Annotated in this window: 45 protein-coding genes and 4 pseudogenes (1 of these 49 running past the window's edge); 7 read left to right on the forward strand and 42 right to left on the reverse strand. The window is 42.6% G+C overall.

Annotated elements, in window-relative coordinates; translation table 11 throughout:
- The 9 genes and pseudogenes from HMPREF2893_RS08185 to HMPREF2893_RS08225 all read right to left on the reverse strand — a co-directional run.
- Positions 1–235, reverse strand: a pseudogene (locus HMPREF2893_RS08185) (hypothetical protein); the annotation flags it as partial.
- 534 nt (positions 236–769) lie between these two features.
- Positions 770–1,840: an ABC transporter substrate-binding protein gene (locus tag HMPREF2893_RS08190; protein WP_003016505.1), complete on the reverse strand. Its 1,071-nt coding sequence runs from the start codon at positions 1,838–1,840 to the stop codon at positions 770–772.
- Positions 1,837–2,610 (reverse strand): ABC transporter permease, encoded by a 774-nt coding sequence (locus HMPREF2893_RS08195; RefSeq protein WP_070675676.1) that lies wholly within the window; start codon positions 2,608–2,610, stop codon positions 1,837–1,839. Before HMPREF2893_RS08195 ends, HMPREF2893_RS08190 begins: the two co-directional genes overlap by 4 nt.
- A complete protein-coding gene (locus HMPREF2893_RS08200; RefSeq protein ID WP_003011144.1) occupies positions 2,607–3,413 on the reverse strand; it encodes an ABC transporter permease in 807 nt (268 codons plus the stop codon). Before HMPREF2893_RS08200 ends, HMPREF2893_RS08195 begins: the two co-directional genes overlap by 4 nt.
- Positions 3,394–4,551, reverse strand: coding sequence for an ABC transporter ATP-binding protein (locus HMPREF2893_RS08205; protein WP_003002881.1), 1,158 nt, complete (start codon positions 4,549–4,551; stop codon positions 3,394–3,396). Before HMPREF2893_RS08205 ends, HMPREF2893_RS08200 begins: the two co-directional genes overlap by 20 nt.
- A gap of 207 nt (positions 4,552–4,758) precedes the next feature.
- Positions 4,759–5,655, reverse strand: a complete 897-nt coding sequence (gene murB / locus HMPREF2893_RS08210; protein ID WP_070675678.1) for a UDP-N-acetylmuramate dehydrogenase — start codon at positions 5,653–5,655, stop codon at positions 4,759–4,761.
- 119 nt (positions 5,656–5,774) lie between these two features.
- Positions 5,775–6,755, reverse strand: coding sequence for a hypothetical protein (locus tag HMPREF2893_RS08215; protein WP_070675680.1), 981 nt, complete (start codon positions 6,753–6,755; stop codon positions 5,775–5,777).
- 83 nt (positions 6,756–6,838) lie between these two features.
- Positions 6,839–7,705, reverse strand: coding sequence for a homoserine kinase (thrB, locus tag HMPREF2893_RS08220; protein ID WP_070675682.1), 867 nt, complete (start codon positions 7,703–7,705; stop codon positions 6,839–6,841).
- A 2-nt stretch (positions 7,706–7,707) separates the two neighbouring features.
- Positions 7,708–8,994, reverse strand: coding sequence for a homoserine dehydrogenase (locus tag HMPREF2893_RS08225; RefSeq protein ID WP_061455121.1), 1,287 nt, complete (start codon positions 8,992–8,994; stop codon positions 7,708–7,710).
- A gap of 175 nt (positions 8,995–9,169) precedes the next feature.
- Here HMPREF2893_RS08225 and HMPREF2893_RS08230 point away from each other — a divergent pair, with 175 nt between their 5' ends.
- Positions 9,170–10,048 carry a polysaccharide deacetylase family protein gene (locus HMPREF2893_RS08230; protein ID WP_070587266.1) on the forward strand — a complete coding sequence of 293 codons (879 nt, stop codon included), beginning with the start codon at positions 9,170–9,172 and terminating at the stop codon, positions 10,046–10,048.
- Positions 10,049–10,174: 126 nt separating this feature from the next.
- Here the strand turns inward: HMPREF2893_RS08230 and HMPREF2893_RS08235 are convergent, their stop codons facing one another.
- The 5 genes from HMPREF2893_RS08235 to HMPREF2893_RS08255 form a co-directional block, all read right to left on the reverse strand.
- Positions 10,175–11,017 carry a CPBP family intramembrane glutamic endopeptidase gene (locus tag HMPREF2893_RS08235; protein ID WP_070675684.1) on the reverse strand — a complete coding sequence of 281 codons (843 nt, stop codon included), beginning with the start codon at positions 11,015–11,017 and terminating at the stop codon, positions 10,175–10,177.
- A gap of 49 nt (positions 11,018–11,066) precedes the next feature.
- Complete coding sequence (locus HMPREF2893_RS08240; RefSeq protein WP_070675686.1) at positions 11,067–11,639, reverse strand: HD domain-containing protein; 573 nt, start codon at positions 11,637–11,639, stop codon at positions 11,067–11,069.
- A 27-nt stretch (positions 11,640–11,666) separates the two neighbouring features.
- Entirely contained in the window at positions 11,667–12,656 is a 990-nt protein-coding gene (locus HMPREF2893_RS08245) for a hypothetical protein (RefSeq protein WP_261674183.1), read from the reverse strand.
- A 79-nt stretch (positions 12,657–12,735) separates the two neighbouring features.
- Entirely contained in the window at positions 12,736–14,094 is a 1,359-nt protein-coding gene (locus HMPREF2893_RS08250) for a hypothetical protein (RefSeq protein WP_261674184.1), read from the reverse strand.
- 195 nt (positions 14,095–14,289) lie between these two features.
- On the reverse strand, positions 14,290–14,859 hold the full coding sequence (locus HMPREF2893_RS08255; protein ID WP_003010925.1) for a TetR/AcrR family transcriptional regulator: 570 nt from the start codon (positions 14,857–14,859) through the stop codon (positions 14,290–14,292).
- A 129-nt stretch (positions 14,860–14,988) separates the two neighbouring features.
- On the opposite strand from HMPREF2893_RS08255, the gene HMPREF2893_RS08260 reads away from it, so the two are divergent.
- Positions 14,989–15,831, forward strand: a complete 843-nt coding sequence (locus HMPREF2893_RS08260; protein ID WP_070675690.1) for a DegV family protein — start codon at positions 14,989–14,991, stop codon at positions 15,829–15,831.
- A gap of 48 nt (positions 15,832–15,879) precedes the next feature.
- Here the strand turns inward: HMPREF2893_RS08260 and HMPREF2893_RS08265 are convergent, their stop codons facing one another.
- From HMPREF2893_RS08265 to HMPREF2893_RS08280, 4 genes are read right to left on the reverse strand one after another with little or no spacing between them, the layout of a single operon-like run.
- Complete coding sequence (locus HMPREF2893_RS08265; RefSeq protein ID WP_070675692.1) at positions 15,880–17,526, reverse strand: hypothetical protein; 1,647 nt, start codon at positions 17,524–17,526, stop codon at positions 15,880–15,882.
- A complete protein-coding gene (locus tag HMPREF2893_RS08270; RefSeq protein ID WP_003010968.1) occupies positions 17,516–18,259 on the reverse strand; it encodes an ABC transporter ATP-binding protein in 744 nt (247 codons plus the stop codon). Before HMPREF2893_RS08270 ends, HMPREF2893_RS08265 begins: the two co-directional genes overlap by 11 nt.
- Positions 18,260–18,298: 39 nt before the next feature.
- Positions 18,299–19,930 carry a M20/M25/M40 family metallo-hydrolase gene (locus tag HMPREF2893_RS08275; RefSeq protein ID WP_070675694.1) on the reverse strand — a complete coding sequence of 544 codons (1,632 nt, stop codon included), beginning with the start codon at positions 19,928–19,930 and terminating at the stop codon, positions 18,299–18,301.
- A gap of 23 nt (positions 19,931–19,953) precedes the next feature.
- A complete protein-coding gene (locus HMPREF2893_RS08280) occupies positions 19,954–23,052 on the reverse strand; it encodes a CocE/NonD family hydrolase (protein WP_070675696.1) in 3,099 nt (1,032 codons plus the stop codon).
- 172 nt (positions 23,053–23,224) lie between these two features.
- Here HMPREF2893_RS08280 and HMPREF2893_RS08285 point away from each other — a divergent pair, with 172 nt between their 5' ends.
- Positions 23,225–24,706, forward strand: coding sequence for an alpha-amylase (locus HMPREF2893_RS08285; RefSeq protein WP_083312248.1), 1,482 nt, complete (start codon positions 23,225–23,227; stop codon positions 24,704–24,706).
- A gap of 188 nt (positions 24,707–24,894) precedes the next feature.
- Here HMPREF2893_RS08285 and trxA read toward each other — a convergent pair whose 3' ends face one another.
- From trxA to HMPREF2893_RS08310, 5 genes and pseudogenes are all read right to left on the reverse strand, one after another.
- Positions 24,895–25,209 (reverse strand): thioredoxin, encoded by a 315-nt coding sequence (trxA, locus tag HMPREF2893_RS08290; protein ID WP_003002728.1) that lies wholly within the window; start codon positions 25,207–25,209, stop codon positions 24,895–24,897.
- A gap of 97 nt (positions 25,210–25,306) precedes the next feature.
- Positions 25,307–28,336, reverse strand: coding sequence for a CocE/NonD family hydrolase (locus HMPREF2893_RS08295; RefSeq protein ID WP_070675701.1), 3,030 nt, complete (start codon positions 28,334–28,336; stop codon positions 25,307–25,309).
- A gap of 119 nt (positions 28,337–28,455) precedes the next feature.
- Complete coding sequence (locus HMPREF2893_RS08300; protein WP_070675703.1) at positions 28,456–30,441, reverse strand: peptide ABC transporter substrate-binding protein; 1,986 nt, start codon at positions 30,439–30,441, stop codon at positions 28,456–28,458.
- 124 nt (positions 30,442–30,565) lie between these two features.
- Positions 30,566–31,603, reverse strand: coding sequence for a M42 family metallopeptidase (locus tag HMPREF2893_RS08305; RefSeq protein WP_070675706.1), 1,038 nt, complete (start codon positions 31,601–31,603; stop codon positions 30,566–30,568).
- Between the two features lie 541 nt (positions 31,604–32,144).
- Positions 32,145–32,399, reverse strand: a pseudogene (locus HMPREF2893_RS08310) (IS3 family transposase); the annotation flags it as partial.
- Between the two features lie 334 nt (positions 32,400–32,733).
- Here HMPREF2893_RS08310 and gshAB point away from each other — a divergent pair.
- On the forward strand, positions 32,734–34,998 hold the full coding sequence (gene gshAB, locus HMPREF2893_RS08315; RefSeq protein WP_070675708.1) for a bifunctional glutamate--cysteine ligase GshA/glutathione synthetase GshB: 2,265 nt from the start codon (positions 32,734–32,736) through the stop codon (positions 34,996–34,998).
- A gap of 120 nt (positions 34,999–35,118) precedes the next feature.
- On the opposite strand, the pseudogene HMPREF2893_RS08320 reads toward gshAB, so the two are convergent.
- From HMPREF2893_RS08320 to HMPREF2893_RS11125, 8 genes and pseudogenes are all read right to left on the reverse strand, one after another.
- Positions 35,119–35,515 (reverse strand): annotated as a pseudogene (locus HMPREF2893_RS08320) (transposase); the annotation flags it as partial.
- A 6-nt stretch (positions 35,516–35,521) separates the two neighbouring features.
- A complete protein-coding gene (locus tag HMPREF2893_RS08325; RefSeq protein WP_070675710.1) occupies positions 35,522–35,731 on the reverse strand; it encodes a hypothetical protein in 210 nt (69 codons plus the stop codon).
- Positions 35,728–35,901 (reverse strand): hypothetical protein, encoded by a 174-nt coding sequence (locus HMPREF2893_RS11095; RefSeq protein WP_158000719.1) that lies wholly within the window; start codon positions 35,899–35,901, stop codon positions 35,728–35,730. Before HMPREF2893_RS11095 ends, HMPREF2893_RS08325 begins: the two co-directional genes overlap by 4 nt.
- Positions 35,902–36,210, reverse strand: coding sequence for a hypothetical protein (locus HMPREF2893_RS08330; protein ID WP_070675712.1), 309 nt, complete (start codon positions 36,208–36,210; stop codon positions 35,902–35,904).
- 11 nt (positions 36,211–36,221) lie between these two features.
- Entirely contained in the window at positions 36,222–36,890 is a 669-nt protein-coding gene (locus tag HMPREF2893_RS11220; RefSeq protein ID WP_053092684.1) for a hypothetical protein, read from the reverse strand.
- Between the two features lie 153 nt (positions 36,891–37,043).
- The gene (locus tag HMPREF2893_RS08340) at positions 37,044–37,391 is read right to left on the reverse strand and encodes a barstar family protein (protein WP_003007812.1); all 348 of its coding nucleotides are present in this window, start codon (positions 37,389–37,391) and stop codon (positions 37,044–37,046) included.
- Positions 37,392–37,693: 302 nt separating this feature from the next.
- Positions 37,694–37,927 carry an Imm74 family immunity protein gene (locus HMPREF2893_RS08345; protein WP_003007814.1) on the reverse strand — a complete coding sequence of 78 codons (234 nt, stop codon included), beginning with the start codon at positions 37,925–37,927 and terminating at the stop codon, positions 37,694–37,696.
- Between the two features lie 2 nt (positions 37,928–37,929).
- A pseudogene (locus HMPREF2893_RS11125) lies at positions 37,930–39,186 on the reverse strand (hypothetical protein); the annotation flags it as partial.
- Positions 39,187–39,434: 248 nt separating this feature from the next.
- On the opposite strand from HMPREF2893_RS11125, the gene HMPREF2893_RS08355 reads away from it, so the two are divergent.
- On the forward strand, positions 39,435–40,952 hold the full coding sequence (locus HMPREF2893_RS08355) for an ATP-binding cassette domain-containing protein (protein WP_070675714.1): 1,518 nt from the start codon (positions 39,435–39,437) through the stop codon (positions 40,950–40,952).
- Between the two features lie 572 nt (positions 40,953–41,524).
- On the opposite strand, the gene HMPREF2893_RS08360 is transcribed toward HMPREF2893_RS08355, so the two are convergent.
- The 11 genes from HMPREF2893_RS08360 to HMPREF2893_RS08410 form a co-directional block, all read right to left on the reverse strand.
- Positions 41,525–42,109 carry a DUF1307 domain-containing protein gene (locus HMPREF2893_RS08360; RefSeq protein WP_003007820.1) on the reverse strand — a complete coding sequence of 195 codons (585 nt, stop codon included), beginning with the start codon at positions 42,107–42,109 and terminating at the stop codon, positions 41,525–41,527.
- Between the two features lie 127 nt (positions 42,110–42,236).
- Positions 42,237–43,235, reverse strand: a complete 999-nt coding sequence (gene galE, locus HMPREF2893_RS08365) for a UDP-glucose 4-epimerase GalE (RefSeq protein WP_070675716.1) — start codon at positions 43,233–43,235, stop codon at positions 42,237–42,239.
- Between the two features lie 63 nt (positions 43,236–43,298).
- Entirely contained in the window at positions 43,299–44,771 is a 1,473-nt protein-coding gene (galT, locus tag HMPREF2893_RS08370; protein ID WP_070675718.1) for a UDP-glucose--hexose-1-phosphate uridylyltransferase, read from the reverse strand.
- Positions 44,768–45,427 carry an HAD family hydrolase gene (locus HMPREF2893_RS08375; protein WP_070675721.1) on the reverse strand — a complete coding sequence of 220 codons (660 nt, stop codon included), beginning with the start codon at positions 45,425–45,427 and terminating at the stop codon, positions 44,768–44,770. The genes galT and HMPREF2893_RS08375 overlap by 4 nt, the downstream gene beginning before the upstream one ends.
- A gap of 9 nt (positions 45,428–45,436) precedes the next feature.
- Positions 45,437–46,615, reverse strand: coding sequence for a galactokinase (locus HMPREF2893_RS08380; RefSeq protein ID WP_371106655.1), 1,179 nt, complete (start codon positions 46,613–46,615; stop codon positions 45,437–45,439).
- Positions 46,616–46,854: 239 nt separating this feature from the next.
- A complete protein-coding gene (locus HMPREF2893_RS08385) occupies positions 46,855–49,266 on the reverse strand; it encodes a glycoside hydrolase family 3 N-terminal domain-containing protein (RefSeq protein ID WP_070675726.1) in 2,412 nt (803 codons plus the stop codon).
- 125 nt (positions 49,267–49,391) lie between these two features.
- On the reverse strand, positions 49,392–50,834 hold the full coding sequence (gene gtfA / locus HMPREF2893_RS08390; protein WP_070675728.1) for a sucrose phosphorylase: 1,443 nt from the start codon (positions 50,832–50,834) through the stop codon (positions 49,392–49,394).
- 414 nt (positions 50,835–51,248) lie between these two features.
- Positions 51,249–52,082, reverse strand: coding sequence for a carbohydrate ABC transporter permease (locus HMPREF2893_RS08395; protein WP_021153463.1), 834 nt, complete (start codon positions 52,080–52,082; stop codon positions 51,249–51,251).
- A 13-nt stretch (positions 52,083–52,095) separates the two neighbouring features.
- Entirely contained in the window at positions 52,096–52,962 is an 867-nt protein-coding gene (locus HMPREF2893_RS08400; protein ID WP_023022883.1) for a carbohydrate ABC transporter permease, read from the reverse strand.
- A gap of 13 nt (positions 52,963–52,975) precedes the next feature.
- Positions 52,976–54,235, reverse strand: coding sequence for an extracellular solute-binding protein (locus tag HMPREF2893_RS08405; protein ID WP_070675730.1), 1,260 nt, complete (start codon positions 54,233–54,235; stop codon positions 52,976–52,978).
- A gap of 14 nt (positions 54,236–54,249) precedes the next feature.
- A complete protein-coding gene (locus HMPREF2893_RS08410; RefSeq protein ID WP_070675732.1) occupies positions 54,250–56,412 on the reverse strand; it encodes an alpha-galactosidase in 2,163 nt (720 codons plus the stop codon).
- A 161-nt stretch (positions 56,413–56,573) separates the two neighbouring features.
- Here HMPREF2893_RS08410 and HMPREF2893_RS08415 point away from each other — a divergent pair, with 161 nt between their 5' ends.
- Both HMPREF2893_RS08415 and HMPREF2893_RS08420 read left to right on the forward strand, forming a co-directional pair.
- A complete protein-coding gene (locus HMPREF2893_RS08415) occupies positions 56,574–57,407 on the forward strand; it encodes an AraC family transcriptional regulator (RefSeq protein WP_070675734.1) in 834 nt (277 codons plus the stop codon).
- A 67-nt stretch (positions 57,408–57,474) separates the two neighbouring features.
- Positions 57,475–57,671, forward strand: the 5' end (the start) of a protein-coding gene (locus HMPREF2893_RS08420) for a LacI family DNA-binding transcriptional regulator (protein ID WP_070675736.1). The gene runs 811 nt beyond the window's last position; only the first 197 of its 1,008 coding nucleotides appear in the window; it begins with the start codon at positions 57,475–57,477; its stop codon lies beyond the right edge, outside the window.

Genomic DNA, 57,671 nt, shown 5'->3' on the forward strand with positions numbered 1-57,671 from the left:
AATCGACGATTTCTTGCTCGTGCTCTTTGAGATATGCTACTTGTTCTTTTTTTATTTCTTCTTTTGATTTCTGTACGACTTTCTTTGAAGATGAGGCCGTTATCTTCTGTTCGGGTCTTTTGGTCAGATTCATGATCTTTCCTCCAAGAAAAACCAGTCCTAGTATCGGTAACAGAATAATCAAAAATAATTCCAGTTGTCTCTTCATCTCTTCTTCTCCAATCCTTCCTTTCATGACTGGATGGGCCAGTCACTTTCCTTACTATTATAGCATCTTTCATTTGAATCTCAATCTAACTCACTAGTTAGAGACTTTTATAAGGCAATCATAAAAGAACTTGCGGTGTTCTGCTAGAATATAGATAATCCTTTTTTACAAATAACAACCTAAGTGATGCTAAAAATTCAAATGTTGCATTTTTGTAGAGTATCTAAATATATAATGAAACTTTCCGCTGTGAGAAAAGTGCTAGAAACACCATTGTTTCTAGCACTCGGGAGTTTTGGAACCTTAGGTCCAAAACTAATTGAACACGGGCAGCGGATTGTGTCAAAAAGATAAGTTTTCCTAGAATCAACAGATTCTGCGTCAAACTTTCTATTTTGACTTTATCCGCGAACACCCTTTGTATCTTTGATAAGTCATGGAACTTCCTGGATTGCTGAAATCATCCACAGGATAATTTCACCTAACGTCCGTACTCACTTAAGGAAAGTTTCTAAGAGGAGTTTATCTTCAATCAAAAAGGAACCCGAAGGTTCCTTTTTGTTATTTTCGATACATCTTGACCTGAAGGTAAAGATCGTTATAGACTCCAAGCAACTTCTTGCCTAATTGTTGATAGACTTCCAAATGGTCCAGTGTTTCATCGCTTGGATAGAAGGATTGGTCATCTTGGATTTCTTTTGGCAACATGGCTTTGGCTTTTTTATTTGGCGTTGAGTAGCCGACATAAAGAGCATTTTTCAAAGCATTTTTAGGACGAAGCATGAAGTTAATAAAGGCATATGCTGCTTCTTTATTTTTCACGGTTTTTGGAATGACAATGTTATCAAACCAAAGGTTGCTGGCTTCAGTTGGGACGACATAGCGAAGATCCTTATTGGCTTCGAGCATTTGGCTGGCTTCTCCTGAGAAGGTAACCCCAATAGCCGCATTGTTTTGGATCATATAGCCTTTCATCTCATCAGCAACCAAAGCTTTGATGTTTGGCGTCAAGGTGTAGAGTTTATCTACTGCCTCTTGCAATTTCTTTGGATCCTTTTCATTGAGGCTATAGCCCAAGGTATTGAGACCAATTCCCATGACCTCACGCGCACCATCGTACATCATGATGTCATTTCTGTACTCTTCACGCCAGAGATCTGACCAATGTTCAGGAGCATTTTTGACCATCTTGGTATTGTAGATAATCCCCAAGGTCCCCCAGAAGTAAGGGACTGAATATTGGTTGCCCGGATCAAACGATTGGTTCAAGAGTTTTGGATCGATATTTTCCATCCCTTTGATCTTGGATTGGTCCAACTTTTCAACCAGATGCTCATCCATCATCTTAGCAATCATGTATTCACTAGGAATCGCAATATCGTAAGTGGTTCCACCTTGCTTGATCTTAGTGTACATGGCTTCGTTGGAATCAAAGGTATCATATTGCACCTGAATCCCTGTTTCTTTGGTAAATTCCTTGAGCAATTCCGGATCGATATAATCTCCCCAGTTGTAGATGACCAGCTTGTCACTATTCTTTGTGTTCATGCTCGCTTCGATCTGGTGGCTAATTCCCCAGAGGACCAGAATGACAAGGACAATCCCAGTTAGGAATGAATAAAGTTTTTTCATGCTGCTTCCTCCTTTTCACGGGTAATAAAGTAATAACCGATGACCAAGAGCACACTAAAGAGAAAGACAAGGGCGGACAAGGCATTGATACTGAGGGAAATCCCTTGACGCGCACGTGAGTAGATCTCTACAGACAAGGTTGTAAAACCATTTCCGGTTACAAAGAAGGTCACGGCAAAGTCATCAAGAGAATAGGTAAAGGCCATAAAGTAGCCAGCAATAATGGCTGGTGTCAGATATGGCAACATGATCTCTTTGAGCATTTGCACTTGGGTAGCTCCCAAGTCATAGGCCGCATTGACCATATCCCGGTTCATTTCCTTGAGTCGTGGCAAGACCATCAAGACCACAATGGGAATCGAGAAGGCCACGTGGCTAGCCAGAACAGATAGGAAACCTAGCTGGTACTTCACCGTCGTAAAGAGAATCAAGAAGCTGGCCCCGATCATAACGTCTGGCGCTACCATGAGAATGTTGTTAATGGAGAGCAAAGGCCCTTCTAACTTTTTCTTGGATTGGTAGATATAAATGGCTCCAAAGGTTCCAATCAACGTCGCAATCAAGGCTGACAAGAAGGCCAAGAGGAAGGTCTCTGATAAGATCAGCATCAGGCGACTATCTGCGAACAACTCGTTGAAATGCTCAAGCGTAAAGCCTGTGAAGGCATTCATATCTCCCCCTTTATTGAAGGCATAAAAGATCAAATAAAAGATGGGAAGATAGAGGATCAGGAAGACGAAACCTAGATAGAAATGAGATACTTTTTTCATCGTTCTCTCCTTTCTCTCGTTGCCCACATGGTGAAGAGCATAGCAAGGATCAGAACAACTCCGATGGTAGAACCCATTCCCCAGTTTTGTGTTGTTAGGAAGTGCTGTTCAATCGCAGTCCCTAGGGTAATGACGCGGTTTCCACCGATCATCCGTGTCAACATGAAGAGACTCAGACTAGGAATAAAGACAGACTGCACACCTGAGCGGACTCCATTCATAGACAAAGGGAAGACCACATGACGGAAGGTATCCCAACGATTGGCTCCCAAATCATAGCTGGCATTGATCAAGTTTGGATCTAAGTCATCTAAGACATTAAAGATCGGCAAAATCATAAAAGGCAACTCGATGTAGCTGGCTACAAAGATAAAGGAGAAATCGGTAAAGAGGATCTGCTGGGGAGCGACTCCGAGAAAGCTTAAAAAGCTATTGATGGAGCCGTTTTGACCAAAGATACCGATAAAGGCATAGGCCTTGAGCAAGAGATTAACCCAAGTTGGCAAGACGATCAACATCAACCACAACTGCCGGTGTTTGAGCAGCGTCAAAAAGTAAGCAGTCGGGTAGGAGATCAAGAGCGTCACCAGGGTGACAATTCCGGCATAAAGGACCGAATTAAAGCTCATCTTTAAGTAGGTCAGATTTTGCGAAGTGAAGAACTCTTTGTAGTTTTCAAGTGAAAACTGCCCTTCAACGTTGAAAAACGATTGAAAGATGATCATGACTACAGGAGCCAAGACAAAGAGAAAAATCCACAAGAAGTAGGGGAGGATAAATAGATTAGAGGTTGTTTTCTTCATCTCTTTCCTCCTCAATGGCATTAATCAAACCAGCTTCTTGCTCTTCCACTTCAACGTACTCTTCGATCCGCGCATCGAATTCTTCTTCGGTTTCGTTGAGACGCATAACGTGGATATCTTCTGGTTCAAAGTCTAGCCCGATGACTTCTCCCACGATGGCCTTACGAGTGGAATGGATCATCCACTCATTTCCCAAATCATCATAGGCGATGATCTCATAATGCACACCACGGAAGAGCTGGGTGTCCACCTTCACTTGGAGCTTGCCTTCTTCAGGAAGGGTGATTTGCAAGTCTTCAGGACGAATGACGACTTCAACTGGTTCGTTTGGACGCATTCCCCCATCGACGGCTTCAAAGCGTTTGCCATTGAACTCAACCAAGTAGTCCTCGATCATGCGACCATCTAGAATGTTGGACTCCCCGATAAAGGTAGCTACAAAGTGGTTGATCGGTTCATCATAGATATCTACTGGTGTACCAGATTGGACGATCTCCCCTTCATTCATGACAAAGATCCAGTCACTCATGGCAAGGGCTTCTTCTTGGTCGTGGGTAACAAAGACAAAGGTAATCCCCAAGCGTTGTTGCAATTCCCGCAACTCATACTGCATGTCTGTCCGCAGCTTCAAGTCAAGTGCAGACAAGGGCTCATCTAAAAGGACCACTCGTGGTTCATTGATAATAGCCCGGGCAATCGCTACCCGCTGGCGTTGACCACCGGATAATTTTTGGATCGAGCGTTTTTCAAATCCCGCTAACTGGACCATTTTCAATACTTCTGAAACCCGACGTTCGATCTCAGCCTTGTCCACCTTTTTCAAACGAAGGGGAAAAGCCACATTTTCAAAGACCGTCATATGTGGAAACAGGGCATAGGATTGAAAGACGGTGTGGACATCCCGTTTGTTGGTAGGGACATCATTGATCCGTTCCCCATCAAGATAGACATCTCCAGTCGTCGCATCCAAAAGACCGGCAATGATATTAAGAATGGTCGATTTTCCTGATCCAGATGCACCGAGTAGGGTATAGAACTTCCCTTCTTCCAATTCAAAATTGATATCCTTTAGGACAACGGTACCGCTATCTTCAAAGACCTTTGAAACATTTTTAAACTCAATAATTGGTTTTTTCAATTCACATAAATTCCTTCTTTACTGCGATTAGCAAACTGCATTTCAAACGAAAATGCAGCGGCTGACAGGAAAACCTGTCAAACCACCAATACCTCTCGGGGACTTACTAGACTGCCCCACCTATTTACGGTATCGATAGGCACTCACCCCCTCTCCGACTGATGCTATCGATGGTTCAATATTAATTGTTCTTCAATACTTAAGCTCTTAGGCTTGGCCGATAATACGAACTTCTGGTTCTAAACGGACGCCTGAATGAGCTTCTACTGCCTCAATGACATGGGCGATCAAATCTTCGTAGTCCTTAGCTGTTCCATTATCGACATTGACCATAAAGCCGGCATGCTTTTCAGAAACTTCCACACCACCGATTCGATAGCCTTTTAGACCTGCTTCGCTGATCAATTGACCTGCAAAATGGCCAACAGGACGCTTAAAGACGGATCCACAAGAAGGGTATTCAAGGGGTTGTTTCAACTGACGAAGATGGGTCAACCGATCCATCTCCTGTTTGATTTGCTCGTGATTGCCAGGTGACAAAGCAAATTTGGCAGAGATGACGATAGAACCTGTCTCTTGAATCTTAGAATGGCGGTAGCCAAAAGCTAGTTCACTCGCTGACAGAGTTTCGATCTCCCCATCTTTGGTCAAGACCTTACAGGATACGAGAACATGAGCGATCTCTCCCCCATAGGCTCCCGCATTCATAAAGACAGCACCACCAACACTGCCTGGAATGCCACTAGCAAACTCAAGACCTTTCAAACTATGATACAAGGCTACATGAGTCGTTTCGATGAGTTTTGCCCCTGCTTCTGCTTCGACCACATAACCATCTACACTGATATCTCGCAAGCGATCAAACATAATAACAAAACCAGGAATGCCCCCATCTCGGACAATAATATTAGAAGAATTCCCCAGGACCATCCATGGAATTTGTTCTTGGTTTGCAAATTGGACGATGCGTTTTAATTCGTATTGGTTGCGAGGAAAGGCCAGAAATTCAGCATTTCCCCCAACCTTTGTATAAGTATAATGTTTTAATGGTTCTTGAAAACGGATATCAACCCCTTCAAGAATTTGATTCATTTCTTCAATCATCTTTCTGTCTGTTCTCTCTCTATATAAAATACAAACTATTATACCAAATTTTTGACTATTTTTCGACCCTAAAAAGCAAAAGAAGACCTATAATATTCAGGCCTTCCTTTTATCATTTATTATGCAATTTTACGTGCGATAGCACGATTCTTTTGTCCATCCAGAGCCGATTTGACCGAAATCCAAGCACCACCAAGAGTAAAGACAGCTAGCAAGCCTAGATTCAAGTAAAATTTATCAGGGACGTCCCCTGAGAATGTCGCCTCATTGAGAAGCGTCCAGGACATACCAAATGGTAAATCCAGTTCACTCATGAGCGCCAAAGTATAATCTAATTGGTTGACCAAAAAGACCGTCAAAACCATCAAGATAGATGAAACTACCACACCTTTTTTAGTCAGTTTTTTACCAAGGATCTCATAACCTTTGATGGTACAAAAACCAAGGGCAGCACCTGCTAAAACAGACACATAGCCAAGACGCGCTACTAAGAGGGCAACTGCTCCACCGATGATCACACCAATCACAGCACCTACAATCCCTAAAAGGAAGTTTTCTTCCCGCGCTTCATAAGCCTCAACTGTATCTTGCACTTCGGCTTGGTAAGCTCTAAAAGTTTCATCGTCGATTAAAAAGATCGCATCTCCAATTTGATACAGACCGATTGGTCCTTCCTCACCCGTTTCCGCATTCACTTGCACAAATTGGTGATTGAGTAAGAAATCAACAATATCTTGGATAGCTGTCCATAAGGTTTCGACAGCCTTCCCTTTGGTCATTCCGCCTTTGACAACGATCGAGGTCAAGTAACCATTAAAAGAAATCGCATTAATGGCTTTTGATTGTTCTTTTAGTTCATTCCAAAGAATCTCGCTATCTTCGATCAAGTCTCCTTCGGAACCTTGTTTCACGCTGAGTGAAATGGTAAATACATTCTTGGTTTGAGCGCCTTCAATGACTAACAAGAAGCCTTCACGCTCTCCATACATCACACGGGCTTCGCCATCAAATTGTAGACCAAGATCGGTAGCAATACTATATAAATATTCTGGTTTCATGTTTCCCCCTAAACTTTCGGGAAAGCTTGAGCTTTTCCCCATACAATTCCCATTCTACCATAGGAGAAGCAAAAAGGACATATATATTCGTATACATCCTTCTTTCATTTGTGTTACATTGAGGTTTATTTCTCAACACGAACACCAAATGTGTCGATTTTAAGTTGAAAAATCTGACCTTCTAGCCCGAGTTCTTCGAGAGCTGCGACAAAGGCTGCTGTATGTTCTGGCGCTAAGAGGTTCATGATTGTTGGGCCTGCTCCTGACAGATAGGTAGCGTAGGCCCCATGCGCATGTGCGACTTCTTTGACCTGAGGGAACTCTTTGACAAGAGATTGACGGTAGCGTTCGTGGAAATGATCTGACTCGATGGAGCGACCAGCCGTCAGCAAATCTCCCTTGAGGAGAGCTGCAATAGCGACATTGGCTACGCTACTAGCTGCAACAGCTTCCTTATAAGACCATTCTTTCGGTAGGACATTCCGACTATCACTGGTCTTCAATTGGTAGCTCGGCACAAAGGCCACAAGGTCACAGCTTGGGAAGTCAGCCGTGACATATTGGACATCTTCACCGATGTAGCTAGCGATGACCATATTTCCAAAAATAGCCGGAGCTACATTATCCGGATGACCTTCGATCTCGGTCGCGATGCGTAATTTCTCAGCGTCTGATAGCTGGAGGTTGGCTAATTGGTTGGCCAATTCAATCCCTGCGACAATGACCGAGCTAGAAGATCCAAGACCACGCGCCAAAGGCACTTGACTGGTCATCTTGATTCGATGGGGCTGCATATCAGTTGAGATAGAAAGAGCTGTTGAGAGCAAGAGGTTTTTCTCATCTGTCGGAATCCCTGCTCCTAGATCATGCTCAATAAACCAAGCATCAGCTGATTCAAGGACTTCAATAGTCAAATAGCGAGTCACGGCAATCCCAACAGAATCAAACCCTGGCCCTACATTGGCACTGGTTGCTGGAACAATAATTTTCATGCTTATTCTCCCAAGACTTTAAAGGTATTCAAGAGTTCGAAATTCGCCTCTGAATCCAATTTTTCAACCAAGTTCTTGAATTGTGTTTGGTTGACTTGGTGGGTAATGATGACGACACTTGCAAATTGACCATCTGAGTCTTCTTGGAGGATTTGCTTGAAGGAAGCTCCTTCTGCATTAAAGATTTCCGCAAGACGCAAGATTTGACCAGTCGCATCTGGTGCCTTGATTGAGAAATAATAGTTATTTTTCACGTCTTCTGGCTTAGCCAATTGAAGAGGGCGGCTGTATTCATTGAAGGCTTTACCGATCGTTCCTTCTTTTAGACGACGGACAATGCGCACAATATCAGCTACGACACTTGTCGCTGTTGGTTTTTGGCCAGCACCTGGTCCGTAGTACATAGACTCACCAATACCGATGGATTCCACATAGACCGCATTCATAACGTCGTTCACGCCAGCAAGTGGGTGTTGTTTTGGAAGGAAGGTTGGTGTCACTTCTGCTGCAATCCCTGACTCTGTTTCAACAATGGATCCGACAAGCTTGATGACATATCCAAGGCTTTGAGCGACTGAGACATCTTGAGGAGTGATCTGGCTGATCCCTTTGTGACCCACTTGATCAAATTGGATGTTCATCCCAAAGGCAAATTGGCTCAAGATCACCATCTTGTAGGCAGCATCGATCCCTTCGACGTCATTGGTTGGATCACTTTCAGCGTAACCTAAGCGTTGCGCTTCTGCTAAAGCATCTTCATAAGTCCAGCCTTCTTCGACCATTTTGGTCATCATGAAGTTAGATGTTCCATTGACCACACCAAGAACCTTAGTCACCTTGTCGGAAGCAAGGGAATTCACCAAGGTCCGAAGGATTGGGATCCCACCAGCTACGGCAGCTTCATAATAAAGGGCCACTTGGTGTTTTTGAGCAATCTCTAGCAACTCGCTTCCATGGACGGCAAGAAGGTCTTTGTTAGCAGAGACCACATGCTTACCCGCTTCAAGCGCACGGGTGATAAAGGTCTTAGCTGGCTCGATACGGCCCATCAATTCCACAACGATGGCAATGTCTTTGTCTTCAATGATTTCATCGACATTGGTCACAAAGTTGTAGTCGTGACCAGCAGCTTGTAATTTTTCCTTTTCCTCATCATCTCGAACCAAGACCTTAGCGATCTCGATTTCATCTTGAGCTGCCTGGGTGATTTTTTCATGGTTTTCTTTTAATAAAAATGGTACGCCACTAGCAACAGTACCAAATCCTAGTAAGGCAATCTTAACAGACATCCTATTGACTCCTTGAATTTTCTATAGTAGCTCCATTATAACAAAAACTTGAGCGTTTGACAGCCAATTGCCTTAAAAATTCTGAATTTTCATGACAGGATCTTCCTGTAGCAAGTTCTGGAAAAGAACATAGAATTTGTGGTACAATAAAGAAAATAATGAAAACGGTGACACTATGAGTAAACGAAGAGTACCTAAAAAAATCAAAGCCCTACTTGGAATCAATGCCCTCCTCCTAGTCTGTATCTTTATTTGTAGCTTTCTTCTGATCAAACGGATCACTCAGCCGAGTGACGGGAATACCAGTGGCACTGCCGTAACGCGTTCTCTCGAGGAAGGTAGCTCCTCTATCGAGTGGACCCGAGTGAAAAAGCCGGTCAAACTGCCCATCCTCATGTACCACTCCGTGCACAATATGGCTGAGTCCGAAGCTGCTAATGCCAATCTGATTGTCGATCCAGAAACCTTTGAAAGCCAACTAAAGGCCCTGAAAAAAGCGGGTTATTACACCCTGACACCTGAGGAAGCTTATCGGATCCTCGCAAAAAATGAAGTGCCAAAAGGAAAGAAATATGTCTGGTTGACCTTTGATGATGGCGTCGAGGATTTCTATACCATCGTCTATCCGCTTCTTAAGAAGTACAAGATGACCGCCACTAACAATATCATCACGGACTTTACCCAAAAGGAAAAAGAAAATGTCCTGACCTTTGACCAAATCAAAGAGATGAAAAGTGCTGGCTTGACCTTTGAAAGCCATACGGTCAATCATCCAGACCTAGCCAATTCCAGTCTTGAGACCCAAAAGAATGAGCTGGTCGCTTCTAAACGCCTGCTGGATAAGGTGCTGGATCAAAATACTAGCGTTATCGTCTACCCATCTGGTCGCTACAGCCAGGTCACGATCGACCAAGCCAAGAAAGCTGACTACAAACTTGGCCTCACCACTAAAAATGGACTAGCCAGCTCCGCTGATGGACTCTATTCCCTCAAACGAGTCCGGATCCTTCCAACCACTACAGGAGAGGACCTCCTAGCCATGATCCAAGAATAAAGAAAGCCCCCTGTCTGAAATCATCGTTTTCAGACAGGGGCTTTTTGTTAGAGTTCCTTATAAAAAATTTTTTAATCGTTGATTCATAAAATGTAATAGGATTCAAAAATTCTTAAAAGAGCTTCATTATTGATTCGCTATAGCCTTCGACTTTCTTTTATAAATGCTCAAAACAATTGCAAATGACAACAACTGCCAAAGAATAATTCTCACTATCTGCAAGCTATCTGATTCAGAATTTGAGACAACATGAACCAGATTTGAAGCAAGATTGTTGAAAAGATGATCTCCTAGTCCTAGCCACAAGGAACCTGTCATTTTGTAAAGTAAAGACCATTTGATACTCATCATTCCCGCTAGGATAACATAGCCAATCCCCATAACAATAAGATTTAAGAGTGACGATTCTTCTTGAAGATAATCTCTTAAGGGCATTGCCAAATGCCATATTCCAAATAGGAAGGCTATAAAGAATAGACTCTTGCGGTAAGAAATCCCTTCAAGAATTTTTGTGAAAAGGCCACGAAAAACTCCTTCTTCCATCCACACGTTTATCAGGTTAAATAAGACACTTAACAAGATAAATAAGATGCCTGCTTGTGTTCCTTTTTCATCAGTTAAAGAGAAACCACTCGCATAAAATGATAAGTGAACATTGCCATGAAGAAACAAGAGAACAATACACTCAACTGAATATGCAAAGATGGAGCATACTAAGCCAAAAAGCAGGCCATTTCCTATACCTCTTATAATTCCATTAGGTGTAAAACCAATATCTATCCATCTTAATTTGCTAATTGAAAGAATTCCCCACAATAAAAGTATTCCAAAAAGCTTATGTAGAAAATTCTCCGATAAAAAAGTTTCATCTGTCCTCATATAGAAGTATTCGAATAGCCTTGCTACTGAACAGATAACAAATATAATTGAACAACTTAAAATAGGGCTTTTCAATAGTCTATTTAGCATATCTTCCTTTCAAATGAGTCTTTTATAAAAATTAATTTCAATATTTTACTCAGTCCAGTTCCTTCTCTAGTTCTTTTAGAAAGGTGATTAAAAATTGATGGCGACTTTCTGCTATTTGCTTAGCAGTCTCCGTGTTCATTTCATCTTTTAAGAGGAGCAACTTGTCATGGAAATGTTGGACGGTATTAGTGAGGGACCTACCTTTGTGGCCACCATAGGAAAAAGTTCGCGCAATTCCTACAGCTCCTATCGCATCGAGGCGGTCTGCATCCTGGACAATCTTGCCTTCTAAGGTTTCTGGATGTTTATCGCGATTTTTGCTGAAAGAAACAGCATTGATAACCCGACAAATCTGGTCGATTTGGTCTTGAGGAATACCGATCTCTTCTAGAAACATGCGAGCATTCGCATTATTCTCTGTTTGAAACAATTTATCATCATCAGCATCGTGAAGAAGAGCTGACAAGCCCACTATCTCCAGATCACATGGACCTTCTGCTTGTGCGATTCTCATAGCATTGGTATAGACGCGGAGGGTATGCTCCACATCATGGCCATCCGCTCGATCAGCAAATAAGGTTTTAACATACTGCTTAGCAGCTTGGATTCGTTCTTCGATCATCGTTCTTGTCCTCTGTAGTTTCTTACTTCATTCGCTCTCATGATAGACTTTATCTGCCTTTTCCAAATCGTAATATCGATCAAATTCTTCTTTTATCTGAATGGTATGTTCTTGTCCATCTATTGACAACTCCGCCGGAATTGTGGCATCTCTATAGAGATTTACACCCTTCTTCATAAAGAGTTCATATACAGATATGGGCCTTGAATATCGATCGGCACTGTTCCTGGGATTTAAAATCATTACTTTTGTATCCTTTTGTTCAAGCAACTGATAAGCTTTCGAAGATTTTTTGAATTGCGTTTTTGATAAGTTTTTAGGATCAAAAAAGAAACTTACATCGTCTAAAAATATATCTTTCAAAAAACTGCTATCTGGATCTTGAAGACTCTTGAACTGTACTGAAGGTTTCCTCTTGTTATTTATCGCAAGTTGATCATGTTGTTCCAATTTATGGGTATCCAAATTAAGAAACATCTTCTTTCGAACAGAAGGATCCTTCAAACTTCTGATAGATAATTCAACTAGTTCGCTTCCATTGGATCTATATATGGGACCTAAGTCTGATGGAATATAGTTAGAATCAAAGTTCTCCACGAACTTATATAAATCAATTTCTTTCTCTTCTTTTAATTTCTTTCCTTCGATCTTATAAAGGTTCAACGTCCAATATTCATCCTTAGATGGTCGTTCCATATAATAATAGGGATAATCTTTTAATTTCATATTGGAACGCAGAATGTGATATTCTCCCGCACGAACCTGGTTGTAATTTCTATAACTTCTATACTTCTTTATTTTCTGATCTTCCTCAGGTGTCGTTGATTTCCAGTGAGCAATCAGACCAGCACCATCCGCAATCATCTCATAGTCATCAATTTTGGTTTTCCCACTGTACCAACCAAATTGACTATAATAGTTTCTATCATAGGAGTCATAACAAACCCAAGCAACTACTATGAGTGTGAGAGCAAGGAGAACCGAAAGCATGACTTTTCTCTTTCTTTTTTTCATCATTTAAACAGATCCTTTCTTGAAGTATAGTAGAACCAAAGCTATAATTTCTGAGCATGTTCTAACTCTCAATCAGAAACTATTACTTTCCTTTTTCATATTTAGAGAACATTGAACTCTCTGTACTGACGTATGACACGGACTCGTGTGAAACCATATCACTGATGGATAAGTCTCCATGGTCATCAATAAACCTATAAATTATTCCATCTTTTTCAAAACTTCTATCCTCACTATTATACAGAATAGTAGTCGTTGTATTTCCTTCTTTGAGAATAATATAATCCCCAGAAAACTCTACCCAGGTCGACTTATCTATAGAAGCTTTATTAGAAGATTTACTCTTAACCACTAGATAATACCGGCCATCTTTAATAGCATTCAATTCTTGTTCTTGTTTGATATAGAATATGATCATTGCTACAGGAATTAATAAAAGCAACTCCATTTTAAATTTTTGGGGAAGGAACGACCCTATTTTTTTGAGGACTGCTAGGATGATTAAAATTATCGCATACATTAGAAATGGCGGAATTAAAAGAAGAGCGATTTTCCAGCCTCTGAAAAAAGCAAGCCCTTTATTAGATGTGGCTGAATGGTCTTGTTTGACCGGCTCTTCTTCTACCAGCTTCATTCGCAATAGTTTCACAGTGACTTCTTCTTGACTTGCATCAAGTGAAACACTCTTTTCTCCTGAGCTGTTACTATCTTGATAGGCCTGAGCCATTCTGACCAGATACAGTCTCTCATCTTCTTTCGCAATGGTAGCAAATAGCTCCATTGCCTCATTTTTATTTCCTTTGAGGGACTCATTCACTGCCCTTAGGTACATGGATTCCAATTGAGAGAACTTGCTAGTTGTTACTTCCTTTAAGATGGCATCATTAGCTTCTTTTTTGACCAGAATATCGTAGCGGGCTCTGTAAGCCTTCTTGAGTGGTTCATCATCTGCTAAATAGTTAGCTAGTAACTCCTCAAAATCATCCTCCTTCAAATCCGGCCTAAAAAATAGGTTCGCATTCAATAGAGTTTCGTTTAATTTTACTTGTTCAGCATCTGTAAACTTCTGATTCTCCTTAAGTTCCTTTACAACTGCTTCAATAGATCCAAAGTCACCAATCCGATAATAATAGAAAAGTGTGGCAATCTGTACTCTCACCTTAATCGTTTTGATACTTTTTCTTTTTTGGATCAGAATATAGCTTGCCATCAGGTCAAGATTGAGATCCTCATAGATGAGACTATTCAACTTTTTGATTAAAAGCGTATCTTTAATGATAGCTAGAACCAGCTCAATCATTAGGTAAATCAAAAAACAAATAGTTGCAATATTTTTACTTTGGGTCACGTGCACAATATACAAAAACGGTAGAGCTAAAATGACCAATAAGACGATCACTGGAATATTGTAGCGTCTTCTTAACACTCTATAATCTTTCACTATAAATCTCCTTGCTTATTATTTTGTTGTCCATTGACATTTGTTGGCTCTGGCTTAGAAAAAGTCACTTAAAATCCAACCTAATTATTTAATTCTACAAGTTAACTCCTTCCATGATACCGAAATTTTGCGACTGGGGCAACTTCCTCACTAGTTGGAAATAGTTGCAAGAAAAAAACCACCTATCGGTGGTGTTTACTTCTTCTTTTGTGGAAAGAGGGGCAGCCCTAGGGTCGCGATCTTCTCAGCGGGGATCTTCATGCCATCCTTGATCCATTTGGATATGACAGAGACAATGGCTGAGCTCCAGAAGGAATTGAGGTAGCTGCCAGCGCCATTCGAGGAGCTGCCATTGCGTTTTTCTAAAAAGTCATAGACTGCCTTGGTCAAGAGTCGCTCAAAATTATAATCAATGGCCAAGCTAATGATTTTGGCTTCTTTCTTGACTTCCTTAAAGAGGTAGACCCAGACTTGGTAGAGGTCTGTCTTGAGGTTGTAGCCATCTAAAGACTTGGTAATCTTTGCGATACTAGATTGAAAGATGGACTCTAGAATCTCTTCTTTGGAGTCATAATTACGGTAAAAGGCTGCGCGAGAGACACCTGCACGCTGAACCAGCTCAGAGATGGTGATCTTTTTCAGATCTTTTTTCTCCAACAATTGCAGGAGAGAGATTTCGATGGATTCTCGTGTAATCGCATTGTTTTCTCGGTTAAATCGTTTGAGATTTTCCAAGGATTTCTCGGATATTTTTCTTTCTGCCATAACATTTACTTTCTATCTGTCTCACCTGATGATATCTGCTTGGATAGCATTGCTCTTCATGATATAATTGTAAAAGAAGACATACTACTTGTCAATGTACATTTTTATACAATTATGAGGTATGAACTGATGAAATGGAAAATTATTGCGGATTCAGGCTGTGACTACCGCTCTTTGGACAATCTGGCACCGGATACGGAGTTTGTCAGTGTCCCATTGACCATCCAAGTGGGTGATACCATCTACACAGATGACGCCCAACTCAATATCGATCAGATGATGGAGGAGATGTATGCGACCACGACAGCTTCTAAGTCTGCCTGTCCGAGTCCGGATGATTATATGAAGTCTTTTGAAGGGGCAGATAATATCGTCGTTGTCACCATCACAGGTACCCTTTCTGGTAGCTACAACAGCGCAGAGGTTGCCAAGAAGATTTATCTGGAAGAGCATCCAAATACCAATATCCACGTCATTAATAGCTTGTCAGCTGGGGGTGAGGTGGACCTGATCGTTCGCAAGCTCAATCAGTTGGTCGCTGAAGGCCTTGATTTTGATCAAGTGGTCGATGTGATCACGACCTACCAGTCTAAGACGAAGTTGCTCTTTGTTTTGGCCAAGGTTGATAATCTGGTCAAAAATGGGCGTCTCAGCAAATTGATCGGGACTGTTGTCGGGCTCCTCAATATCCGTATGGTCGGCGAAGCTAGTAAGACCGGTACCCTTGAGTTGCTTCAAAAAGCTCGTGGTCAAAAGAAAGCGATCAAGGCTGCTTTTGATGAACTGATCAAGGCGGGTTATGCTGGCGGTCATATCACCATCGCCCACCGCAACAATGAAAAGTTTATCGAGCAATTCTCTGCATTGGTTCGCGAAAAATTCGCCCATGCAATGATTGAAGTCCTTCCTACTTCTGGACTTTGTAGTTTCTACGCCGAAGAAGGCGGCCTCCTCATGGGCTATGAAGTTTAATCACCATCAAAAAGGCTCCTCAAGCTTCTTGTCTTGAGGAGTCTATTTTTATTCTCCGATCTCTTGGAAGAGAGTACGGATTTTTTTGCGGTAGATGGTATAGCTGATTCCAGCTCCAATCAGCAGTATGACACTATAAAGAATCACAGCCAGCAGGGTGCTGACGGAATGATAGGTCCAAATGAAGCTGACAATGATCAAGAGAAACATCACAAAGAGAAAGACAATCAAGAGAATAGACTGAAGAACTGCATTCCCACGATGACGGTTCATCAACTCCGTGATATTGGTCCAATTGGTGCTAAAGTTCTGAAAATCTTTGACATAGTCTCGAATGCAGATCGGAATGGTTGTTAACACCCAGATCAATAACATAGCTAGGATAGCCAAGGGATGGACGCCAAAATAGAGACAAACGCCAACTAGAAGAATGACTGGGAGGATGGATTGCACCAGATAGAGCAACCAAAACTTCATGAAGAGATAGCGTTTGAAATCAATAGGGAGCGATCTCAAGTACTCAAAGTTTTCGCGCTCTAGCGAAATACCGATACTGGTCAAGCCTCCAAAACTATTGAAAACACCGATCAAGATGGCAACAAGGGTCAGTGGCACCAGATACTGGGGCGTCAGGTAAGGACTGAGGCCTCCTATATTTTTCGATGCTCCTGCTGCTCCACTGAGGAGGAAAATATAAGGCAGAATGCTCATCATCAAGAGGACTTGCACCATAAGGGTTCCATCGCTCAAGAGTCTACGATGATACTGAATGACAAATCGTCTAAAGGAATCTTTCTGACCAACATGGAGCACTCTCACGCGCTCTTTAACGGTTTGGTTGGTCGCAACTGCAAGGGCCGCATCATAGAACTGCGGGATCACGATTTTGCGAACCAGGCCGATCAAGACCAGAAAGACCAGGATCCAGCCCAAGAGGCCTAGGATCGCTTCTCCATCAAAAGGATAGAGAATGAACTGATGAAAGGCCGTAAAAGGTGGAAATAGAATGGGAATATCAGCGCCACGCGTCACTTCTACCCGATGGGTTTGAACTAGATTGAGATAGAGATAAGCTCCTAGACTCAGAAGAGAACCAATTCCGACCATGATGTTAGAGACCAGGGTCGTGTGTTTTTTGAAAAACAAGGTCTTGGTGATCAAATGAGCTAGTAAGATCGTCGCTAAAAAGAGAACGCCTAAGAGAATTAAGGCACAAAAGAGTCCTAGTAGGATCCCTAACGGATTAAAGCCACCTGCTTGGACAGGCAGGATCAGAAAATAGCTGACCAAGGGAAGGATAGCCATGAGAAGGGTCAGGATGACCGAGATACTCTTTCCAGCAATGACTTCCGCATCTGAGAAGGCATAGGGCCGGTAAAATTGGAGGTCCTTGCTTTCATAAAAGACATTGTAAAAGCTCATAAATCCTTGGGAAATGGTCATCAAGGAAAAGAGGGCCACCATATTGACAAAGAAGGCTGGTTGATGGACAAAATCATAGATGCTAAAGAGCAAGCCAAATATGAGGAAATAGACCAGGCCTAAAAAGAGATAGTTGAGCACCGATTTACGGGCAACATTGAGTTTGACGTCCGGTTTTTTGGCCTGTTTGGCACGTAATTTTGCGATCTGAGCAGGCTGACTGGCATAGATGATATTAACATTGACCAGCTGCTGGATGATCTTAAGACGCATGATCGCCACCTTCTTCCTTCCGACCCGCTAGGCTGAGATAGATACTTTCCAGACTTTGTTCGGGGTGTTGACCTTTCAATTCCTCGATCGTCCCATAGAAAATGAGATTTCCTTTTTTGAGAATGGCGATTTTATCACAGAGTTGTTCGGCCACTTCTAAGACATGGGTAGAGAAAATAACCGTCTTGCCGCGATCCGCATGCTGGCGCATCATTTGTTTTAAATCGTAAGAAGCCTGTGGGTCCAAACCTGTCATCGGTTCGTCCAAGACCCAGATATCTGGATCTGACAAGAGGGCTGCAATAACAAAGACCTTCTGGCGCATCCCATGTGAAAAGGATTCAATCACTTCATAACGGTGGCTCTGAAAATCAAAGATCCTAAGAAGCTCTTCCAAGCGTTGGTCACAGTCTTTCTGACTCATATCATAAGAGGTCGCAACCAACTCCCAGAATTCATTGGCTGTGAGGCGCAAGAAAAGATCTGGAGAATCTGCCACATAACCGATCTTCTTTTTGATCGCAAGTCGATGGCTATAGAGGTCCTGACCATCCACTTCAATGGATCCAGTGGTTGGGGTGATGACACTGACCAGGCTCTTAATCGTCGTTGACTTTCCAGCTCCGTTGTGGCCAATCAAGCCGACAATTTGCCCGTCTTCGATGGTCAGATCCAAGTGGTTGAGGGCAATATGCCCATCGTAATCTTTGGTAACTCCGTGAAATGTAATCATATTAACTCCCTTATTGGTCCTCATTGGGGCCTTTTTTTCTTATTCTGTTGATAAGCGATCATCGAAATGGTAGAGCAAATCTAGCAGATAGTTTGGAATGGTCTCCAAGAAGTCTTCTTTGTAGACTCGCTCTCCTCGCTTATGCAATTCTTTACCCCAAGGGCCTAGATTGACCGCTGGAACCTGAATTTGGGCAATTTTTTCCAGATCCAGATCATAGATCTGAGCTGGTGTGGCTAGGCTATCTAGGACGACTTGATAAGAGGCCACATCCTTTTCCAAGGCACAATAACTGGTGTCGTTAATCCCCATAAAGTATTCTTCGACTTTTAAGAGGTAGCCCCTTTGGTCCAGATACTCGCGGTAATCAGTGATGAGGGACACGATATTGAGATCGGTATTGTCCAAAAAGCGGCAGTTCATGGAAGGATAATATGGGGGCGCAAAACCGATGACCACCATAGGATCCTTATCTCCGAGAAACTCAAGGAGTCGCTGGATTTGCTGAATCGCAAGGCTCTGGTAGCTGGTCCCATTACGAAAATCTTGCTCCGCTTTTTTATTAGAAGCTTCTCTAAAGTCTTGGTAACCATCTAAGGCTTGGCAACGTTCCTCTAGTTCTTGATAAGTGATGACTCTTGGCCTTGCAATAATATGGTCTTGGCCAGCTTGATCCTGCAAGTGCTCGTACTTCTTGTAAAAGGCGTCCAAAGCCTCCTGACTAAGCTCGTAGATTCGTTGCAAGAGCTCTTGGGGTGTTTTCTTCAAATGCAATACACTGAAATAACCAGCCGCATAGAGCACGGTCGATACATCGTACTGCTCCTTCAAATCTCTGAGATAGGACCAAGAAGGAAGGGGAGACGTTTCTCCCAGCGCCTGATCTACCAGATCGGGATGAAGATCCAGCTGGCTTGCAACGGCTACTAAGAGGGACAAGGCATTGATCCCTTTAAGGGGCTCCTTCATATGAGACAAGACACCTTGCGCCACAACGACTGGCATGAGTTTGCCGACTGTGCCAATGTGAAGGACCTTTTCTTTTCCTACTTCCGATTCAAAGGGCTCTGAATCCACTGCCAATGCATAATTCAGATCAAACTTTTCCTGCAAATCTGTGAGGAGTCCCAAGGCTCCACGCATTCCACGTGAATAGGATTCCTCGTCTCCAACAGAGAGATAGAGCAGATTGACCTGACCTTCTGTGGGGTCTGCTGCATAGGCTTCCAGAACCCCCAATTGAAGGGCTAGGGCTGCTTTCATATCGCAAGACCCTCTGCCAAATTTCCAATCACCAGAAGCTAAATCTTCCTGCATATCAGGTCGACTGTCCAGTCCTTTCAAGGCTTCTGCTACTTGATCAGAATCGAGCGCGATTTCTGCCAAGTTTCCATAGTCTTCTAGATCGACTGTATCATGGTGGTGGAAAAGGATAACTGTTTTTTTCTTTCCCTTATCAACCAGGGCCCAATTGACCGACCGATGCAAGTGATCCTGTGGCACCTGATAGCGCCCAAAGTGGTCCGGATGTTCCTTGAAATAGGGGATCTGGGCAATCCGTTGATCCAGGTAGGCTTCGATCCCTTGCTCAGTCTCAGTATTGGTGAAGCTCGGAATCGCCAAGGCTTCGGTAAAAATCGTTTCGATGCTCTCTCTATTGGTGGTTTTCACTTTCTCTCTATCCTTCTTTTCTACTATTCATCTTTGTGAGCTTTGCCAAGTGACAAAAGGCTAGTGAGCATGAGTCCTAGGAAGCCAAAGAGAGTCCATGGGCTTGTTGCTTGACCTGTTTTTGGAAGGCTTGGTTGGCTTGTCACTTCTATCTTATCTTTATCAACTCTTTGAGCCAATTCTTGTGCAGTTTCTACTTTTTGTTCCTTACGGAAATCCATCGGATCTCGACCGTGGCTTGGTTTTTGAGGAATTTCAGAAGTAGCTGGATTGGTTGGAGTCATTGGATTACTTGGAACAATTGGTTTTTCTGCTTGATCTACTGGACTTGGGTCTTGTTCCGGATCTACTTTTGGTTGAATGGTTGCAATTGGCAAGATCCGATCTGCCAATGACGCATACTCTGTATCTTTTTCACTTGGTTGATAACGGAACAAGAGAGACCGACTGTCTTCTACGATTGGAATCGTTGCAGAAATAGAATCTGTCTTGAAGGACACTTCATAAGGATCTGCAAAATAGATGTAATCTGGATCATAGGTGTGCAAACTCAAAACCAGTCGGTGGCCTTTTTTTACTGTATAGAGATTTGGTTGCAGATACATGGTGTAATCATGATATTCATTTTCTTTCAGATCAATAGAATGACTAGAACTTGCTGAGTCATAGCGAGATGCTGGATTGGCCAGATTCATCCAACCACGCGCAATCACCACACTCTTAACCTTGTGGGTCTTGTAACGTTTGAGAGGCAAGGTTTCAAGGTTGCTACCATTCCAGTAGCCTGTCTCATCGATCGTTTCTTTGTCCAATGTGCGTGTGCTATAACCGTCTTTGTCATAGGTGATTTCTTCTTTGACCACATCAAAGTCTTCGTCTGAGACATCCATCAAGGTCGCACTGACATGGGCATGATTTTTGTCTCCCTTGACAAAAGCAGCGCTAAAATGCACAGGAATATGGCCTTTGATGGTGACATCTTGGTCGACAGGTGCTGCATAGGAAGCCGCTACTTCTGAGGAATGGAAGGCTGCATCTTGGTTACGTGTAGTCCAGTTGTTTCCCGTACCATAGTAATCACCAGTTACTGTCACATCCTCCCGTTTTGAGTAGATTCGAGCAGAGATGGCATTATTGGTATCCCATTTATCAAAACGACGCCATTTACTTGGATCTAGATTGTCCTGAGCTGTTACTTGTGGAAGGTTTTCAATCCCATTTTCAATACCGTAGAGGTAATGGCTATACCAGAGATTCATCAGGTCATTAAAGGCTTGGCCTGCGACTTCTGTCCCTGACCAACGAGTAGATGGATAGATGTGATTGCCCTGGTGGAGCAAGACCTTGGGATCAATCCCCGCCTTCTTATAGGCTTCCAGCATGAGTTCAAAATGTTTTGGTTTGACATTGTCATCATTGAGCCCTTGGATAATGAGAGGGGCCGCCTTTAAGTTGCTTGCATTTAAGGTGTAGTCGCGTTTGGCATATTCTTCATTATAATTATGACCATCCTTGTGTTGGAGCTCATTGAGCTTGGTGATATAGGCTGCATAGTAATCCTTGATCTTGTCCCAATCTTCCTTATCAAGGATTCGGCCTGAGGTATAGACAGACAGCCAAGATAGGTCATTGGAAGCTCCGGTATCAAGAGGAGATCCTTGGCTGTTGAAATGGTCATACCAACTAGCAATCCCTGCAGCTGGCACAATGGTCTTGAGCCCTTCAACACCAGTAGAAGCTACGCCAAATGTTGTCGTACCTGCCCAAGACAAACCAGTCATGGCGACGTTTCCGTTGGACCAGTCTGCCTTGACTTCATGGTTGCTAGTCTTATCAGAGTAGGCTTTGCGTTTGCCATTGAGCCATTCAACGATATTTTTATAAGCAGCGACTTCAAGGTCAGAGCCAGTCGTATTGATCCCGTCTGATCCTTTTGAGCCCAAACCACTGCTGGTCACCACTGCATAACCACGAACTAAGAAATAATTGTACCAGTTAAGATTTTCATAATCATAATGCGTATAATCTTCAGAGCTTTCACGCGGATTGACATAGTACCAATCCTTTGGATCGGTCGCTTTGGCTACTTCTTCTGTCGTAACAGTCTTGGTTGCTTGGCGTTTGGCAGGTTTTTCATAGAGCTTGGCCATATCGAAGTTACCACCTTCTTTGAGACCAATTCCCTCTAAGGTACGCTCTTCTGTTGTTCCTGTTACATATGGGCTGGCTTCAAAGATGCTGGCTGCCTTATAGTCCCCATTGACAGCAGCTTTTGGCACCTGCACGAAGGTCTTGACCAAGTCAGGCTTGCCGTCTCCATCCGTATCATAATCGGTTTCCACATAGACAATATAGCGGACGATGTCACTCTTATCATAGGAGTAATGCTCCGGATCGTCTCCTGGCGTAAATGGGAAAATAGGTTGTGCTTTGCCATTCAAAAAGAGAGGTGTCTTCTTGTCAGCTCGGTAAGCTGCTCTGAGCTGTTTGGCTACATCAACCATCGAAGTGAGATTAGTAACTGGAGCAGAACCCTCCACTCCTTCCTTAACCATTCCAAGGCTCTTGGCAAAAGCTAATCGGTCTTTATCAGTAGATCCGACTTGATTTTCCTTGGTTGAAGCCCAGTTCAATAGTTGATTGACTGCCTCCGTCACAGTGACTTCTTTTTCACGATCCTGGTCGGTTACAGTTGCACCAGTAATTTCAGCCAAGTCTCCTTGGGTTACTTTTGGAATCGCGCGCTCCTCTTGACTACGAACAGAAGGCGTCGCAGGCACAGGGCTTGGCTGATTGGCTAGAGTGGGCTCAACAGTTGGGGCGCTCACTACCGCTGGACTTGACGCAGGTTCTTCATGTAGCTCAGTCGTCGGAGTAGTTGTCGGAGCGGTTGATTGGTTAGTTTCTGAAACCTCTTCCACTTTTGCAGGCTGTACGGTTTCTATAGTGTCTCCTTGTGTTGAGGTCACTGTTTCAGTAACTTCAGAACTTGCCGTAGAAGGAGTCACCGTCTCCTCAGTAGTTGTGCTGCTTACTTGGTCTGCTTGCACATGCTGGGCGAGTACAGCAGGACTAATCAGTAAACCTGCAACGAGTAGAGAAACAAGAGTTGTTTTTTTCATAAAATGGTCTCCTTTCACCATTTTCAAAGTCAGTCCTAGCGGGACCCGACTCTATTTTTTTATAATCTCACTTCATTTCTTTCATGTATGCGATTTCTTTTTTAGAAAGGGCTTGCTTCCAGCGCAAACGTTTGTGGCATCCAACTATTTTTGGTAAAATAGGGACATTCACATGAAAGAAGAAATAACGATGGAAAATCAAACCTTAATGCAATATTTTGAGTGGTATTTGCCCGCTGATGGGAACCACTGGACGCGTCTTGCTGAAGAGGCGCAACACTTAGCAGACTTGGGTATTCGTAAAGTCTGGATGCCGCCTGCTTTTAAAGCTACTTCTAACAATGACGTTGGGTACGGAGTCTATGACCTCTTTGATTTGGGCGAGTTTGACCAAAAAGGAACGGTTCGCACCAAATATGGCTTCAAAGATGATTATCTTCAAGCCATTCAAGCCCTCAAAGATGCAGGGATTCAACCAATGGCCGATGTCGTTCTCAACCATAAAGCTGCTGCCGATGGCTTAGAAGAATTCGAGGTCGTTGAGGTCGATCCGATGGATCGAAACAAGATCCTTACCGAACCTTTCACCATTCAAGGATGGACCAAATTCACCTTTGATGGCCGAAATGGCGCCTATAATGACTTCCACTGGCATTGGTACCATTTCACCGGTACGGACTACGATGCTTCACGTAATAAAAGTGGGATCTACCAAATCCAAGGGGACAACAAAGGTTGGGCCCATGGAGATCTGGTTGACAAGGAAAACGGAAACTACGATTACCTCATGTACGCCGATATCGATTTCAAACATCCCGAGGTTATAGAAAATCTCGACCAATGGGCTGAATGGTTTATCGAAACAACAGGGGTTGAGGGCTTCCGTCTGGATGCAGTCAAACACATTGACTCCTTCTTTATGAAGAATTTCATCCACAATATCACCAAAAAATATGGTGAAGATTTCTACGTCTTTGGTGAATTTTGGAATGGGGACACAGAAACCAACGATGAGTACTTGGAAAGCATTGACTACTTATACGACTTGATCGATGTGGCCCTCCACCAAAATCTCTTCCGAGCTAGTCAAGAAGGTGAAAATTTCGACCTGCGAACTATTTTTGACGGAACACTAGCGCTCAATCATCCTGAACAGGCCGTAACCTTTGTGGACAACCATGATACCCAACGAGGGCAAGCCTTGGAATCTACGATCCAAGAATGGTTTAAGCCTGCAGCCTATGCCTTGATCTTACTTCGTGAAGCTGGTTTGCCTTGTGTCTTCTATGGAGACTACTACGGTATCGAGGGCCAATTTGCGCAAGAAAGTTTCCAAGGGGTCCTCGATCGCCTCTTATGGGTTCGTAAAGATCTGGCTTATGGGGAACAAACGGACTATTTCGATGATCCTAATTGCATCGGTTGGACACGTTCAGGTACAGAAGAATCAGCACCAATCGCCTGCTTGATTTCCAATAACCAAGCTGCTACAAAAGTCATGGAGATCGGCTCATCCTACGCAGGCCTCACCTACTATGATGTCCTAGAAAATTGTAGCGAAACTGTCCAAGTTCAAGAAGACGGTACTGCTGAATTCCCAGTAGCAGAACGCTCCGTCAGCGTCTGGGTAGCCCAAGATACAGAGGGCCAATAACCTTTATATGTAATGTTCTCCTAGGATCTACATCTTCCTAGGAGAATTTTTTCCTGTAAAAATTTTATAGGAAATACAGCTTCATTTTAGCACTATAAGAAAGCGCTGTCAATGGGTGTCGCGTCTATTTAAAAGAAATAAAGAGCATCAAAAAACTCGTTTTCCAATATGGAAAACGAGTTTTCTGATTAGCTCAATTCTGCAATGATTTCTTTCAATTGCGCTTTCGTATGAACTCCAGCTACTTGTTTGACAACTTGTCCATCTTTTTTAAAGAGAAGAGTTGGGATCGACATGATACCGAATTGACGTGCTGTATTTGGATTTTCATCTACATCCATCTTACAGATTTTCAAATCATCTTCATGTACTTCTTCTGCCAACTGATCCAAGATTGGAGCTTGCATGCGGCATGGACCGCACCAAGTTGCCCAAAAGTCAATCAAGACAAGGCCTTGGCTGGTTTCTTGTTCAAAAGTTGCATCTGTGATTACGTGTGCCATATTTCCTCCTTTTTCAGTAGTGACTACTGATTCTGCATTTCTACTTTTATTTTACACTAAAAGATGTCATTTTAGAAATATTTGCTACGGGGACTCCTTAGGCATCTTCTCTCTTTTTGCGCCAAAAGATGAGGCTAGAAGCTGTTAGACTGATCATACCTAAGAGACCCAGAGCATGATCTTTGCTCCCTGTTTGAGGAAGGGTATGGTCTACCTGCTCTCCTCCTACTGCAGGAGTCACTTCTTGAGGATCTTCTACAAATCCTTGTGAAACAAATTGAGGTCCATAAGATACAGCTAGTGTAAGATGAGATTGCTCTTGTCTTGCTGATCCTGTTTGCATCTGTTCATCTTTTTCAGGAAGAGTTTGGCTTGGTTGGACAAAGTATTCTGGGCTTGGCAGTGTATACTCTTGCTTGTAGTGTACTTCTGGAGCGACTAGAGCAGTTCCTTCTATTTCTGGCAATTTCGCATAGTCAGTATCTGTTGCACTTGGTACATAGGCTGCCTTTTGGGCGCGGGTCTTTTCAACAATTGGAATCGCCGCCTGGATAGAATCTGTCTTGAAGGTCACTTCATATGGATGCTCCACCGTTAAATCAGACGGGTCATAGGTGTTAAAGACTAGAGCTAACTTGTGACCTTTCTTAACCGTATAGAGATTTGGTTGGAGATAAACCGTGTAATCGTGGTATTCCCCAACTTTTGGCTCGATGCTAGCTCGTGAGCTTGCTGAATCGTAGCCAGACTCAGGGTTCGCAAGGTTGATCCAGCCTTTCGCGATCACCTTGTACTTGGTCTTGATGGTTTCGTATTCGGCAACAGATAGGTTGCTTAAATTGCTTCCCATCCAGAAACCGTCTGCTGTTTTATCTTGCTTGACGCTACCATTTCCTACCACGTCAAAATCCTCATCTGCCACATCTACCAAGAGAGCGTTGATTTGGAAATTCTTTCCTTGACCTTTGGCAAGTGCTGCCTTGAAATGAACGGTGATGTGACCCTTGATCGTAGTGTCCTCAGTAACATCAGAAACGAAGGTCAGATTGGCCTTAGAGGATGCTTTGCTGACGGTTTCATTACGGTTAGCGATCTCAATACCTGCAGTCGCATAATCACTAGAAATAGTTTCTTCTAGGCGTTTCGAGCTTGCATTCAAGAAGAGACGTTGATTGCTCTTCCAGTTATCATAGCTTGCCCACTTGCTTGGATCATAGTTGTTTTGAGCTAGAACCGCTGGCAAGCTTTCGACGTGATTGTCCACCCCATAGAGGTAATGGGTCAGCCAGGTATTGAGCAGGTCATAAAAGTCCTGACCATTGGCGGTGATGCCGTATCCCCGTGACATAGCCGCTGGATAGACGTGATCTCCTTGGTGGAGATAGAGCTTGACATTTTGTCCTGCTTTCTTGAGGGCATCGTACATGAGTTCAAAGTGTTTGGTCTTGACATTGTCATCATTCAATCCATGGACGATCAGGGCGCTGGTCTTGAGATTTTCCGGATGAAGGGTATAATCCCGCTCCTTCCAGACATCACTGTAGTTACGATCGTGGGCGTACTGGTCCTTGTTCAGTTGGTTGATGTAGTTAGAATAGTTTTGCCAAATCCCTGCCCAGTCGTCTTGGTCCAGCATCCGTGTGCTAACGTAGAGGGAGAGCCATGAAAGGTCACTATAAGGTGCATTACCAAACTGGGTACCTTGGCTATTGAAATAATCATACCATGAGGCAATTCCTGCTGCCGGAACGATGGTCTTTAGGCCTTCTACGCCTGTTGCCGCCACACCAAAGGTCGTGGTTCCAGCCCAGGAGAGACCGGTCATAGCGACATTGCCACTTGCCCAGTCTGCCTTGATTTCAACATTGCTAGTCTTATCGGTGTAGGCCTTGCGTTTGCCATTAACCCATTCGATGATATTCTTAAAGGCATTGATTTCGAGATCGGATCCCGTCGTGTTAAATCCTTCTGATCCCTTGGTACCAAGTCCAGCACTGGAGATAAAGGCATAGCCTCTGACCAAGAAATAGTCGTACCAGTTGAGATCTTCGTAGTCATAGATATACTCGTAGGGACTGTAGTAATACCAATCCGATGCCTTGGCTTTTTTCGCTGCTTCTACTGTTGTTGCACTGCTTACTGGCTGTCTCTTTCCAGGTTGACTGTGCAGTTTCTTCATATCGTAGCTACCGTCTGTTGGAAGCCCCAAACTTTCAAGAGTCACATAGTTTTCATCGAGCGTCCCCGCTACGTAAGGACGCGCTTCCAGAATAGTTGCTGCCTTAAAATCACCTTGCGCTACGGCTTTTGGTAATTGAACAATGGCTTTGACTAAGTCAGGCTTGCCATCTGCATCGGTATCGTAGTCCGTTTCGACATAGACTGGGAAGCGTACAATTTGGCTGTCTTCATATTTGTAGTCTTGGTCTGATTTTTCTCCCGTCGTATAAGGGAAAATCGGCTGGGCACGACCATTTAAAAAGAGCGGACTTTTCTTTTCAGCCCGGTAGGCATCGTAGAGTTTCTTAGCTGTTTCATACATCTTGGCCAATTCTGGCTGACTAACCTTACGAGTCAGATCTTCTGATTTTTCAATCAAGCCTAAACTCTTGGCAAAGCGTTCGCGATCTGCTTGGCTTTGGCCCAATTGGCTAGGATCTGTTGCTGCCCATTGAAGCAAGCCATTAACAGCATCTTGGACCGTCAACTCTTTAGAGGCCTGATCCGCTGCAAGGGTGCTACCTGTGACCTTTGCCAAATCCTGACTTGTTGCCGGAGCTTCTGAAGGAGGAGCAGATTGAGGCCCAGCTTCCCTGTTTGTTGCTGCTGGACTTGCTACTGGGACCGTAGGCTCACTCTGTCTTGTGTGTTCTTCTGTAGCAGGGGCTACTTGATTTGCAACTGCCGTCCGATCCAGTGATGCCTCATTTGAACTTGCGGCTTCTTCACTTGTGACAGTGCTTGTGTCACGTGCTGTCGGTGTTACTTCAGTAGATGGAGCATGGACCACTTCTGTCGATGGAGCTAACTCTTCTGTCTGTTCATCTGCTGCTGCTACTTGATGCAAAACCATTGGCGCGATCAGTAAGCTCGATGCGACAATGGAAACCATTGTTTTCTTTTTCATGTCAGTCTCCTCACTTTTTGTAATCAACACTCCCATTATACTATGTAAGCGTTTTAATATCAAACAGATATTCATCTGATCCACAAAAAAACCGAGGCATCAGCCTCGGTTATCGATCCTTATTTAACGTGTTTCTTAAGATCTTCTTGTGCTTTTTTATTTGACTCTGCTTGTTCTTTTTGCCATTTTTCAAGGGCTTTGTTGTAGTCAGCAGTTGTCACAGCTTTATCTTGGAGTTTCATTCCTTTGTAGATCACGTGGTCTTTTCCTTTACCACCAGTCCATGCAAATGGAGCTGAGAATGGTTCGATACGTGTCAAGAATGGACGTCCAGTTGATGAAGAAGTTGGCATAACAAGGGCGCTATCAGTCAACCAAGCTTGCGCAGCCGCATATTTTTCATAGCGTTTGTTGACGTCTTGTGTTTCTGCACCAGCATCTTTGATCATCTTTTCAAAGTCGTACAGACCAACTTTTTTAGCTGCTTCATTGTTTTCACTTGGGTCAAATCCAAGGAAAGTCTTAGTATTTTCACCAGATGAAGCTTTCAAGATATCCATGTAAGTTGATGGGTCTTGGTAGTCAGGGCTCCATCCAACATTATCAGAGAGATCCCAGTCTTCGCCAGCCGCATTTGGCGCAAAGAGGGTCACATTTTGAAGGTCTTCTTTCGAAAGCATTTGGATATCGATGACGACATTTTCTTTACCAAGCGCTTCTTCAACTGATTGTTTGAAGGATTGTACCCGTTGAACTCTTGATGGAGTGGTTTGGTCCACAGGCATATCGATGTGAATTGGGAATTTCACACCATCTGCTTCCAAGGCAGTCTTCGCTTTTGCAAACTCTTCCTTCGCTTTCTTCGCATCGAAGAGACCGTTTTGACCATCATCTAGTTTAGTAGATTTCCACTCATCTCCATAGGTATCCAATTGTGTTTTCACCATTTCACCGAAGGTCTTGCCATCAGCTTGGACAAATGTTGGTGGAATGTAGAGGTTACGGATGATCTTGCTTGCTCCGTCTTTTCCGTTGAATTGAGCAGCATAAGCTTCACGATTGAAGGCAAAGCTGATCGCTTGACGGAAGTCCTTGTTCAAGAGGGCTTTCTTAGTAGATTGTTTTTCCTCATCGGTCTTCTTAGCAGTGTGTTTGTAAGATTGACGGTCGATGTTGGTACCAATAACATAAGAAGCGGCATCTTGAGGAGTGTAGGTGATTTCGTCTTTGAATTCTTTGGCTTGCTCTGAGTAACCAGATCCAGTTGGGAAGAGTTTTGCCAAGCTAAGAGCATTTTCACCGAATGATTTGGCCAATTTACTTTGGTCTTGTCCATCGTAGAATTCCAATTTCACATCTGAGATGTAGACCTTGTCTTTATCCCAGTAGTTTTCATTCTTGGTCATTTCGATAGAAGATTTAGAAGTAAAGCTCTTCAAGATGTAAGGACCATTGTAAAGAAGGGAGCTAGTATCACTTGCTTGGGCGAATTTATCCCCTTTTGATTTCACGAATTTTTCGTTGACAGGGAAAGTGATTCCAAGTGTCAATTTAGAGTTCCAGTAAGATTCTGGTTGGTTCAAAGTGATTTGAAGGGTATGATCATCAACTGCTTTTACTCCTACAGCTGAGAAATCTTTATTTTTACCACTGACGTAGTCATTCAAGCCTTTGATAGAATCTTGGATGATGTAGAGCATTTCTGATTTGTTATCAGCCGCATATTTGATCCCTGTAACGAAATCTTTAGCTGTTACATCCGCATACTCTTCGCCTTCTGAATCATACCATTTAGCATCGTCACGAAGTTTATAAGTATAAGTCAAGCCATCTTGGGAAACTGTCCAGTCTTTTGCAAGAGATGGAATCAAGTTCCCGTATTTATCATTTTCAAACAAACCATCAATCAAGTTTCCAGTGATATCGTGGGTTGCTGCTTTACCAGATGTGATATAGTTCAAGTTTTCAGGTTCCGTCTCATAGACATATGAGAATTTTTGACCGTTGCTTGAGCTAGATGATTTAGAACCACCCGAACAAGCTGCTAGGATACCTGCTGAAAGGAGGGCAACTCCCGCAAGTGCAATGACATTTCTTTTTTTCATGTAAAACTCCTTAAGAAATTTTAAGTTTATTTTAAGATTATACCACAAAGATTTTCAGAAGAAAAGGAATTTTCAGAAAATTTTAGTTTAAGAAAAGAACTACTCCGGAGAGTAGTTCCATTTTTTACTCTACTAAGTCGCTCTTGAGGTAAGCATCGACCATGCGCTCAGTTGCGACTACAGAATCCAAGTGGGTCCGCTCATATGAGTGGCTAGATTCGATCCCTGCCCCGAGAAGAGCGTGTTTCACTTCTGCTCCTGCGCTCATGGCTGCAGAGGCATCTGATCCATAGAAAGGATAGATATCCAACTTATAAGGGATTTCTTGGGCTTTTGCCAAGGCTACCAAATGCTGACGGAATTCGTAGTGATATGGTCCTGAAGCGTCTTTGACACAGATGGATACCGTGTATTCATCCGTCGCTTGGTCATCTCCCATAGCCCCCATATCCACTGCCAAGTATTCGACCACTTCAGCTGGAATACTAGAATTAGCCCCATGCCCCACTTCTTCAAAGACTGAAAAGGCAAAGGTGGTCGTTACTGGCAATTGGATCTGTTCTTCCTTGTAGACGCGCAGAAGATTCAAGAGAATCGCCGCACTCACCTTGTCATCTAAGTGACGAGATTTAATAAAGCCGGTATCTGTCACAATGGTCCGTGGATCAAAGCTGACAAAATCACCCACTTCAATGCCAAGGGCACGGGTTTCTTTTTCATTGGTCACTTTTTCATCCAGACGGACTTCCATATTGTCCTGGGTCCGCTCGACAGTTCCAGCATCCTTGTAGACGTGGCAAGAAGTCTGATGCACCAAAATCGTCCCAGAATGGGTCTTTCCTGTATTGGCTACATGGACCGTACAGTTTTCCCCTTCAATCATATTCCAAGGGAAACCACCGATACGGTCTAGCTTGAGACGGCCATCTGCTTTCACCGCTCGGACAATAGCCCCCAAGGTATCCACATGGGCTGTGACGTAGCGTTGCTTGTCTGTGATCACACCAGGCACGGTCACATTCACGCCGCCCTTAGCAGTCCGAGTTACTTCATAGCCAAAGCCTTCAATGGTTTTGACCAAATAGTCCGCGATTTCACGTGTAAATCCGGTCGGTGAAGGAATAGCTGTCAATTCCTGCAAATAAGTCACTGTCTGATTCATAATGCCTCCAAATGTGTTTTTCTTTATTCTAGCATGAAATAGGTGGAATAGCTAGAGGAGAGGTTACAGGTTAGCGTTTTTCAACTCTTCCCGTACTTGCATTAGGAGAAAGCCAGAGTTCTATTTATATTTTCAACACATTTTGGGAGAGATTCATCTAGTGCACCTAAAGAAACTTGTCCACAACTAACGGTGTCTAAACAAGTTCCACGCAGGCTATTTCAATGGTGAAACATAATTATCAGGATAAAATATGATGTAATTTTTGACAATATCTGTTAGACTATCTTCAGTTATGTTTCTCCACTTATGGAGATAGAAGGTTTCAGACTTGAGAACAGAGTGAAACCATTCGATACAGCCATTATCTGCTATTTCGCCTCTTTTCTGAGAATTCTTACACTCCTGTTTCCAGCGATAAAGGTGGAGCGTTTGACGCCGAAACATTCTAAAATAATAGATACAGCGCACGTTTTCTTATACTCTTCTACTAGCTTGATAAGACTTACTTTGTCGATTCTCTTATCAAGCTCTGATACTTTTTTAGTAATTCTACCTGCAAACGTAACTGTTCCACTTCAGATAACTGTTTCATCCCATTACCATAAGTATATTGTTTCCCCACGGGTTGGTGGAAACGGTACAATTCATCATTCTGATACCATCGCAACCAGTTCTTGGCCTGACTAGCATTTTTGATACTGAGGGTATCCATGATAACTTTATTTGATTTGCCTGCCTTCTTCATTTCGATACAGGCTAACTTAGTTTCTACCGAATATGCTTTTTTGACCATAACAAAACACTCCTGTTTCTAGTTTACCAGATTTCAACAGGAGTGTTTTCTTGTGTCTCATTTTATGGGTGCAGTGCCGACCCTAGGGATTCTTTCGTTCTCATATATACGTCATTAGTATAGGCTAATTTGATTTAAATTCCAAGAGAAATAACATTTTACATAAAAATCAGTGGGTATTTTACAATTTTTCCATATAATATAGCTAAAAAACAACTGGTTTTAAGAATTCTTATCTGAAACATTCGGAAATTTCCCTTAACCGTAGCGGAAAGTTGTTTTCTTCTCCTATTTATAATAGACTATCACTAACATTAGATGAAAAGGTGACTCTATGACTATAAATCAACTGCTTCAAAAGCTGGAGCCTACTAGCCCTATCCTTCAAGCTAACTTTGGAATTGAACGCGAAAGTCTTCGTGTCGATAGACAGGGAAAATTAGCACATACGCCTCACCCTTCCTGCCTAGGAGCTCGAAGTTTCCACCCTTATATTCAAACAGATTTTTGTGAGTTTCAGATGGAACTCATCACACCAGTTGCTAAATCTACCACTGAGGCTCGTCGATTTCTTGGAGCCATTACCGATGTAGCTGGACGTTCCATCAGTAAAGATGAACTTCTCTGGCCCTTGTCCATGCCTCCTCGTATCAACGCCCAAGAAATCCAAGTTGCCCAACTGGAAAATGAATTTGAACGCCATTATCGTAACTACCTGGCCGAAAAATACGGAACTAAACTACAAGCTATCTCAGGTATCCACTATAATATGGAACTAGGGAAAGATTTGGTTGAAGCCCTATTCCAAGAAAGTGACCAGATTGATATAATTGCTTTCAAAAACGCCCTCTATCTTAAGCTGGCTCAAAACTACTTGCGCTACCGTTGGGTGATTACCTATCTTTTTGGGGCTGCACCTATTGCTGAGCAAGGATTCTTCGACCAAGAAGTTCCAGAACCTGTGCGTTCCTTCCGTAACAGTGACCACGGCTATGTCAATAAGGAAGAAATACAAGTATCTTTTGCAAGCCTAGAAGACTATGTCTCTGCCATCGAAAACTATATCGAACAAGGTGATTTGATTGCGGAAAAGGAATTTTACTCGGCTGTTCGTTTCCGTGGACAAAAGGTTAATCGCTCCTTCCTTGACAAGGGAATCACCTACCTAGAATTCCGTAACTTCGACCTCAACCCCTTTGAGCGTATCGGTATTAGCCAAACTACCATGGATACCGTACACCTACTCCTTCTAGCCTTCCTCTGGCTGGATGCCCCTGAAAATGTTGATCAGGCTCTGGCTCAAGGTCACGCGCTGAATGAAAAAATTGCCCTCTCTCATCCTTTAGAACCTCTACCTTCTGAAGCTGAAACTCAGAACATTACGACAGCTCTAGACCAACTGGTGCAACATTTTGGGCTTGGTGACTATCATCAAGGGCTGGTCAAACAAGTTAAAGATGCCTTTGCAGATTCCAGTCAGACACTAGCTGCTCAACTTCTTCCTCATATCAAAGACAAGTCCCTTTCTGACTTTGCCCTTGACAAGGCGCTTGCCTATCATGATTACGACTGGACTGCCCACTATGCCCTTAAGGGTTATGAGGAGATGGAACTTTCTACCCAGATGCTGCTCTTTGATGCCATTCAAAAAGGGCTTCATTTTGAAATCCTAGATGAGCAGGATCAATTCCTTAAACTCTGGCATAAAGATCATGTTGAGTACGTCAAAAATGGTAACATGACCTCAAAAGACAACTATGTAGTTCCTCTTGCCATGGCTAATAAAACCGTGACCAAAAAAATCCTGGCTGATGCTGGCTTCCCTGTCCCTGCCGGCGACGAATTTACCAGTCTAGAACAAGGTCTAGCCTACTATCCTCTTATCAAGGGCAAGCAAATTGTGGTTAAACCAAAATCAACCAACTTCGGTCTGGGCATTTCCATTTTCCAAGAGCCTGCCAGCCTTGATAACTATAAGAAAGCTCTCGAGATTGCCTTTGAAGAAGATACAGCTGTTCTTGTTGAAGAATTTATCCCAGGAACCGAATACCGTTTCTTCATTCTGGACGGGCGTTGTGAGTCTGTCCTCCTTCGTGTCGCTGCTAATGTTGTCGGTGATGGCAAACACACCATTTGTGAATTAGTCGCTCAGAAAAATGCCAATCCATTGCGAGGCCGTGACCACCGCTCACCTCTGGAAATCATTAAGCTAGGAGACATCGAACAATTGATGTTGACTCAGCAAGGTTATGCACCTGATGATATTCTCCCAGAAGGGAAAAAGGTCAATCTCCGCCGTAACTCCAACATTTCTACGGGTGGTGACTCTATTGATGTCACTGAGACAATAGATTCCTCTTACCAAGAATTGGCAGCAGCTATGGCAACTAGCATGGGGGCCTGGGCTTGCGGGGTTGACCTCATCATTCCAGATAAAACTCAGCCTGCTAGCAAGGAAAAACCTCATTTCACTTGTATCGAGCTCAACTTCAATCCCGCTATGTATATTCACACCTATTGTGCTGAAGGTCCTGGACAAGCTATCACTCCAAAAATTCTAGACAAGCTTTTTCCAGAAGTTGCCACAAGTCAAACCTAAAACCTAATTCTTAGGAACAAACAAATCACCTTTATCTCGATGATATGATACCTCTTAAGTAGACAAGGTAAATACCTAAAATCTACGGCTTTTTGTCAACTTTAGTGGGTTGAAGAAAAGCTAAGCTCGAGAAAGGACAAATTTCGTCCTTTCTTTTTTGATATTCAGAGCGATGAAAATTCGCTTCTTGAAGTTTTCAAAGTTCCGAAAACCAAAGGCATTGCGTTTGATAAGTTTGATGAGATTATTAGTCGCTTCCAATTTTGCGTTGGAATAGGATAACTGAAGGTCATTGATGATTTTCCCTTTGTCCTTTAGAAATGTTTTAAAGACAGTCTGAAAAAGAGAATGAACCTTCTTTATATTGTCTTCAATGAGTCCAAAAAATTTCTCTGGTTCCTTATTCTGAAGGTGAAAAAGCAAGAGCTGATAGAGATTGCTGATAGAGATTATAGTGGTATTTCAAGTCTTCTGAATAGCTCAAAAGCTTGTCTAGGATTTCTTTATTGCCTAAATTGTCAAATTAAGTTAGACTTTTCAAGTAACTCAGAAAAACTTGGTAGGGTGATTGAAATAGTTCTAATGGTAATTCATAGACTATCCTCTGTTCAGCTATTCCTCCTTCATCAGTAACAAAAAAATATTTCTCATGATGTCGCCAAATATGTTGTCCATAACCTTTTATTTCCTCAAACTTACTAACTTCTTCCCAGCCTAGTTTACTATATTTCATGTATGTTCTCCTCTTTGGGTACTAATATCTTTCATGATGCCTTCTGGCATATTTCCTGGGAAGGTTTGTCCTCCTGGTTTCCAAAAATCTTCAAAAGCAGATGCTTCATTTTCGCTTGGAATTCTTGTATGAGATTGATGAAATGCTTCTAATTTTAAAATTTGATGCATTTACCATGATTCCAAGTTTTCTATTTGATTTAAAAGCTCCCATAATCTATTATTGTAGGCTTCAATTTCTTCATTAATTTTTAGTCGTTCCAAATAATCATTCTTCCAAACAAAAAAGTCTGATAGACCTCCTCTTGGAGGATAAAGGATATCTTTAATTTCTCTTATTGTAGGGAGTGAGTCACCATTTTCCAATGCACATTCTAATCCTTGTAAAAATGAAATTTGTACATGAATTGTCCCATCATTGTATTGATTTAATAGTGGTAATATTAATTTGATATTATCTAATAATTCTTTTCGTTTCATTTCTTTCCTCACTAATTTAATGGTTTTGAGCTAATAACCTCTACACCTTCTATTTTCCACGGAGTTTCAATAAAAATTTGTTCATATTCCAAACCACCTTGATAGATGCCTCCTTGACTCGCAACAGGTCCTCTGTATATTGTTGTGCCAGCTGGTATTTTTATTTCGTAAACTGTATTTAAAGGAGAGCTGCCAGTGTAGTTTCCTGAACGATCTGTCCAAATTGGTTTTACTGCCGTATTTATTCTAACTTCTATCTCAGAATGTGGGGCTGATTCTGTAAACCATTGCCCTAGCGGATTGCTTTGGTCGCCAGCTCGATATAATATTTTAGGAGACTTCAAAACTTCAACATCATACCGTCCCCCATAAAAATTAACATTAGGCTGACCTCTTAAATCATTTAGTGGACCAGGATTTGTATATGAATTATATTCATAAGTTTGCAAATCGGGATATTTAGATTGAATATTATTTACTACTGGTCCCTCAACATCTAAATTCTTAGGTGCAGGCTGAGGCTTGACTACCGGCTGAAGCCTCGTGGTTGAAAAGTCTTTAAACCCTGAATTCTCCCTCGCAAGCCTGCTTTCTTCTATATTTCGTAAAATATGTTCGCGATCATAAGGTTTTGTGGTTTCTGTTATAGTTTTACCATTGATATCTACCTTAAGGTTCACCTCAGGAATTACTGGATTCCTATTGAAGACAGGAATCTTCCCTTTTACCTTACTATATCCATCCGAGAAAGTTGTGTAGGGTTTATTGTAGTACTGATTATATCCAACATAAGTGGTTACCTTAAGGTAGCTCCTTAAAACTTTGTCCTATTTTTAATTTTCTACTATGTAAACTTGAAAACTCTTGACCTTACTGCCAACAACATGCTTTTCAACATCGCATTCCCACCAAGGAAGAATATCTTCTTCCAAAATTTCTAAAAATAAGTCTTTAGATGATAAGTCATCTTTTAAGAAGCTATCATAATTTTCAAGAATAAAGTTGTATTCTTCAGCTTTTATCCATGATAAGTCTGTCAGCCAATCTGTAATAGATGACCAATTATTGGCATCAGGAAGTCCGACATTTTTTTCAAGAAAACGAAATAGTTCTTCTTTGTTTTGGATCTGCTTCCCATCAAAATTTGCTACAAAGCCACTGAAAGGCAATCGATCTTGCATTTCAAGTTTCGTAATGTAATGAATTCTATTTTTCAGGATTTCAAACCTCTATTCTATTTTTTTAAAATGTTTTATAATGGTCTTCTGTTTTGAGTAAAATCTATTTTTGAATATCGATTTGAAAAAATAGGTTGATTCAAACTAAACTTGCTGGTTGCTGAGGAGGCCACATAACCTCCTACGATGTTCCCGATAAAGTTTGCGGTTTGAACATCTTCTTCGCTTCCACCTAGGAGTTTGGTCCCATGATAGACAACCTGACCACCTGTATAGAGATTTATTTCTCTTAGAATACAATATAATTATACAAAGTCTAATTGAATAGTTTGATTGCTCTCCATTTTTTTAGCTGTATTAATAATATTTTCTATTTCTCTTTGAGTTATCGGAAGATTCTCATGAGGAGGCTCCCATTGTGTCATACTATCTTTATAAACAACAAATTTTTTATTGATCAGCAATTCTCCTTGTGCTTTTAAGAGGAAACCATTCTCTAAATCAAAAGTAATTGTTGATCTTGTTCCTGTAATTTTCATTTCTACCTCTCGAATATAATTTTTTCTACCCCTGTTTTAGGATCTATTGTTGTAACCTTAGTAACATTTGGATTGGCCTTCAATCTTGGTAGTTCGATGTTTTCCCAAATATTTCCTGGTCGTAGTTCGCTACCAACTACAGCTCTTATTTCACCAGATACTTGCTCTGCGTAAACATTCGAAGCTTCCTCCCAAGCTGTTACACTTGAAGGAGTATTAAAATCCCATTCAGGCATTACAATGTTCGTATCATCAATCGTAGATTCTAATGTAACTCCTCCTTTATTTTTTGCTATTTTTTTCGCAACATCCATTCCTCCAATGCCATCTGTTCGTCCTGACCAGAAAAAAGCCGTATCTGGATCAGTTTTCAATCTACCTCTTATTAACTCAACATCAAAGTCAGTTTGAGTAAAATCTATTTTTGAATATCTATTTGAAAAGACAGGAATTACTGGTTTCCTATTGAAGACAGGAATTTTCCCTTTTACCTTACTATATACATCCGAGAAAGATGTGTAGGGTTTATTGTAGTACTGATTATATCCAACATAAGAGGTATACAAGGTACTTGCTAGTTGGAGGCTATCAGTAAAACCTCTCACCTTCTTGATATTTTTTGCACTATTGATTTCTTCCTGTGTAGCAGGTTTACCTGTAAAAGGATCAATACCTTCTTCAATTATATAATAATCATATTTAGTTTGAAAAGCAGGATCTCGCCAACTGAGCATTTTTTGACTATCTAAAAAGAAATAACGGTCTAGTAGGTAATGATAATTAGCTCGCTCTGTTTCAGATTTAAATAGTTGTGCATATGGATTCACATGAGCCATGGAGATCAATGTTTTAAGTTCTGGGTAGGCCTCTTCTAACGCTTCTTGATCCATTGCATCGATACGTTTCTTAAATTTTGGGTCCACCTTGGCTAATTCTGAAGGTAATAATCCTAAATGATCATTCTTAACTTCATTATATCTCTTCCATAACAATTTGAGATCATTCATATCCCACTTGGAGAGAACCACATCACCCTGCCCCATAGTCGTAAATCTTTTATAGGCTTGAATCACGTCTCCATACTCTTCCTCCAGTTCTGCACGTGACATTTTTGAGAGTTTGTCTTCTAATGTTTCAACCTTCGGATTCTTCACTTTGTTTAGGTTTGCTTGACGTTTTTGCCACCCTAAAGAGACTGTTTGCTTTCAAGATAGATCCACTCCACTACTTGGAGGCAAGTAGGTTCCACTAGCAGCATCTCCTGTCGCTAGCAGTTCTTTTGTTTAAATTAACACGCCTACAGAATCATCCTAATATCAAATTTTTTTGAGAAATACATGGACAAACTTCTTCTAAATTAATAAACTGACTTCATCATATGCTATAATTTAGTTATATTTTACAAAAATGAAAGTTTCTAACTAATGCCCCTATTTGCTCATTAATGTAACTGGGCTGTTATGTCATTATCAGTTTTATGTTATAGCTTTATCAAGGAGTTTCGTCTATGTTTCAATACCTTAAGCCTTTGCGCTGGTATCTTTTCTTTAATTTTCTCTTTAGTGGCCTGTCCAATATTTGTACGGCTCTTCTTCCATACTTTACACAAGAGTTAATTCGTGGCCACTATCAAATAGCTTTGTCAGGTTATTGCATCGCAGTTATAGGTTACCTGACTTGCAACTACATCCAAATGCGACTTGACTGGAAACAGGCCATTCTCTTTTCGACAAATCTAAAGAACGATTGGTTTCAATCTCTTTTAGGACTTGCCCACTATGATTTCAAGCAGAAAACAGTCGCAGAATACATTTCTTATCAATCTAATGATCTTGATTCACTGGAAAAAGATTATCTACCTCCACTGATGAGTTTTTTTAAGCAGATTCTACGAATTTTGATTTATACCATCATTATTACCAGAACGATCAATCCTATAGTGGCACTGATCCTACTGATTTCAACAGCCATCAGTATTCAAATTCCAAAGATCGTTGGTCGATTGACTGCGAAGCGTAGACAAACCTATCTTGAAAAGCAAGGTGATTATTATCGGACCTTGGAGGATCTATTCCGAGGACATCACCTAGTTAACAAACTTACTCTACCTCATTTTATAGAGCAACAAAGAAGTTCTCTCAAAAACTTGCAGGATAAGTATCTTGGGTATGGTTTGACTAAAATTACAGGTATTCTCTTGACGGGTATTTCTTTTGAATTCATTAGCCTTATTCTCTTTTCCTATCTAGCTTACTCTCTATCTCATCATCAAATTGGTATCCCTGAGGTGGTTGCAAGTTTTGGTTATATTACAGCCTTCTCAGAACCAATTCAAGAAATCCTTTACGATCTGCAAATGTTGGAGTCGGTAAAACCTGTAATTAAAAGCTTTCAAACTATTGTTAAGCATCCATCTTCAATTCAGTCACCACAGCCTTCCTTTGAAACGATCACATTGAAGAATCTTTCTAAACAACTTGGGGAATCAACATTGAAGATTTCTTTTGCCACCATTCACAAAGGAGATAAGATTGCCCTCATAGGAGAAAACGGATCAGGCAAGAGTAGCCTACTCAATATTTTAAATGGTACGGATGAGGATTTCCAAGGCGAGATCTTGCTGAACGATCTTCCCCTAAATCAGCTTTGGGGGAGATTTGGCCTGATCTTGCAACAAGAGCATAGCTTCATCTCTAGTTATGAAAATAATGTTACGCTATTCAATACTTTCCCCGCAGAGTTTAAGGATGAGGAATTTGAAGCAACACCTCCTCAATCCCTGTCAGGTGGTCAACAACAACGTATGTACCTCAATCGAGAAAAAAACCGCCAGAGTCCATTAGTTATTATGGATGAACCTTTTTCAGCCTTGGATGCTCATCAGTTCGAGGCAGAATTGAAAAAAGTACTAGACTTACCGTGTGCTGTCATCATTACTTTACACCGACAGAATGAAGCACTGAAGAACTTTGACCAAGTCTGGGAAATTAGATCTGGAGAACTAATCATTCAAAAAAATGAGTAGACTTGCTTTCTCACGAAGATTTGTTTTACCATGATCAATACATCATCAGGCACAGATAGATTGAGGTCATCTTAACCTCAAAAAGAGAGTGGGACAGAAATCGGTAATTCGTTAGAATTCGATTTCGTCGTCCCACCTCTGCACAGTTGAGTAGGGCTGTAAAAGCTGATGAAATCAGCGTAGTAGAGCCCACTCAACCACTGCGTCTTGCTCGACAACCTAAAAATAATTGAGAGGCTAGGACTTTTGTCCCAGTCTCTTTTTTATATTTAATTGTATTTCTTCCAACCCCTTCTATTACATCTTTAATTTCAAAAGGGATGAATCGTTTGATCAGTGCATAAGTAAACTGGATTGATCTTCTCAATACTTCCTACTCGTCAGTGGACTTCTTAACTGTAATCACTCAACTAAAGATTTTATTCATACAAATGCAAATCATGATTTGCACTCTCTAAAAAGATATCACTCATTTAAATACTCTTTTCCTTAAATCCTATTCTACAAAATATGCCCATGAATTCATACGAAAACAAAAAGAGAGCAACAAACTGAGCTGCTCTCCATTTTGTTTATTTTTCGACCATTCCGCCCTTGATAAGACTGTCTTTCGTTACTGAATAACTGACTGTTTTGTCATCTAGGGGATTAAAGCCTGGGACGATTTCTTTTAATTTATTAAAATCGATTTTTGTGTAATCAATGGTATTGCGGATATAAAAGATTCCGTCTTTGTATTCTGATGTTAGTTCAAATCCATGGCCCATCAGATCTTTGAATTTTTCTTGGCTCTTAGCCACGGCTTCTTTCATGGTTTCAAGAGGGTTCTCACCAGGCACTTTTGAGACGTCGTAATCATCAACTTTTTCTTGTAATAACAAGGTATCTCCCTTGTAATACAAGGTGATAGTTGACTTACCTGCTTCATCACTCGTTTCGAGAACGGTTTTTTGTGCACCTGCTAGTGCATCTTCTTTTTTGCTTTCATCAGTTGATGACTCTTTTGTCTTTTCTTTAGCGGATGATTTGCTTGTTGCTTTACTTGTCGCCTTAGTAGACGATGGACTAGTAGATTTTGTACTCTCTTTTTGTGCGCAACCAGCTAAAAGAAGACCTGCTGTCAAGAAGACGGCTAACATTTTTGTGGTTTTATTCATTTTGAATACCTCACTTTTTATGATGGTTAAGGAAATGACTGACGTTTGAAACGAGTCATTTAGCAAGATCAACTGTCATTTTAAATGTTATTAGAAAAGTCTCAAAAATGATGTCCGCAGTCCCTCCTTATCGATCATTGTAGCCATCTGGGTGGCTGGAATGCCAAGCCCAGGCTGTTTGGATAATGGTTTCGATATTGTCAAATTTAGGTTGCCAACCGAGGATGGCACGCGCCTTCTCAGAGGATGCGATCAGGGTATCTGGATCTCCTGGTCTGCGATCGGCCAGCTCAAGTGGGATCGGATGTCCTGTCACCTTGCGGGCTGCTTCAACGATTTGAAGATTGGAGAATCCTGTCGATGAGCCCAGATTAAAGGCAGTGGATGGGTTGCCATTTCGGAGATATTCCACTGCTAAAAGATGGGCATCTGCCAAGTCAAATGGATGGACGTAGTCCCGAACATTGGTGCCATCTGGTGTCTGGTAGTCATCTCCAAAAATAGAGATCTTCTCGCGTTTGCCTTGGGCCACTTGCAAGACGATTGGCAGGAGATGGGTCTCTGGTCCATGGTCTTCTCCGATGGATCCATCTGGCTTAGCACCTGCTACATTAAAGTAACGAAGGGGCACATACTTGATCCCGTAGGCTTGATCAGCCCAGCGCATAATGGTTTCCATCATGAGCTTGCTTTCCCCGTATGGATTGATTGGTTTTTGTGGAGTGGTTTCAAGAATCGGAATTTCTTCTGGAATGCCGTAAGTGGCAGCAGTTGAAGAAAAGACGATGTAGTGCCCCCCACATTCATGCATGACTTCCAAGAGTTTGACCATGCCTGCTGTATTGTTGTCAAAATATTTTAATGGATCTGCCATGGACTCAGCGACCAGTGAATAGGCCGCAAAGTGGATGACCGCATCGATATCTGCGTGTTCTTTAAACACAGTGCGCATAAAGTCTTTGTCCGCCAGGTCTCCTTGGTAAAAGACGGCATCTGGATGCACCGCTGCACGGTGGCCTGTGACCAGACTATCGACCACGACGACTTTTTCCTGTCCTTCATTGACCAAACGGTCCACCATGTGGGAACCGATGTAACCAGCTCCTCCGAGTACGAGTATTGCCATTTGTTTTCCTTTCGCTTCTTATCTTCTATCTTATTGTACCAAATTTCTGCCGCTTCTCCACACTTAAAGTGTCACAACAAAGCGCCTAAAGGCAGCTTGTCCTTCTGCCGTTCGCTTGTAGACTCCAGCATCTTCCAGCACGCGCGCAAAGATCTGGCCAACCGATTCACGGACAAGGGCTTCTGCCTCTGCTCCATCTGTGATGGCTGGGTTAGTGGCTTTCAAATCATCTGCCCAAGGCTGGTGGTAGGTTGCCACTGTACTCTCACGTCCAATCAAATAGTCTTGAACCTGCTTGAGCTCTTCCTTGAGGCGAGGTGGCAAAATGGCCAAGCCCATGACTTCGATCAGGCCGATATTTTCTTTTTTGATGTGTTGCACATCCGCATGTGGGTGATAAATGCCATCGGGATGCTCTGGTGAGGTTTGGTTGTCACGGAGCACCAAGTCCAATTCATAATGCCCATCACGAATCCGTGCAATGGGGGTAATGGTATGGTGGGGCTGACCGTCGGATGCCGCTAAGACCTGAACAGCTGGATCCGAGTAGCCTCGCCAGGCTGTTAGGATATGGTCTGCCAGGGCAATCAATTGCGCCTTGTCATCTGAATTCAAACGAAGAACTGACATGGGCCAGTTGACAATTCCTACCGATACAGCCTCAAATCCCTTAATGGTAAAGCTTTCCTCCACAGGAGCCAGCTCCATAGGGAAGGTGTGGCGTCCGCCTTGGTAATGGTCATGAGTAAGGATGGATCCCCCTACAATGGGCAGGTCTGCATTGGAGCCCGCAAAATAGCCTGGAAAAGTCTCGACAATGGTCAAGAGTCGCTCAAAGGTCTTGCGACTAATGGCCATGGGAACATGCTGGCTATCGAGGAAAATGCAGTGTTCATTGAAGTAGGCATAAGGGGAATACTGAAAGCCCCAGTCATGACCGTCCATGTCAAAACGGATAATCCGATGATTGGCCCGGGCTGGATGGTCTAGGCGACCTTGATAGCCTTCATTTTCAAAGCACAATTGGCAGGCTGGATAATGACTGGCTTTGGCAAGCTTGGCCGCTGCAATGTCTTTAGGATCTTTTTCAGGTTTTGACAGATTGATGGTGATTTCAAGAGAACCGTAGGGAGTTTCTGTCTCAAAGGCAATATTTTGCGCAATGGCTTTGACCTTGATGTAATCATTGCGCTTAGAGAGGGCATAGAAATCCGCAATCGCGTCTTCCTTGGACTGACGGTAGGTCTCCCAAAAGCGATGGTTGACTTGACTAGGACTAGGGGTGATCCAATCCATCAACTCCGCACCCAAACTGTCTTTTGCGGCCATACTATCCTGGATCTTGCTATTTGCAACAGCGATCTCTACCAGCTGATCTTTAAGTGCGATCAACTCTTCTTTTTGGACTGGTCCGTCTAGCCCTTCTTCTCCAACGCGACTCATGATGCGATTTTTTAGATAAATCCGATCCATCTCTTCGTAGTCACTCGCCGCTATGACGGCTGTGACAAATGCATCCAAAATTCCCTGATTCATTGATTCTCCTTCTTACGTTTTAAATAGTCTCTGACAGCATCCAAATCCTGGAAAACTTGTTCTGCTTTAGTTAAGAAAGACTGTGCTGGTACTTTTAAATCTGGAACACATATGACTGGGATTCCAGCCCGATAGGCTGCTTCAATCCCTGCCTCACTATCCTCTAGTACTAAGCAATTCTCTGGTAAAGCATTCAAATCACTACAAGCCTTTAAAAATATATCTGGGTAAGGTTTACTTCGTTTGACATCTTTTGCAAAAACTAGATGATCAAATAGGGACAGGATCCCATTGCTATCCAAGATCATTCTAGCCCGAGATTCAACACTTGAAGTTGCTAAGGCGATTGGAATGCCCTCTGTTTTCAAAAAAGTAAGTAAATTCTTAGCACCTTTTTTTAAATGAACACCTTGGGCTAAGATTTTAGCTTCCAGTTCATAGACTTTAGCCAAGGTTTGGTCAAAGTTCCAAGGTAAATCATAGGTATCCAAAAACCGTTGAACATTCTCCTCTTCCCTATGTCCACTGTAGTCTCTAGAATAAGTTTCTTCTGTGAAAGGAATTCCAAAATCTCTAAGCAATTCTTGATAAACTTTTAGAGAAATGATTTCAGTATCGGCTAATAAGCCATCTAAATCAAATATTACAGCTTCCATTATTATCACCTAGTCTAAAACTCGTGTCCCTGCCGCAACTTCTGCAATATAAAAGCTAGGCGCATAACCAACGACTTCTTCATAGCGTTTGCCGACAGCTTCTTTAAATGCTTCAACCTTATCTTTGTTTACGAGGGCAATGGCACAACCACCAAAGCCTGCTCCAGTCATACGAGCACCCAAGACGCCTTCTTGTTCCCAGGCTGTATGCACCAAGGTATCTAATTCTAGACCAGTCACTTCGTAGTCATGCTCCAAGGATACGTGGGAAGCATTCATGAGACGGCCAAAGCCTTCCAAATCACCTGCTTCAAGTGCCTTACGAGCTTGGAGGGTCCGTTGGTTTTCAAGTACAGCATGACGAGCCCGTTTGATGCGATTTTCATCCTTGATCAAGTAGCTGTAGGCATCAAAAGACCAGAGATCCAATTCCCCTAAGGTTTGGATATCCAATTTTTCTTGGAGTTCAGAGACGGCGGTTTCACATTCTGAACGACGTTCATTGTATTTTGAATCCGCTAATTCCCGGCGTTTGTTGGTATTCATGATGACTACGACATTGTCTTTGAGGTCCAGCGGTACCAAATCATACTCTAGGGTGTTGGTATCGAGATAAATAGCCCGTTGGTCGGCTCCCATACCGATGGCAAATTGGTCCATGATCCCAGAGTTGACTCCGATGAAGTGATTTTCAGTTTGTTTGCCGATCTTGACCAGATCTAGACGATCTAACTGAAGATCATATAGTTTCTCAGCGATAACGCCAATCAAGAGCTCAAGCGAAGCTGAAGAAGAAAGACCGGATCCATTTGGAATATTGCCGTAGACATAGACGTCCATTCCGCTATCAATAACATGACCCGCTTCTTGCAAGAAATGGAGCACGCCTTTTGGATAGTTGGTCCAGTTGTGCTCTTTTTCAAAGTGGAGATTATCCAGTGGGACTTCAATGATCCCCTTGTCTTCAAAGTTTCCTGAGAAGAAACGCAAGACCTTATCCTCACGCTTTCTTGCCGCTCCGTAGGTACCAAGTGTGATAGCCGCTGGGAAGACATGGCCACCATTATAGTCAGTATGTTCACCAATCAGATTAATCCGTCCTGGTGAGAAGAAAGTGTGGTCAGCCTTTTCCCCAAAGACAGCCTGGAATTTTGCTTGTAAATCTTGAGATGTGATTGTTGTCGTCATGAGAAACTCCTTTAGTTTTGTAAACGTTTTTATACTTGTATTATATCTGATCAGAAGTAAAACTTCAAGTGTTTTTAGTAAAATTTTATTAATTTTTTATTTTATGTCCAAAAAGGCTATAACAAAGGTTTTTCCTCTGATTATAACTTCTATTTCACTCTTGCTATTTCGAGTTAATTTTAGTAAAAGTTTACCAAAAAATCTCAATTGGGAGTGACCCAATTGAGATTCTGAATCCTTTAGTGTTTCTTTCTTGGATAGACAAAAGATCCAAGGAAGGTTAAGAGGCTGATGCCCATGAGAGCTAGGAGATTCTCTGTTTGACCAGTTTTTGGCAATACAGATGATGCAGGACTTGCTGACACGCTGACAGGAGCCTGATCAGTGGCTTGTTTCACAGCGATCGGAGTAACTTGTGGACGATCAAGAGTGCTAGCTTTTTCCTGCTTGCTAACAAGAACCTGTGTTCCAGTGTGACCAACCTCTACTGGTTGTGTCTGATGGGTTGGATCTTGGACTGGTGAAGTTGGATCTTGGGTTTCTGGTGTTGGCAATGGTGCAGGTGCTGGATAGAAAAGACCATGACCAATGCGGTAGGCATACTCTGTTTCCGACATTTTTCCGTCTACAATTTTTGGAATATCAACCGGTAAGGTACCTAGATGTTCCTTGCCATTGAAGATGACTTCCACTCCTGCAGGAATATTAGGACCAAATGCATTGTCTGGTTTGAGGGATTCCGTTGGATCCATTCCCTTATTTCCATAGACTGCTAAAATGGCTTTGGCTGCGGGATAGTTGGCTACATCATAAGGTTTAGAGATAGAAAGGACAGCTGCCTTCTTATGGTTGGTATTGGCATAATTGACGATTTCTGTTGGAATCTTGGTCCGCCAGAAATCTTTATCCAGTTGCCCTTCATAACCGATCTCTGAAATCACTACGATATGGGTGGCTTTTTCAAGGTCTTCTTTTAGACTATCAAGGGTGGATTCCTTAGTGAAGTTCTTGGCCACAAAGGAGGTATCTTTTGGAAGCACTCCATCCGCGATTAAGCGACGCATGCCCAAATTTAGTCCTGGGACTTCATTTTCAAAAGCTCCGAGTAGTAAGACATGGTCCCCTGTTTGCACCTTAAATGGCAAGGTATTGTCTTCATTTTTTACAACCGTCACCGCTGCTGCTGCAATCTTGCGTTCCAAGTCACGGTTGAGGCTAGATCCGACTGCTTCCTCTGCTTTTTCAGCTGTCCGAGCACTTGGATCAAAATTCAGGACCCCACGTTTTTCTTTGAGGGTCAGGATCCGACGAACCGACTCATTTAAGCGTTCTTCTGAGATGTCACCGGTTTGGACCGCATCTACCACTGCATTGACGATGGTATCAATCTTGGTCAAATCGGCTTTGCTGCGAAGGGTCGTTGGCATCAAGACTAAATCAACTCCTGCTTTGATGGCCATCTTCACAGCTTCCACCTCACCGAAGTTTTTAGCGATAGCATCCATTCCCATGGCATCGGAGACAATCACACCCTTATAGCCGTATTTCTTCCGTACCAAGCCCGTTAAAATATCATCAGAGAGGGTCGCTGGAACATAGATTTTCTCACCCGTTTCTTTTGACACGACCTGATCTTTTTCAATCTGCGGGTATTGGATATGAGCCGTCATCAAGAGGTCGACCCCTTCATCCATAGCTTTTTTGAATGGAAGAAGTTCCAATTTTTCAAGCTCAGCAAGAGATTTATCCACCAATGGGAGACCCGTATGGGAATCGACCGCTGTATCTCCATGACCTGGGAAATGCTTGGCCGCTACAGCCACATTGTAGTCCTGAATGCCTTTCATCATCGGAATACCCAAGTAGGCAACCCGGTTCGGGTCAGATGAGAAGGAACGAAGCCCAATCACAGGGTTTTGAGGATTGTTATTGGTATCTAGAACCGGAGCAAAATCCACATTCAAGCCTAGTGCAGAAAGTTCACGTCCGATAATTTGACCAGCTTCTTTCGCTAGTTTGGGATCATTGGTAGCTCCGATGGCCATATTACCGGGAAGGGCTGTACCCGTACCCAAGCGGTAGACGATCCCCCCTTCTTGGTCGATGGCTAACAAGAGCGGAATTTTGCCATTGTTGGCTTTGTTTTCAATCGCTGCCTTTTGCATGTCTTGCGTCAGAGCCAAAGTCTGCTTGGTTTCTTTGACGTTTTCAGCAAAAAGAATGACGCCTCCAAAATCATATTTATCAATCGCATCTGCTACTTCAGCATTGACCTTGGTGAGATCCTGTGGCGACTCCTGATTGGCCTCCTGCCACTTACGGAAGTCCGGCATGATCATTTGAGTCACCTTCTGTTTGAGTGGCATGTTTTCAATCAGTTTTTCCACTTCAGGAGATGCCGTCTCTGTCGATGTTACCGTTGGGGAGGTAGCAGGGACAGCTGCACGGTCTGTTGTCGTCGGTATTTCAGCCACTTCTCCCTGATTTTCTGTGGTACTTTCTGGCGTTGGAGAAGCCACCACCTCTTCTACTGTTGCTGCCGGTTCATTGGCTTGATCCGACGCTTGAGCTGTGTCTGCCTTTGCTGTTTGAACGGATAATAGAGCAAAAGCAGCTAATAGGGCCGCAGATGGATAAATGATTTTTTTCATAAAGCGACCTCCTTTCTTTCAATAGATATTGTACCATTGTTTTATAGTTTTGTAAACGGTTGCAACATCTAAAACAGAAAAAGGATAAGCATTTTTTACTTATCCTTTAGTTCGTTCATATTTTTTTAAAACACCATTTCTTGACCATTTTCTGTCACTTGGTAAGTGCCCTCAGCAAGATCGATTCGGGCTACTGCTGTGACAGTCTGGTCTTTATTTTGGCGCGTAATGACAATGGTATGTTCATCTGGTGTTTCCACCTCAATGCTTCCTTCTAAGTCAAAAGCTTGTGAGTTGTTCCGGAAACTAAAGAGCTTGAGAAGGGATTGCACGACTGGTCGCTCTACTTCTTGAGCAATTTCTTCATTGCTGTAGTAATGACGGTTAATATTGCGGCCTTCTTTGGTGTTTTCTAAGAGTTCCAAATCATTCTTCCCAGCTAGGAATCCAACATAATAAACCTGTGGAATGCCTGGTGCAAAGGCTTGAATTAAACGGGCTAGGAAGTACTTGCGATCATCATCTCCGAGCGCTGAATAGTAGGTCGAATTGATTTGGTAGATGTCCAAGTTGTTGTATTCTGCTGTGGAATATTTGCGTTTAACATTTGCCCCAACCTTATAAAGCTCATTTGAAGCATAGTCAATCTCTTCATCTGTCAAGATATCCTTGACATCGACCACGCCAATCCCATCATGGGTATCCAGCGTCGTAAACTGCTTCATAGGACTCATCTTCAGCCACTTGGCAAGGCGCTCCACTTTTGAGCTATAGAGGCTATAGAGGGTCACCATTGGAAGGGCGAAGTCATAGACATAATAGTCGTGATCGGCAATCTTAAATTGGATGGAATAGTGTTCATGAATCTCTGGCAAGAGCTCAGCACCATAGCTGGCTGCCATATCGCGCACCTTATCCAGCAAGTCCCAAATGTCTGGCTCCACGAAGAAATCATTGGTGTCCAATTTCTTGACTGCATAGGCAAAGGCGTCCAAACGAATGAGGTCACAGCCATTGCTTGCCAGATGTTCGATGGTCTTTCGAATAAAGTCCATAGTTACTTCCTTGGTCACGTCTAGATCAATCTGCTCTTCCCCAAAGGTATTCCAGAGATGCTCAGTCGTCCCATCCGCAAAAGTGATAGCTTGTTTAGGAGCTCGATCTTTCCGCTTATAAATCAAATCTACATCTGCTTGAGTCGGACGATTCTCCGGCCAGAACTTGTCCCAGTTGAGAAAGAGATCCTTGTAGGCACTTTGGTCGTGCTTTTCTTGGTAGTCTTTATAATACTTAGACTGACGGGAAATGTGATTGATCATAAAGTCAAACATGAGATAGTACTTGTCGCCCAAGCGTTTGATATCTTCCCAATCTCCAAAGGCTGGATCCACTTGATCATAGTCTACAGGCGCAAAGCCACGGTCACCAGTTGATGGAAAAAATGGCAAGAGATGTACTCCACCTACTGCATCTCCAAAATATTTCTCCAGATTTTCATAGAGATCCTTAAGGTTATTTCCTAAGCTATCTGAGTAAGTAATTAACATGGTTTTATTTTTAATTGGCATAATGGTTTCCTTTTCTTTTTTTGAAAGCCAAGTCTTAAGAGACCTGGCTTTCTTGAGTTTATATACTTTAAGAATTGCTTCTTAGGATACGATTGAAATCAGCAAGCTGAATCGGTTCTTTGTATCTGGAATTGAACACGGGACTTATTTCTTAGGAAAAAAGATAAATCTCCTTGTGTGCAAGCACACTACGTCGATTTCTTATATTTCCTCAGCCGTTACTACTTCAGTAGTTTACGGATGTGGATGCCCTAGGGTACTACAGAAATTTTCAGCAAGCTGAATCGTTACTTTGTATTTGGAATTGAACACGCCCTAAGCTCTGTGTGAAAAAGATGAATCTTCCAAGAAGCTGAGGCTTCTTATTCAGATTCCCTATTTTCACTGTGAGCTTTTGACGGGCTTTGTATCTTGTTATTTCACTGCGCCATTGCTCATTCCTGCGATGATATGGCGTTGGAAGAAGAGATAGACAATGGTGATACTGATAATGCCGACAACGTAGGAAGCAAAGCTTGGTCCGTAGTCGTTGAAATATTGGCCTGCGTAGTTGTATTGGAACAAAGGCAGGGTCCACATTTTGGAATCGCGGTTCAAGACAAGGAGTGGCAACATGAAGTCATTCCAGAACCAAAGAGCATTGATGATCATGGTTGTCGCATGCATGGGTTTCATCATTGGGAAGATGATACGGAAATAGGTTGTAAATTTATTAGCCCCATCGATCTCTGCTGCTTCATCCAGACTTTCTGGGATAGAGATTTTGATATAGCCGACATAGAGGAAGAGGGTCTGTGGAATCGCATAAGTCAAGTAGAGCAAGATCAAACCAAAGGTGTTAGCCAAACCGAGTTTACTCATCATAACCGTAATCGGAATCATGATAACTTGGAAAGGTACGAAAATCCCAAGAATCAAGAGAGTGTACATGATAGTAAAGGCTTTTCTCTTACTCATATTGCGGGCGATGGAGTAGGCTGCCATGGGGATAAAGATCATTACTGCAAGTAAAGACAAGACAGTGATGACGACAGAGTTCCAATAATAGCCTCCGATTCCATCAGCCAAGAGTCGACTAAAGTTGTCCCATGTGAAGTTCGTCGGGAATCCAAAGAAATTGTCTACGATATCCTTGGTGGGTTTGAAGGAACTAAAGAGGGTGGCAAGGAGCGGCACTAAAATCAGAACCGATCCCAGAATCAATAGAATATATTTGCCAATCAAGGCTTTTCTTTCATCTTGTTTCATCGTGCTTCTCCTCTTAAATTTCAAATTTCTTAGATACTCTCAATTGGATGATCGAAATCACTACAATCAAGAAGAACAAGATTACGGCAATGGCATTGGCATAACCGAATTGGTTATTTTTAAAGGCGTAATTATAAACCAAGAGCCCAAGTGAAGTTGTAGCATTGTTTGGACCACCACCAGTCATGGCAAAGACTTGGTCAAAGGCGGTCAGCCCACCTTTTAGGGCCAGGATAAAGACCATAGAGACACTTGGTAGCAAGTAAGGCAATTCAACATTCCAGAAGACTTGCTTGCTCGTTGCACCATCGATTCTGGCTGCTTCTGTAATCTCAGTTGGAATGGATTGCAGACCAGCTAAGAAGATAATGATAGGCATAGCTACCCCTTGCCAAAGAAGGACAAAGACAGCCGCAAAGATCGCTCCCCACTTAGTCCCTAAAAGACTGGTTTGGAGAAACTCAATATGAAGGGCATTCCCAATCGCTGGTAGACCGTAGTTGAAGACTTGTTTGAAGATCAACGCCACTGTCAAACCAGACAAAACAGCTGGGAAGAAGAACCAAGCACGGAAGAAGGTTTGGCCTTTGATTTTAGAGTTCAAGACACGCGCAATGAAGATCCCTAGGGCAATCTCACCAACCACCATGGCAATCGTGATGATCGCAGTAAAGCCAATGGCATTCATGAATTTTGGATCCATGAAAAGGAGCTTAAAGTTGTTTAAGCCAACAAACTTGTAGTTATAGGTCAAACCTGTCCAGTTGGTAAAACTGTAAAAGGCTCCTTGGAACATTGGCACATAGAAGAAAATTGCTTGTAATAAGAGGGGAATGACCACAAAAGCCCATGCCCAATATTTTTGTAATACTTTTTTCATCGTCTCTCTACTCCTAATCCACATCCGCTTTCATCGGGTTAAAGAAGGCATTCAAATCATTGACCATTCCTTGTTTATCACCTGTCAAGACATAGTTCATCGTCAAGGTATGGAAGTCTGCTTCACTGGTCCAGTATTGTTGCAACCACACCAAGTGACGATCCGTAAAGGCATATTTGGTCATCCCAGCAAGCGGTGAATCCTCTCCTGCTTGTTTGACCCCTTCGATCGCTGTTGGAGATCCGTCCACATCATAGTACTTTTGCATGACTTCTGGACGGGTCATGTATTCCACAAAGGCATTGGCTTCTTTTGGATGTTTGGTAGTAGCTGAGATAGACCATGCTAAGTCTCCCGCACCAACGGTTAAGCTTTGTCCTTTTTCTTTCCCTGGAATCATGAAGGTCCCAATCTTAAATTTCGGTTTTTGTTCATTGATCGCTGTGATAGCCCAAGATCCATTAGGTGTCATGAGGACATCCCCACGAGCAAAGGCTCCGATAACATCTGTATAGCCAGCACCTTCCCAGTTCTTTTGTTTAGAACCATCAATGCGAAGGATATCCATGACCTTGATGTCATCTTTCATAATCGGATCAGACAATTTAATAGCATTTGGTTGAGAATAACGAAGATATTTGTTGGCTTCTTTTCCTCCACCGGCTGCTGTCGCAAAGGCTAATTGATTATACCCATTGAGCGTCCAAGCATCTGCACCTGCAATTCCAAATGGTGTTTGTCCTTTGGCAACGATGTCTTTGACTAACTGTTCGAACTCATCCCAAGTTTCAGGAACCTTCAAGCCCAATTCTTCGAATTTATCTTTGTTGTAGTAGATTCCGTAAGCATTGGCTGTGAAAGGAACGTTGTAGACTTTTCCGTTCACGGCATATTTTTCAGCGTAGCCGTTTTTCACGCGTTTGAGATAGTCTTTATTGCTTAAATCTTCGAAGACACCCGCTTTCGCCCATTCTTGCAATTCGATCGACTGTGGGTAAATATTGACCACATCTGGCACATCCCCTGCGAGGACACGTGTTTTCAATACTTCACCACCATTTGGTACATTGACAACTTTGACCTTGACCTTTGGATTTTCCTTTTCAAAATCACGCGCGATTTCTTCCAAGGTTTTGGTCATTTCTTTTTTTTGGTTGAAATACTCGATGGTCACTGTGCCATCCGCAGATTTACCATCGTTGGAGCAAGCGCCAAGCCCAAACAAGGCTAGGCCTGTAGTCGCAAGAAGTCCGATTTTTTTATACCATTTCATTTGGCTGTCTCCTTTTATTTTTTGACAAAAACATATTGTTTGCTGAGGAAATCTCCCTGAGGAAGAACGACGGTTAAGCCAGCATACATGAGCTCAGCTCCTGAATAGACTTGATCCGTCCCTTCTAAGCGATAGAGCGCATCTTCTTCCAACCCTTTGAGTTTCAGGGTCGGCTCAATCTCCTCAACCGTTGATAAGACTCGTACATAAGTTACAACTGTGCGGTCTTGATAAGTGAACTGGACGGCTGCTTGATTGCTACCATGGCTTGGATTGATCAAGCGATAGTGTTTTCCGAATTGGACAAGGGGTCGAATCGTTTTGTAATGAGCAACTTGAGCTGCGATCCGATCCAACTCTTCTTGAGAAAGACTGGTCAAATCCAATTCGTAGCCCAGATTTCCCATCATGGCTACATGGCCACGTGTTTCTAGTGGTGTGATCCGTCCCATCTGGTGATTTGGCACCGCTGACACGTGAGCTCCCATAGAAATAGTTGGATAGAGATAACTAGATCCATACTGGATCGGAAGTCTGGCAATGGCATCCGTATTGTCACTCGCCCAGACCTGTGGGAAGTAACGCATCATCCCCAGGTCATTACGACCACCACCACCTGAACAAGACTCAAAGAGGATGTGCTCGTATTTCTCCGTCAAGTACGAAACCACTTCATAGAGACCCAAGATATAAGCATGAGATTGCATCTTGGTTTCCAGGTAGGTTTTACCATTTCCAAGCTTGGTGATATTGCGGTTCATATCCCATTTGATATAGTCGATCTCATGGTTTCCGAGCAAGTCATCCAAGACCTGCTTAATATAAGCCACTACTTCTTTATTGGAGAAATCAAGCACCAGTTGATTCCGTGAATAGGTGTGTTCATAGCCTGGGACTTGAATAGCCCAGTCCGGATGAGCTCGGTAGAGGTTGCTGTCAACAGAAATCATTTCGGGCTCCACCCAAAGGCCAAATTGAAGTCCCTTGTCATGGATGCCTTGGATCAATTCTGCTAGACTTCCACCTAATTTTTCTTCATTGACGGTCCAATCACCAAGGGCCCGATTGTCATCATAACGATTGCCAAACCAGCCATCATCAAGAACAAAGAGTTCGATTCCCACTTTTTGAGCTTCGTCTGCTAGCTCCAATAATTTTTCTTTCTTAAAATCAAAGTAGGTCGCTTCCCAGTTGTTGATAAGAATTGGACGTTCTTTATTGGCAAAGGGACTAGGAATGATATGGTTTTGGACAAATGCTTGACTCTCTTGACTGAGACCGGTCAAGCCCTCATGGGAGTATGTGATCATGGCTACTGGCGTATCAAAGCTCTGATTTGGTTCCAATTCCCAAGCGAAGTTTTCAGGATTAATCCCCAGTCCAACCCGAACTTCATTGAGTTGATTCTTTTGAACAAATCCTTCAAAATTTCCACTGTAGAGCAGTTGGAAAGCCAGAGCAGAACCGGCATCTTCGGTCACTTCATGATCTGCAAGGATAAGGGCTGGTGTCTGGGCGTGTCCTGAAGCACCACGGTTGGAGCTGATGGAGAAGATTCCTTGCTCCACTTGCTGACGGCGAACTGTTTTTTCTCTCGCATAGGCTCCTTGCAGAGTGGTGATATCGTAATCACCTGCTGGGATATCTGCCAACACACTAAGAGCCTTGTGGATCACAACCTTTTCATCACTCAAGTTTTCAATCTTTGAGAAGCTAGTGATGGTTGCCCGATCCTCGTAGGCGGTGTAGTAGAGGGTCAACCGCAAGGCCGCTTGATCATCTTCAAAGACCAAGGCCAAGGTTTCAGCCTGATCTACCGAGTGAGGATTCGGAAGACCAGTTGCCTCGACACTGCCAGAGTAGATATTGGCTCCGACATAGAGGAAATCCGTCACCTCTGTGGCGCCGTGCTGGATTTGAATAGACGGCTTTCGGAAATCTCCAAGCCCGTGCTGTCCTAGGATCTGACGCTGGGTATCCAAGCTGAAGGTTCGATTGTCAGGTGTTGGATTTCCAGAGAAAGCATGATCCTTCTCATGCACGGTATTGGAAAAATGATAAGACGGGATCGGACGCCCCAGATGCTTAAGCATCAGGTAGCCATCTCGATTTTCAAGGATCAGGCTCAGTCCCTTACTTTCTACATAGAACAAATTCTGTTCAATACGAATTGCCATATCTTCCTCCATTGGGCCCGAAATAATATCACTATGTATTTTTAAATTCGGTTCCAATAACTTTCTTTTTTAGCATGTCTTTATTTTACTCATTGTAAACGCTTCCGAAAATAGAATTTTGTTGCACATATATGGTAAAATGTTAGGTAGGAGGTTCAACCATGTCAGTCTTTTCTGAATACCAAACCGACACTATTGACCTAGCCCTTGATTTTTATGGCTACGAAGATTGTCCCAAGAATTATGAATTTGGTCCTAGCGTCCGAGATAATTTTGTCTTGCATTTTATTACAGAAGGAAAGGGAGTCTTTCACTTCAATAAGAAAGAAATCCACCTAGAGGCTGGGGATCTCTTTCTCCTCCCTAAAAATATGGTGACCTACTACAAGGCCGATGCCGAAGAACCTTGGTCCTACTACTGGATCGGTATTAGTGGCACCAAGGTGAGTGATTTCATGCGTTTTTCAACCCTGCATGCAAAAGGTTTTCTAAAGAAAACAGAGGTGGAAACAGAAAAGATCGGCCAGTTTATGGAGCGACTCGTCCACAAGGCAGAGGCTTCAAAGATGACTTCACACTACCAACTCCACCTTCTCTCTCAGATCTATGAACTGCTATTTCTTATCAGTGAAGTAGCTCCCGATATCCATCGGAGCCATCCATCTCCAACCTATCAACTCTACCTGACCTGCAAGCATGTGATTGAGACGCATTACAATAAAGAGCACTTGAGTATTCAAGAGATCGCTGATGACCTCAATGTCCATCGCTCCTATCTGACAACTGTCTTTAAGGAGTTTCACCAGATCTCTCCCAAGGAATTCTTGCACTCAGTCCGCATGCAGCGTGCCCAACAGTTACTGACCAACACGGACGAAAGCATTAAGATTGTGGCTTACTCAGTGGGCTTTTCGGATCCCCTCTATTTTTCAAAGGCTTTTAAGGCCTATAGCCAACTGACTCCTAGCCAATATCGCAGCAAACATAAAATTTAGTAAAATTTTATTTCTTTTTACTAGTTTTTAGAGTATACTGGAAGTAGAAATCAATAAAGGATGAACTATGGCAACGATTAAAGACATTGCGGAAAAAGCAGGCGTTTCTCAGGCAACGGTCTCTCGCGTTCTCAACCAGGATGCGACCTTATCGGTTGGCGAAGACACGCGCAGTCGGATTCTTCGCATCGCTGAGGACCTGCATTACCAAAAGAAGAGCCGCAAAACAGCGCCTCAACCAGTCGAAGATTCTCATAAAATCGT

The sequence above is a fragment of the Streptococcus sp. HMSC072C09 genome, from assembly GCF_001813105.1.
Taxonomy (GTDB): domain Bacteria; phylum Bacillota; class Bacilli; order Lactobacillales; family Streptococcaceae; genus Streptococcus.

Bases quoted from the DNA above. Each gene is read 5' to 3' on its own strand.
- HMPREF2893_RS08190 (WP_003016505.1), bottom strand. From the start codon at position 1,840: ATGAAAAAACTTTATTCATTCCTAACTGGGATTGTCCTTGTCATTCTG.
- HMPREF2893_RS08195 (WP_070675676.1), bottom strand. From the start codon at position 2,610: ATGAAAAAAGTATCTCATTTCTATCTAGGTTTCGTCTTCCTGATCCTC.
- HMPREF2893_RS08200 (WP_003011144.1), bottom strand. From the start codon at position 3,413: ATGAAGAAAACAACCTCTAATCTATTTATCCTCCCCTACTTCTTGTGG.
- murB (WP_070675678.1), bottom strand. From the start codon at position 5,655: ATGATTGAAGAAATGAATCAAATTCTTGAAGGGGTTGATATCCGTTTT.
- HMPREF2893_RS08215 (WP_070675680.1), bottom strand. From the start codon at position 6,755: ATGGGGAAAAGCTCAAGCTTTCCCGAAAGTTTAGGGGGAAACATGAAA.
- thrB (WP_070675682.1), bottom strand. From the start codon at position 7,705: ATGAAAATTATTGTTCCAGCAACCAGTGCCAATGTAGGGCCAGGGTTT.
- HMPREF2893_RS08225 (WP_061455121.1), bottom strand. From the start codon at position 8,994: ATGTCTGTTAAGATTGCCTTACTAGGATTTGGTACTGTTGCTAGTGGC.
- HMPREF2893_RS08230 (WP_070587266.1), top strand. From the start codon at position 9,170: ATGAGTAAACGAAGAGTACCTAAAAAAATCAAAGCCCTACTTGGAATC.
- HMPREF2893_RS08235 (WP_070675684.1), bottom strand. From the start codon at position 11,017: ATGCTAAATAGACTATTGAAAAGCCCTATTTTAAGTTGTTCAATTATA.
- HMPREF2893_RS08240 (WP_070675686.1), bottom strand. From the start codon at position 11,639: ATGATCGAAGAACGAATCCAAGCTGCTAAGCAGTATGTTAAAACCTTA.
- HMPREF2893_RS08245 (WP_261674183.1), bottom strand. From the start codon at position 12,656: ATGATGAAAAAAAGAAAGAGAAAAGTCATGCTTTCGGTTCTCCTTGCT.
- HMPREF2893_RS08255 (WP_003010925.1), bottom strand. From the start codon at position 14,859: ATGGCAGAAAGAAAAATATCCGAGAAATCCTTGGAAAATCTCAAACGA.
- HMPREF2893_RS08260 (WP_070675690.1), top strand. From the start codon at position 14,989: ATGAAATGGAAAATTATTGCGGATTCAGGCTGTGACTACCGCTCTTTG.
- HMPREF2893_RS08265 (WP_070675692.1), bottom strand. From the start codon at position 17,526: ATGCGTCTTAAGATCATCCAGCAGCTGGTCAATGTTAATATCATCTAT.
- HMPREF2893_RS08270 (WP_003010968.1), bottom strand. From the start codon at position 18,259: ATGATTACATTTCACGGAGTTACCAAAGATTACGATGGGCATATTGCC.
- HMPREF2893_RS08280 (WP_070675696.1), bottom strand. From the start codon at position 23,052: ATGAAAAAAACAACTCTTGTTTCTCTACTCGTTGCAGGTTTACTGATT.
- HMPREF2893_RS08285 (WP_083312248.1), top strand. From the start codon at position 23,225: ATGAAAGAAGAAATAACGATGGAAAATCAAACCTTAATGCAATATTTT.
- trxA (WP_003002728.1), bottom strand. From the start codon at position 25,209: ATGGCACACGTAATCACAGATGCAACTTTTGAACAAGAAACCAGCCAA.
- HMPREF2893_RS08295 (WP_070675701.1), bottom strand. From the start codon at position 28,336: ATGAAAAAGAAAACAATGGTTTCCATTGTCGCATCGAGCTTACTGATC.
- HMPREF2893_RS08300 (WP_070675703.1), bottom strand. From the start codon at position 30,441: ATGAAAAAAAGAAATGTCATTGCACTTGCGGGAGTTGCCCTCCTTTCA.
- HMPREF2893_RS08305 (WP_070675706.1), bottom strand. From the start codon at position 31,603: ATGAATCAGACAGTGACTTATTTGCAGGAATTGACAGCTATTCCTTCA.
- gshAB (WP_070675708.1), top strand. From the start codon at position 32,734: ATGACTATAAATCAACTGCTTCAAAAGCTGGAGCCTACTAGCCCTATC.
- HMPREF2893_RS08325 (WP_070675710.1), bottom strand. From the start codon at position 35,731: ATGAAATATAGTAAACTAGGCTGGGAAGAAGTTAGTAAGTTTGAGGAA.
- HMPREF2893_RS11095 (WP_158000719.1), bottom strand. From the start codon at position 35,901: ATGCATCAAATTTTAAAATTAGAAGCATTTCATCAATCTCATACAAGA.
- HMPREF2893_RS08330 (WP_070675712.1), bottom strand. From the start codon at position 36,210: ATGAAACGAAAAGAATTATTAGATAATATCAAATTAATATTACCACTA.
- HMPREF2893_RS08340 (WP_003007812.1), bottom strand. From the start codon at position 37,391: ATGCAAGATCGATTGCCTTTCAGTGGCTTTGTAGCAAATTTTGATGGG.
- HMPREF2893_RS08345 (WP_003007814.1), bottom strand. From the start codon at position 37,927: ATGAAAATTACAGGAACAAGATCAACAATTACTTTTGATTTAGAGAAT.
- HMPREF2893_RS08355 (WP_070675714.1), top strand. From the start codon at position 39,435: ATGTTTCAATACCTTAAGCCTTTGCGCTGGTATCTTTTCTTTAATTTT.
- HMPREF2893_RS08360 (WP_003007820.1), bottom strand. From the start codon at position 42,109: ATGAATAAAACCACAAAAATGTTAGCCGTCTTCTTGACAGCAGGTCTT.
- galE (WP_070675716.1), bottom strand. From the start codon at position 43,235: ATGGCAATACTCGTACTCGGAGGAGCTGGTTACATCGGTTCCCACATG.
- galT (WP_070675718.1), bottom strand. From the start codon at position 44,771: ATGAATCAGGGAATTTTGGATGCATTTGTCACAGCCGTCATAGCGGCG.
- HMPREF2893_RS08375 (WP_070675721.1), bottom strand. From the start codon at position 45,427: ATGGAAGCTGTAATATTTGATTTAGATGGCTTATTAGCCGATACTGAA.
- HMPREF2893_RS08380 (WP_371106655.1), bottom strand. From the start codon at position 46,615: ATGACGACAACAATCACATCTCAAGATTTACAAGCAAAATTCCAGGCT.
- HMPREF2893_RS08385 (WP_070675726.1), bottom strand. From the start codon at position 49,266: ATGAAAAAAATCATTTATCCATCTGCGGCCCTATTAGCTGCTTTTGCT.
- gtfA (WP_070675728.1), bottom strand. From the start codon at position 50,834: ATGCCAATTAAAAATAAAACCATGTTAATTACTTACTCAGATAGCTTA.
- HMPREF2893_RS08395 (WP_021153463.1), bottom strand. From the start codon at position 52,082: ATGAAACAAGATGAAAGAAAAGCCTTGATTGGCAAATATATTCTATTG.
- HMPREF2893_RS08400 (WP_023022883.1), bottom strand. From the start codon at position 52,962: ATGAAAAAAGTATTACAAAAATATTGGGCATGGGCTTTTGTGGTCATT.
- HMPREF2893_RS08405 (WP_070675730.1), bottom strand. From the start codon at position 54,235: ATGAAATGGTATAAAAAAATCGGACTTCTTGCGACTACAGGCCTAGCC.
- HMPREF2893_RS08410 (WP_070675732.1), bottom strand. From the start codon at position 56,412: ATGGCAATTCGTATTGAACAGAATTTGTTCTATGTAGAAAGTAAGGGA.
- HMPREF2893_RS08415 (WP_070675734.1), top strand. From the start codon at position 56,574: ATGTCAGTCTTTTCTGAATACCAAACCGACACTATTGACCTAGCCCTT.